Genomic DNA, 57671 nt, shown 5'->3' on the forward strand with positions numbered 1-57671 from the left:
CTTGCAGCAAATCTTTTCCTGTTGTTGAAAACAACTGTCATCCTTTGTTAGAAAACAACTATCACATTCATTCAATAATGTTTTAATTTCATTTTCATGAATTTCAGTATTTTTATTAATTAATTTCTTAACTTTTTCTATATTACGAAAAAAGTCTGCACCTGATGCCAATAGTTTTAAAGCTTCCATGTCATCTTTATCTATGAATCCATCATGTTGTTCTTGAGAATAACCCGATTTTGAATATGGTTGTTTAACTTGGAAAATTTTGATAATGGCTTGACGAGTCTGTTCATCAAATCTTGTGTCAGTTATTGTTGGCTCATAGTTGACTTCATATTTTTTTGCTGATTCAGTACATGGCTGAAATACTCTCCATGTGGATATAATGCGTTGTAAATAATTTTTTATCAGTAAAACTTCTGAGTCAGACATTCCTTCTTTTAGAACATTATTCATTTCTAGATTTACAAAATTAATTTCGCCTGAAAGCTGTTCTATTAGTGTATTTATATTTTTAGTATCATCTTCATTCTGATTTTGTTGCTGTGCAGTAATCTTTTCTTGTTGCTGTGCAATAATTTTTAATGCTTTACGCAAAGTGTCAGCGAGGCTCTCAACATCAGAATTAGAGCCTTGAGTTTGAACTTTGTTCGATAAACTTTGAATTTCATCATTATCTAATGTGAAGTCTCTAACATCAGGATAATCGGGAATCCAGCCTGTTCCTTTCTTTGTCATTTTCCTTCTCCTTATAAAACCAAATTGAGTTTAATTACAGAAGTTGTGTGAAACTTCTGGGTGAGTTTTGAGGTAATCATGTATCTGTTGACATCCTTGTTTCAACAACTCCGGCAAACTTAAATCAGATACATTCCAAAGCAATACCAATCTGTCTTTTCCAGCAGAGGCTAAAAACTTGCCATCGGGACTGAAATTCACAGCGTTGACTTCCGACTGATGTCCCCTCAAAGTTGTGATTAAAGTTCCATCTGTTTGCCAAAGTTTGATAGTTTTGTCACTACTAGCAGAAGCGATCGCTTTTCCATCGGGACTGAAGCTAACATCAAGAACCGCCGCCGTATGTCCCTTTAGAGTTTTGATCAGTTTTCCCTCTAAACTCCACAGTTTGATTGTCCCATCCGCACTAGCAGAGGCGATGGTTTTTCCATCGGGGCTAAATTTGACATTCCAAACTCGGTCTGTGTGTTCCTCTAAAGTTCTCAGTTCTTTACCATCAATTCTCCACAGTTTCACTGTCTGATCATCACCACTAGTAGCGATGATTGTGCCATCAGGGCTAAAGCTGACACCTAAAACTCTGCCCTTGTGTCCTTGAAGAGTTGTCAGTTCTTTACCGTCTAAGCTCCAAAGTTTAGCTGTTTGATCATCACTAGCAGAGGCGATTGTCTGTCCATCTGGGCTGAAGCTGACATTATTAACGCGATCTTTATGACCTGCTAATGTTCTGATTGCTTTCCCGTTAGCATCCCAGAGTCGGATAGGGATAGTATTGTCCTTACCAGCAGAGGCTATGGTTTGGCCATCTGGACTGAAACTCATACCATACACACTGCGTTGATTTGTTTTGCGGGTAAAGAGTAAATTACCTTTTGGACTCCAGAAGTAAAGCAAATCGTTAATACCAGCACTTACGACTTGCTTTCCATCAGGGCGGAAATTGACACCAGTCACCGCATCTTGATGTCCATTCAGAACAGTCAGCCACTGGCGATGGACTTGCCAGAGCTTGGTAATGTTATCGCTACCAGTTGTTGCGAGAGTTTGTCCATCAGGGCTAAAGGTCAAGCTAGGAATTGCGCCATCATGAGCTGCCCATGTATCTAATAGTTTGCCATCTTGCGTCCACAGCCTGACATTTCCATCAACACTACCAGAGGCGATCTGTCCATCTTTACTGAAACTGACACTATATACTTGTTCTGGATGGGGAAAGGTTTTGAGCAGTTTCCCATCGGAACTCCAAAGTTTAACTGTTTTATCTAGGCTGGCAGTTGCTAACATTTTTTCATCTGGGCTGAAAGCTGCACTCATCACAGTGTCAGTATGTCCAGTTAGGGTTTGCAGTAGTTTGCCATTTTGTGTCCAAAGTTTGATAGTGTTGTCACCGCTAGTAGTAACAATCTGATGAGTTTTGGGATGAAAAAGCACCTGCATCACCCATGAGCTATGTCCCTTGAGGGTAGTAATGAGATTAATCTTTGTACCGTCAATACGCCATAGTTTGGCTGTTTGATCCTTGCTTCCAGTAGCAATTGTCTTGCCATCCGGGCTGAATTTTACACTCAAAACCAAGCTTTTATGATGAGCCTCTATCGTCCTGAGTAGATTTCCATTGCGATCCCACAGTTTGACTGTGCCATCGTGGCTGGCTGAAGCCAGCATATCTCCCTTGGGGCTAAAACTCACACTCCTGACTGGTTCGGTATGTCCCTTTAGAGTTTTGATCAGTGTACCGTCTGCTTGCCATAGCTTGATTGTCTTGTCGTAGCTGGCGGTGGCAATCATTTGGCCATCTGGGCTATAACTCACACTTTGAACATTACTTTGATGTCCTTGCAGACGGTTGCGTTCTCTTGTCCAGTAGACTGCTTCACTTAAATTGTCTTTTATTTCTTTTTGCAATTGTGGATTGGTGTTGCCCAAAAAGCTAAGTGAAGGTAAGAGATTGGCACTATCTAAGCCCATCATTAAAGAGTCAAATCTATTTTTATCCTTAGCAAAACGGGATGATAATTGCTTTAAAGCAATATTTTGTCCATTTTCGGCTCTAAAATACTGAATACCGGAAAAAATTGCGAATAATGACACCACAGTAGAAAAAGACAAGAGTACGATTATGCTGCGGCGGCGTTGACGATCGCGTCTTTTGACACTAGCATCAATAAACTCGGCAGTTTTCTCACTAAATTTACCCAATGCTGGGTTTAAAGCTGGGTTTTGTCGCAGTTCTACAACTTTTGCTAACTTTGATCCACTCCACAGTTCATCGTCATTCTTCAAAGTCTGCCAATGTGCAACATCATCATTAAGTCGGTTAAAAAGTGCGATCGCCTGACGATTTTCCTCAATCCAGGTGTTGAGTGTTGTCCAGGATGTTAACAAGATTTCATGAGCAATTTCTACTGTAGATACTGGCGCTGTTGTTAGGCGATCGTGTAGGGTTTCTTGAGGCGCATTGCTTACCAATAGATTTTCATCGATCAACTTCCTCAATACACTTTGCTCTAGTTCCTCGCTAAACTCAAAACGATTAGCCCGTCTGCGAACTGGCTTCCAATCGCTACTTGATTCCGAATCTCCACCAATATCTACCAATTTGAGGAAAATTTTCTGAGTTGCTAATTGTTCTGGTTGAGAAAACGCACCATAGATTTTATCTATATGTTCTTGCAGCGCACCTCTCACCCCACCTAACATCCGGTAAGTATTCAAATTTAAAGTCCGGTCATTAATACTACCAGTTTTAACTTCCGTCTCCCACAAGAGATTGAGAGTGTACTGCAATAAAGGTAGATATCCAGCTTGTCCTTGAACATCTTTAATGATTTCCTCTACCAAGCCCGTTTCAAACACTACCCCATGATGAGCCGCAGGTTGTTCAATTGCCAAACGCAACTCATCTTGTTGCATCTCTGCAATTATAGGACGATGGTTATCTGTAGCTTTTACTAAGGCAGGATAAGGGCTGAATCTGTCAAGAAAATCAGCCCGCATAGTTGCCACAATTTTAACATTAGAAACGTTAATTTTACTTAACTGCACTAAGCTAGAGATAAACTTATTCCGCTTTTCTGGCTGAGTTGTAGTAAATAATTCTTCAAACTGGTCAATTAAAATAAACCAGTAATCATCAGGCTGCTTGAGCCTATTGACTACTTCTGTTAAGGTGTCAGTTTCAGCCTCTCGCGCCATCTGGACTGCTGATTGCTTATATTTACTCAGCAAACTTGCATAGAAAGATTCAAAGGGATCAATATCTGGCGTAAAAGTCAGTTTGACCAATTTTGTTCCCCATTTTTGTGATAACCAGGGAATTAAACCAGCACGCACTACTGATGATTTACCACTCCCAGATGCGCCTAAAAGCAAAATTAAATTGGTTTGTTGTAATTGATTAACTATACCTGTGAGAAACTGATCACGACCAAAAAAAATGTCTTTATCTTCTGGCTCAAATTTCTTTAAGCCTTTATAGGGTGAAGTCGCTCTAAATTCACGGGTTTTAATCTCAGCCACAGAAACTTGCAAAATCTGAGTTTGATTAAAGGTGACAACATTGCTGTCACCGATTGAAACATTACTAATATTTTGCTTCGTTTCATACTGATTATTAGTCGATTGGTTGCTCATATACCAACCCACACTCTAGCAACTAAAGGAGCTAGTTTCATCACAGGATCAGCTAGTTCAGCAACACCTACTAAACCTTTTTTCAAGGCTTCTATACCTTGTTCTACTAAGTTTTTATCTGGCTTTGGTTTCTTCAATTCTCCTTCAATTGTTTGTAGTGGCACTTCTAAAGTTTTCTTTTCAATCGAGTTCAAAGCATTATTTGTATTAATATCCTGTTTTAATTTTTCTATGAATTTCAGTGCTTCTTGTACCTCAGCATTATGAATTTTCACCTCAGTCTGACTTTGACTGATATTACTTCCCCGGTCTGCTTGTAGTTGATTAAAGGCAATACCAGAGTTACCATTCCCAATATTAATCCCCTCAATATTCTGAGAATGAGACTCCACTGGTTTAGCAGCAGTCATCATATTTCCTAACACGCTAGGTAGAGACTGTTGTAATTCCAATTTTTCTTCAACTGTCAGATTTTTGATAATTTCTAAAACTTCATTAACGCTATATTTTGGCATAAGGCGTGCATCCCATTTCTGTTGCAATGTCACTAAATTCACATACAAATTGTAGAATTTCGGATTATTTTCACCACAATCTTTTTGTACAGTGAAAAATTAAATTTAGTGGAGACATATTGCTGCCATCCACATTCGCCTTACCCACTTCAAGTTTGCAACAATTTGTGTTATTTGAGCCTAGAATTTCCTTGTGCTGCTTCTCGACTGAAGGCTAGAGAGTTCAGGCTTTACACCTATTGATGAACATAATTTGGTATGGCGACACATAACAAGTCACCGCACATCAGATCAGGCATGAAGTTAAATCGCTAATTCATACCTCTTCAGTTATTTAGTTATCTGCAAAAATAGTACTTAAATACTGTTTTTGTCGTTTCTATATATACAAGAACGTCTATAGTTCATCGAACAGCACTGAAAGATATAGTATCAGACTCTACAAATAAAAACTATAGGACTTTGATTTTATTTATAAATAAAACTGCAAGATAATACAGGAAAATCACAATACCATTAGCAAAATCAGAGGGTGAAGCCGTAGGTACTTTCATAGTAGACAGGACTTATTTAGAGACAAAGTAAAATATTATACGCGCTTTTTTGCCATAAAACTTACGCAACTGGCATATTTTTTCTGTAGGGTGTGTGACGCAACTAGAAGATGTGAACGTAGTTATCAGATTGATAGTGTCACGCACCAACCACCAATTGTGATACTTACGTAAGTAAGTCCTGGACAATATTCTGGCTCCTAGATATTATACAAGATCAAGCATTAAGGACTCAGTTGACAATAGTTAAAATTAGCAAAATTAAATTATAAAATACAACAAAGAATGAATTTTTGTTTAGAGAAAATAGTGCATACACAAATCATTCTAGACTTTGAAAGTAATGAAATAATCAAAACTATACTTTGAGATTGAGCTTATAGTCAGATAACAGTATAACTTTGCTGTTATCAGTTTGATGGTGTGATTTTGGGCTGAAATTAACCAAATTCATAGCATTTAATCAGATTTTTCAAGTGTTAGCTAACTCTGGTAGTGAGTGAAATTATTTCACGTTTGCAGTGTTCAAAAATATGGGTAAAAGTAAGCGTATAGGCATTCTAACTAGTGGCGGAGATTGCTCTGGTTTGAATGCAGTCATCCGAGCAGTTGTTCATTGTGCTAATGGTAAAGGTTGGGAAGTCTTAGGTATTCGACAAGCAACTCTAGGATTAATGGCAAGACCACCACAAGTTACTAAATTAGAAATCGAGCAAGTTGATCCGTTATTAACTTCTGGTGGCACAATGTTAGGCACTACTAATAAAGGTGATCCTTTTGCTTTTCCGATGGCTGATGGTAGTTTTTGCGATCGCTCATCAGAAATTATTGCAGGCTATCATCAATTAGATTTAGATGCGTTGATTGGCATTGGTGGGGATGGTAGTTTAGCAATTCTGCGTCGCCTCGCACAACAAGGCGGGATTAACTTAGTCGGTATCCCGAAAACCATTGATAATGATATCGGTATTACTGAACACGCCATTGGCTTTGATACAGCCGTTAATATTGCGACCGAAGCACTGGATAAATTACATTTCACCGCCGCTTCCCATAGTCGAGTCATGATCTTAGAAGTCATGGGTCGTGATGCGGGACACATCGCTTTAGCTGCGGGAATTGCTGGGGGTGCAGATGTGATTTTAATTCCCGAAATCCTCTACAGTATGGATGATATTTGTTATCACATTAAAAACCGTCAAGAAGACGGCAAAAACTATTGTTTAGTGATTGTCTCCGAAGCTGTGCGGACTCAAGAAGGGGAAACTCGCACCTTAACTAATCGCCTGGGTCAATCACGATATGGGGGAATTGGGGAATATCTCGCCGACCAAATTAGCGATCGCATCGGTGCAGAAACAAGAGTCACCGTCTTAGGACACATCCAACGCGGTGGTACAGCCTCACCCCTAGACCGATTAGTCGCCTCGGCTTTTGGTGTAGCCGCAGTTAATCTAATTGAGGAAGGTAAATATGATTACATGGTTGCTTGGCAAAATCGCCAAGTGATCACCGTACCAATCGAAGAAGCGATCGCACAGTACAAAGCCGTCAACCCAGAAGATACTTTGGTTCAAACTGCTCGTGGTTTAGGCATTTATTTAGGAGAATAGTCAAATTATCGTAGTGGACTGTCTAGACTAAAGTAGTGCAAAAATATCGTTCTTGTGGTGTGGGCATCCTGCCCGCACCGGACGGGCTAGAAGCCCATCCCACAAGAGAGTTGTAATGCAACATTTAAGGCTAGACACGCCAGTAGGGTGTGTTAGGCGCAGATTGTGAGTAATTCAATTCATCACAAAAACTATATTCGAGCGCCTAACGCACCAATACTGAGGCGATCGCATTACTAAAACCTAATATTCAGGACTTACGCACAGGCTACGGAAGAACTAACCACAGAGGAGTCAGTCGCGTGGGCGGGTTTCCCGACTTGAGCGAACTGACGTAGCGCAGAGTTCACAGAGAAATAAGAGTTTGAGAGGTGTTTTGCGTAAGTCCTAATTTTATAAACGCCAAAGTTCTTTCAACTTGTCAATTAAAACTTTTTGCCGTTTTTCGATAATTTCAGATGTCCATTCTTTTTCCATCAATACTTGTGTAGTGAGTGCAAAATTACAAATACCTTTCTTCGTTGTAAAATATTTCTGCTTTTTAGTCTCAAAATCAAAGTTTTGAGCCATGCTATTTTTCGCAGAAGATAGTAAAACTAAATTACCTAACCGATGTACATATTTTTCCTTATCTTCCTGAGTAGGAAACAAGGTTAACCACTCACTATCAGCAGATGGATTTTGTGGTAGTACGTGTTCAACTGTAATATTAGAAAAAGTATAAGCAGGCTTTCCTTCAGCAAGGGCAGAATCTAAGCGCAGCAAAACATAACTTCTGATTTTCTTGATTAAATAAAGGTCGCCATTCAGAATTTTGAGGATATTTTCTTTTTCTTTAGAAGTCAATTGTAATGGTGAATCTGGCGTATACAAATCTTCTCGATTATCAATAGCGTGTAGTAACTTGCTATAACGTTCAATACGTTCATTGATATTAGCACGCTGAATCATTAAACAAGAAGCCAGCCTATCTAAGTCTGAAAAGAATCGCAATAATAATTCAGGATTATGATAATTTTGCGATAAATAAAAAATAGCTGGTGGTATCCAATCAGAATTGTCAATAAATTGCAACCATTGGAACAATATATTAATTTCATCTGTCCATAAACTTCCTTCGTAAACTTGATACTGGATGTCATAAAAAGCATCAGCTAAAGGCAGTAAAATCTTATCAATAAACTGCTGAGGATATTCTGTAGGTGATGGGTTAACATCTTTTTTAAACTCTTTAAGTATACTTTCACGAGGTTTTGATTTCCCATGAATCATTCTAATATGAGAGAAAAGGCTTTTGAATGTATCACGTCCTAATCTTTCTTCTACGTTCTCCCATTTTTCACTATATTTATCCTGATGTTCCGATGGGATTTTTCCAATAATCTCTGCTTTTAAAATATCAGCATGTGATAAATCAAGACCTCGATTATTCAATACTGAAAATATTCGATAACCAGATTCAATATCTGGAGTTGAGACTAATACTATAAAGCAACGTTTAATAAGAAACTGAATAAAGCGAATAAGTTGAGATTCTGGTATTACTTTCAGCTTGTCCAGAAAAAGCAAGGCATTATGCTTTAGATTTTTACAACTATCCGATAGTTTACTATCAATCAAAACATTCAATCTTTCAAGACCACTTTCAGATTGAATATATTCTTTAAAGAATGGTGTATCTTTTTCACGTAAAGTCAACCTATAAATATTATTTTCTGGTTCAAAAGGATCTTCTTGGTATAAGTATTTAGTTAATATATGTTTATATTCTTTACTAACAGATGCTCTTAAAGCAGCTAATAGCACAGTAATTGTAGTCAAACGCTGTTGACCATCAATGACCTTAGCATCCGTTGTATCTCCTTTAATAAGTACAATACTACCTAAAAAGTATGGATTAATATCATCAATCTTCTCGTCACTATCTCCTAAAGCACTGATTAAATCTTCAAAAAGTTCTCCAGCTTGTTCCGTTGTCCAAGCATAAGGACGCTGATATAGAGGAATCGTAAAAATAAAATCATCGCTAAATACTTTGTGAATAGGAAGTTGATTAGCCTGAATGGTAACTGTACTCATGCGTATCTCCTTTAGCGGCGTAGTAGATTACACTGTCACTAAAGTTAGTTTTCCCAACTTGAAGAGCAATATTTGATAGCAGTACAGTTTATACAATCATATTTGATGTACGAAAATTGCACGGCTAAGATCCCCGACTTCTTTAAGAAGTCGGGGATCTGTAATTATTCACCAATCATTGATGAAAAAAATGTGAAGCATAGAGTATGGCGAAGACGGTCTCATGGTAAATTACTAAGACTTGGAGTTGGGAAACTCCGGTGAAATTCCGGGACTGTGCCGCAGCTGTGAAGGGAAATCCCAAGTCAGAATGCCAACTCCGGGTGTGTCTATAAGACATGATGATCTACTCTCTGCGTTGCACAGAGAAGGAGTTGAGACGTTGGTTTCGGGATTTACAGCCTGTCCGGGGTTATTCTACGCTACATCTGCTCAAGATGGAATTTTATCTCGCCTGAGAATACCAGGAGGGATACTTAATAGTAAACAATGTCAGGCGATCGCACAGATTGCAGATATGCAAGGTGGTGGTTATGTGGATGTCACAAATCGCGCCAACCTGCAAATCAGAGAAATTAGCCAGGGTATCAGCAGCGAAGTTTTACAACACCTGCAAAATTTGGGTATAGGGTCTCACAATTCGGCTATAGACCACATCCGTAATATTATGACTAGCCCAACAGCAGGTATCGACCCAGAAGAATTAATCGATACTCGCCCTTTAATTCAAAGCTGGGATGCTTATTTAGCAGCACATTCGGAACTATCAGCACTCTCAGCTAAGTTTAGTGTTTGCTTTGATGGCGGTGGGAAAGTTTCGGTAAGCGATCGCCTCAATGATATCCTGTTGAGGGCTGAGTTAATCGACACTCAAGTTTACTTCTGCTTATATCTAAGTTTCATCAAAAGCCAACCACCCATCAATACAGGAATTATATTGTTACCAGAACAATGTTTGTCTGTTTTGGCAGCTTTAGCAGATGTTTATTTAAAGCATACTGATATTCAACTTAGGCGCAAGCCACGGTTACAAGCAGTTATCAACAGTTTGGGATGGGAAAATTATCTTCAGCAAGTTGAACAGCGTTTAAGTTTTACTTTGCAGCGTTCTCAACCTTCCCCAACAATAAAGGAAGCAGGTTTCTGGCATATTGGGATTCATCCCCAACGCCAAGAAAATTTGTTTTATATTGGTGTCGTCTTACCCCTTGGTCGGTTAACAAGTCAGCAGTTGCGGCGTTTGGGCAATTTAGCAGCAAAATATGGTAGTGGAACCATCAGACTCACACCTTGGCAAAATTTACTCATCACGGATATTCCCCAACAGTGCGTTATTGATGTTCAAAATCACCTAACTAACTTAGGCTTAGATTTCACCGTCACTAATATTCAAAGTACATTAGTTGCTTGTTCTGGTAAACGCGGTTGTGCGGCTTCGGCTACCGATACTAAAAGTCATGCTTTAGCATTAGCCGATTATCTCAAAAATCGTGTTCAGCTAAATCGCCCGATTAACATTCACTTTAGCGGCTGTGCAAAATCTTGCGCCCAACATCACACAGGTGACATCACTTTACTGGGTGTGAGCGATCGCAACATAGAAAGTTATCACATTTATGTCGGCGATCGTGATAGTCTCGAACAATTCGGTCAGAAAATCTATCAAGATGTAAGTTTTACAGAATTACCCGTAATTATTGAACAAATGCTCAAAATCTATAAAATTCACAGCCTTAATTCCGAAGAATCTTTTGGAGAATTTGTCAATCGTTATGGTACTAACCGATTAAAAGAGTTACGTCCTTGCACCATCAAAACATGATTCTTGTCAACTGACTCCTTAAGTATTAATAAGACTTACTCAATAACTCTCTCAAACTCTCATTCCTCTGTGACCTCTGCGCCTCTGTGGTTTGTTTTTCCCTAACCTGTGCGTAAGTCCTAACTCTCTCAAACTCTTATAACTTCGTGTCCTTTGCGTCCTTTGCGGTTCGTTCTTTCATAATTTTGTGTAACTCCCATATCAGTAAACAATCAAACTTTAGATAACAAATGTACAAATCACCTATCACCTATCACCTGTCCCCTGTAACCTGCTGTTTATAACCAAAAAATGTCCGACTATATCCGCAACGCTAACGAAATTTACCGTAATTCTTTTTCGATCATTCGGTCAGAAGCTAACTTAGATGCCCTGCCACCAGATGTAGCAAAAGTAGCTGTACGTCTAATTCATGCCTGTGGAATGACGGATATTGTAACTGACTTGGGATATTCACCCACAGCAGTACAATCAGCACGCGCCGCCCTCAAAGCTGGCGCACCAATTTTATGCGATTGTCGGATGGTGGCGGAAGGAGTTACGCGGCGGCGACTACCAGCCAATAACGAAGTTATCTGCACCCTGAATTATCCCGAAGTCCCAGAACTCGCCCAAAAACTTGGTAATACAAGGTCAGCCGCCGCTTTAGAATTATGGCGATCGCATCTAGAAAATTCAGTTATAGCCATTGGTAATGCACCCACCGCACTATTTAGGTTACTCGAAATGCTGGATGAAGGAGCGCCGAAACCTGCCGTGATTTTGGGTTTCCCTGTGGGATTTGTTGGTGCAGCCGAATCAAAAGCCGCCTTAGCAGCAGATAGCCGGAATGTACCATTTATGACATTATATGGTCGGCGGGGTGGCAGTGCGATCGCCGCCGCCGCAGTTAACGCCTTGGCAACGGAGGAAGAATAATCATGACAACCAAAGGCCGTTTGTATGGAGTTGGTGTCGGCCCTGGCGACCCCGAACTGTTGACGATTAAAGCACTGCGGTTATTGCAGACTGCACCTGTAATTGCCTATCAATCAGCCACCGATAAAGAAAGTATAGCGCGGGCGATCGTTTCCCAATATTTAACAGGCAACCAAACCGAAGTCGCCTTTCACCTCCCCCGCGCCCTAGAACCAGAAAAAGCCAAAGCCATTTACGACCAAGAAGTTGAACCAATAGCCCAACACCTCGCTGCTGGACGTGATGTTGTCGTGCTGTGTGAAGGCGATCCGTTTTTCTACGGTTCATTTATGTATGTATACACACGCTTATCTGAGCATTACCATACAGAAGTTGTTCCTGGCGTTTCCTCTCTTATGGCTTGTCCCGTGGCTTTAGGCGTACCCTTCACCTACTACAACGATATTCTGACAGTTTTACCAGCCCCACTCCCAGCCGAAGAACTCATCACCCAACTACTAGCCACCGATGCCGCCGCAATTATGAAACTAGGCCGCCACTTTACCAAAGTACGCAATATCTTACATCAATTAGGACTGGCATCACGCGCACTATATATTGAACGGGCAACCATGACACAGCAAAGAATCGTCCCCCTAGATGAAGTTAATCCGGCGGAAGTACCTTATTTTGCTATGATTGTTATCCCCAGTAAAAATCGCCTATAGAACTGGCATTAATTATCACAGTTTTTTTACGGAAATTAACGCAACACTTCCCACAATTGAGGAAATTATTAGTTACGATTGTCTGGATTTTACAGCTGGTGGGGTATGAATCTCTGTGTGGCGTAAGTATAGTTTTATTACTAGTGTGAGTCTTAGTCTCGCTTTATTAGTTACTGGTTGTGAAAATAAAACCTCCCAATGTCAGCGACTAATTCAAGTCGTGAACGAAGGAAATGCTCTTATTGATCAAAATAAAGGTAAGCAAGCAGTTACTAGCTTGCAACTATCTAAAGATTTAGAAGCGATTAATACATCTTTAGAAGAATTAAAATTGGCAGATCCCAAACTCAAAGAATATCAAAGTCGTTTTCAAAAGGTATTTGATAACCTCAGTAATGGTATTGCTAAGGCTGCTAAAGCTTTGGCTGCTGCGAAAACAGCCGAAGCTTCACCAACTGGTAGAGAAAAAATCAAAAAAGCCAGAACTGACATTGATACCGCTTTAAGCGCAGTTGCTAAAACTGCTGGTAAAGAATCAGATACTTTAATGAATGATCTGAATAAATACTGTAGCCAGTCGGAATAAGAGGGAACAGAGAGAAGAGGACAAGGAGCAGGGAGCGGGGAGCAAGGGGGAAAATATTTCCTCAATTCCCCCTCCCTCTTTTGATACTTCAGACTTTTTATAACTTTTTATACAGAAATATCCTGAAGAACACCAAAAAACTTTGTCAAAAGAAATATTGGTGTTAGTCAACAGATATACCATGAGCGACCTAAGTCTACTGATGCTAGGCGTATTGACAGCCGGGCAAACATCTCCACCCAACAATTTACCAGAACCGCCTGTAGTTCAGTCAGACACAGAAATACAGCAGATAAAAACCGAGAATTTATCAGAAATTTCTCCACCTGCGGAAATTACTCCACCGGAATTTATGCCGCCGGATAGTACTTCCGAGGCTATGACTGCGCCTGTAAATCAGCAGTATCAAAATCTACTGAATAAAATCCCTCAAAATACTAGTTCCCAAGATTCGCAAATTCCAGTAGAAACTCCACCAGAAATTTCACCAGCAGTTCAACTCCCAATTTCTCCAGAATCTCCCGCAGCACCAGAGTTTTCTGACACTGCTGAATCAGATGATCAGATGTCTCAAGTAACATCGGTATCGCAATTAGATGATGTCCAACCAAATGACTGGGCTTTTAGTGCTTTACAGTCTTTAGTTGAGCGTTATGGCTGTATTGCAGGAAATAGCAACAGCAAGTATTTGGGTAATAGTGCTGTCAATCGTTATGAATTTGCTCATAGTTTAAATATTTGTCTGAATCAAATTCAAGAATTAATTGCTAAAACTCAAAGTAATACTATTAGTCAAGCAGACTTAGACCAAATCCAAAGATTACAAAGTGCATTTCAAAAAGAATTACAGGAAATAGCGCAACGTGTTGATGTTTTAGAAAATAAAAATATTGAATTAAAAGCTCATCAGTTTTCTACTACAACTCGATTATTTGGTCAAGCTATTTTTAGTCTTCAAGGTACAAATACAACTAATGTGGATTTATTTCCTAGAGATGGTGTGCCAGAACGGCAAGGTAAAACTAATCTAACTTTTACAAATAGTGTCCAGTTAACTTTAGCAACATCATTTACCGGAAAAGATTTATTAATTACAGGGCTATCGGCAGGAAATTTAGGTTCTAATGCCTCGTTAATTTCTCATAATATGGGGCGCTTGAGTTTTGAATCAAATACTGAAAATAGAGTAGTTATTAATGATTTATCTTATCGATTTTTACTGGCAGATAATTTAGGAGTTGTGGTGGGTTCGACTGGGGTGAATGCTGCTACAACTTTTCGTGGAATTAACCCGTTAGAAGGTTCTGGAGATGGGGCAATTTCACAATTTGGTCAGCGAAATCCGATTTTAAATATTGGGAATGGGACTGGTGGTATAGGTTTTGACTGGGAAATTAGCGATCGCATCAGTCTTCAAGGTGTGTACAGTTCGGAAATCCCCAGTTTTCCCGGAAATGCCAATTTAGCTGGCTTATTTGGTGGTAGATATAGCGCAGGCGCACAACTCACTCTCGCACCCACCGACAATCTAGATGTCGGCGTACATTACATATATTCCCACTCCCCCAATGATTTACTCGGTACTGGCATTGGTGACGCGCAATTAATTTCGCCATTTGCACCCACTACAGCTTTTAATACCCATGCGGTTGGTGCAACTGTGGCATGGCGTTTAAATGATAATTTACAGTTGGGCGGTTGGGGTGGTTTTTCTACTTCAAAACCAGCTAACCTCTCTGGTAGTGTAGAAACTACTAATTGGATGGTATTTGCAGCCTTACCAAATTTAGGTAAAGCGGGAAATCTCGGCGGTATTTTAGTGGGACAACCCCCCAAAATTACTGCTAGTAACTTACCTGATGGCTACAATTTTCCCAACTTTTCAAATGGGGGAACGCCAGGGGGACGTAGCGATACATCACTGCATGTAGAACTTTTTTATCGCGCCCAACTCAATGACCGTCTTTCCCTCACACCGGGCTTATTAGTTGTTTTTAATCCTGATCATAATGCTGCTAACGACACTTTGATAGTGGGCGCATTAAGAGCAGCTTTCCGGTTTTAATTCCGTAACCATGTAAATGTAATCACAAGGGGCGAAACCCCCTGCTGTGTTGTCTTACTACCTTTGACTGTCAGCAATCTTCCCACATATCCAAATTTATATTTCGACTTTTTGATCACGCAGTAGAAGCCTAATGCGTGTTGTTTTTGATCAGGAAATAAGGAGCAAATTTTTCATGCAATTCAATTCATCAGCAAAAAAGATTAGCTGTGCAGTTGTAGGTAGTGGTAGTTTAGCCGCAGTTTTGCTTGGGTTGACTGGTGGCGGTGCTTCTGCTCAAATTACCATTCAAAGCACTGGTAGAATTTCAGGAACCTTGGAACTACCGAGTTTCAACCCTAACTTTAATAGTAGGGTGACTCGCATTGATACGGACTCTCAAGGTGTGTATCAACGTAATATCGGTTCTCAAAGCAATCCTAATTACGTGCCAGTTTATAAGTCAGATTATGTCAAAGTTGAAACTCGCACAGATGGCAGTTTACATTACTTTGTGGATTTTAAAGGCATTCCGGTGATTTCTTTTAATGGGGTTTTGACTTCGCCGGCGCTGTCTGGTGGTCAATTGACACCCTTTACTTATCAAGGAAAAATCCCCAATGTTTCCTTTCAAGGTGTCATACAAGATGAATTTGGGTTTGCCAAAGCTTTCTATACGGGGATTGTCACCGACCCCCAAACAGGTAAACAATATCAAGGTACTTTTCAGTTAAACGGCCAAGGGCCAAGATATAGCGATCGCAATGGTGGCGAAAGTCCCACAGTCTTTGATTATAAGTCTGATATTCCCGGTACTAAGCCAGATCCAACACCTTACGAAATGAAAAATACTCCTTTGGTGAGGTTGACAATTACCGTACCTGCTGACGCTACCCTGATTAATTCTGGTGGTGGGACGACTCCCACAACTCCCACTCCACCCAGCGTCAATAACCCTCCAACTTCTACACCCAGTACACCGATTCCTGTATCAGTAGATAGTGGTGCGATCGCCACGACTCCCATAACATCTAATCTTGGAGGGACATCTGGTCAATCGAGTCCATCGCCTTCCACTGACTCCAATATGGAATTCAGCAGTGGTTCTTCTCCCACAGCTAATCCTGTCAGTTTAGAAGTTTCTCCTGTCGCCCCTAAGATTTGTCACGATGATTCTACGAATTGTCGCCCCCAAGTAACTGCAACTAAACAAGCAATTGGCCCCCGCAGTCGCGTTTTAGTGCGTTAGTTGCTGGTATGGTAGGGGAGCAGAAGGCAGAAGGCACACTTCGACTGCGCTCAGTGACCAGGAGGCAGGAGGTAAAAGCAAAATGTCCTAACCTCTGCGACTACCGCTCTAAATTAGGACTTGAGAAATCAAGGGTTTGAGGTAGGGGTGTTCAAAACCCGTATACCCCTATACCCTCAGACCCTTACACCCATTCTGAACAGATAATTTTTTGCGTAAGTTCTGTAAATATTAAGTTTTCCATTTTTCGGGAATTGGCTCAGAGGAGATTGTATCTAGACCACGACTACAAAAATACGACCTCCTAGAGCAAAAACTATACTGGGAGTTTGAGCGGCAGTTTTGCGGCTCATACTTCCAGATTTCTGCTAAATATGCCCTTAATAATTTTCTGGTTATACTGGTACAAAAAGTGTGAACTCTGATATGGGTCAACCTGGATAAACAGCACCCAAGCCATTAATCAGGGATGGTAGGTTTATCTATCCAACGCCGTGTGCAACTTTCTCTCAAACCTAACCCCCAACCCCTTCCCTTGTAGGGAAGGGGAGCAAGATTCAAAGCCTCTCTCCGCTTCGGGGAGAGGTTTGGAGAGGGGTTTCAAGAATAAGTTGCACATCGCGTTATCCACTGTCAGATTTTCACAACCTGACAAAGAACATACAAAAAATTACCCCGCTTATTTCTACCCAACTGATCAGTCAACCACAGTAGTTAATGCTATACAACAAAACTACATCAATCACACATCTGGCAAGCGAGCATTTATGAAACAGGAATTGATTGAATTGATAGTCAGGGTTTTACAGGTCTTGCGAATCAACATGAATTGGATGACGTGGAACCTGTTTCTGGCTTTCATACCTTTGGCTTTAAGTGTTTGGTTGTTCCGTACTCACAAGGGACGTTCTTGGGTTTGGTGGTTGGGATTTATCGTATTTTATGCTTTCTTGCCAAATGCGCCTTATTTATTAACCGATATTATTCACCTGATCGACGATATTCGGACAATTCAATCAGTGTGGATGATTACTTTAGTACTAATTCCCGTTTATTTTTTGGTAATTTTTGCCGGGTTTGAAGCTTATGTCATCTCTTTAATTAATTTGGGATACTATTTACACCGCATTGGCAAAAGTCACTGGATTTTTAGAGTTGAGTTAATTACTCATGCTCTTTGTGCTATCGGGATTTATTGGGGAAGATTTCTGCGTTTCAACAGTTGGGATTTTATTACCCAACCGGATGCTTTATTAACTAAAGGTGTAGAAGAACTTGTGGGTAAACAGCCTTTAGTGATTATCACTATTACATTTGTGATTCTGCTGGGGTTGCACTGGCTGATGAAACGAGTGAGTTTGGGTTTTGTGAATCAAACACCACAAAGAATGGTAGTTAACTCAAATTCAGCTAATACTGATACACCGAATGTTGGATAATCAGAAACTTTAGTTCAAATATTTACATAACAATTTTAATTAATACGTCAGAAAATGGCGTATTTTTTTTAGATCCCCGACTTCTCAAAGAAGTCGGGGATCTTTTTGTTCACGAACGATTTAGGACTGCTATATCTCTCTCAAGAATGGTGGGTTTGGAGGTATTTTTTATCAAAAGAAAGATGAAATTTTTAGTGTCTAGTTCTGAAATAAATCTAGATGATGCAATTTAGATTTCTGTGGATAGGAGTTTTATAATATGGCACTATTATCTATTGATGAGCTAAAAATTTTAACTGAACATACTCATAAGCCCTGTATTTCTCTATATATGCCGATGCAAAAAGCCGGGCCAGAGATTCGACAAAATCCAATTCGCTTTAAAAATCTCATCCGGGAAGCACAAAGCCGTTTAGAAGCAATGGAAATGAACGAAGGCGAGGCTAATGAGTTGCTTCAGCCAGCAATGGAACTGGATACAGGGGAATTTTGGGAAAATCAAGACCAAGGTTTAGCGATTTTGATTGCACCAGGAGTATTTCGTTATTATCAGTTACCAACGGAGTTTCCAGAATTGGTAGTTGTGAGCGATCGCTTCCATATCAAGCCATTACTACCTTTAATTAATCATGATGGTAAATTCTATGTTCTGGCTTTAAGCCAACAAGATTTGAAATTTTTTGCAGGTACGCGCTCTGGCTTGCAGGAGGTAGAAATCGAAAATCTGCCCAAAAGTCTTGATGAAGCTCTGTTATACGACGAAACCTCTAAAGAAGGTCAGTTTCGCATCGCTACAAAAAAAGGTAGCAGCTCAAATCCTTTCTCCCGTTCCCAACCAGGTGCATTCCACGGCCAAGGAAGCCCAGACCGAGATCAACACCAAGAAGGTATCCTGCAATACTTTCATCTAGTCGATGCAGAACTGCACGAAAAACTCCGCGAAGAAACAGCACCACTAATTTTGGCGGGAGTAGATTATCTGCATCCCATTTATCGCCAAGCTAACAGTTATCACAATTTACTAGAACAAGGTATCACCCGCAGACCAGAGCTTTTCCAAGTTGAGGAATTACACGCGGATGCGTGGGAAATTGTCGAGCCGCTATTTTATGAGTCGGAACAGCAAGCAATGGAGCTTTTTCAACAACTGCTGGGGGAAGGAACGGGTACAGCTTCTAGTAATCTCAAGGAAATTTTGGCTGCGACTTATTACCAAAGAGTTGATTCTTTGTTTGTTCCTGTAGGACAACAAATTTGGGGTAAGTTTGACCCAGAAACGATGAATTTAGATATCCACCCAGAACCAGACGCAGATGATCAAGATTTGTTAGATTTTGCTGCGATTCATACGATTATTAACGGCGGTAGGGTTTATGCGGTGGAACCAGAAAAAATGCCAAGTCAGTTACAAGTAGCGGCAATTTTCCGATATTGATGATTTTTGTAGTGTTGTATAAAGTTGAACAAGCTATATACAACACTTATGCTGAAGAATTTTCGCGCTGTGCTGAGTCAATCTTTGATCGGTTTAGCTGTTTTAAGTCAAATTGCTGTAGTCACCCAGCCTAGTAGTGCTGCAACTATTGTTGGGGAATCAGGTAATGTGCGTGCAGAAATCTCTTATGAGAAACCAGAGGAATATCAATATAAAAATGTGCGTTTGCAAATTAGCCGCGCAGGTAAAGTGGTTTTAGATCAAAAACTGCCCCAAGAAAGTGAATATGATCGTCCTGTTGGCGGGATATATGAGAAAGAAGAGAAGTTACCCATACTAGATTTAGACGGTGACAAAGAACCAGAGGTAATTGCCGATTTCTTTACAGGTGGCGCACATTGTTGTACTTATTCGTTGATTTACCGCTACGACAAAAAATCTCAAAAGTATACTCAAATTCGCCAAGACTGGGGTAATGGGGCGTATCGGTTTCAGGATTTTGATAAAGATGGCATTATCGAACTTGAGAGTCGAGACGATCGCTTTGCATACTCTTTTACAGCTTATGCTGCTTCTGCTTATCCGTTGCAAATTTGGCAATATCGCCAAGGCAAAATGGTTGATGTGACTCGTCGCTATCCCAAGTTAATTTACAGTCACGCTTCTGAGTTATGGAAAACTTACACCGAGATTCGCCAGCAAGGTGATGACGGTAGAGGATTTTTAGCTGCGTATTTGGCTGATAAATATTTGCTGGGTCAAGGAGAAGATGGTTGGAAACGAGTCCGACAAGCTTATACAAAAAGCGATCGCGCTCAATATTTTGCCGATTTACGCAAGTTTCTGCGTGAAACTGGGTATGTGAAGTAATTTTACAGCGTTTCTTGGTTGAGTGCAGTACAAGTTGATAGAGGTTAGAGGCTAGGGTTTATGGCTTTCAATGAATTGTTCGCCGTGCTGCTGCTAAAATTAACCGATGTTCAGCACGGGCGATCGCATAATGTGTTCGTTCCACTGCTTCTGGTTCGACGGAAATTGAGGTAATGCCCCATTCTACTAGTTTGTCGATGATTTCAGGATACAATGCTGGTGCTTGACCGCAGATTGCACAGGGGATGTCGGCATTTTTCGCCATTTGGATTAATTGAGCGATCGCACCCATCACGGCTGGGTGGCGTTCATCAAAGATTTTTGTGAGTTGTCCTTGTTCTCGATCTACGCCTAACAACAGTTGTGTTAAGTCATTTGTCCCAATGGAAATTCCGGCTACTCCAGCTTTGACATATTCTGGCAGTAAAAATAATACACTAGGCACTTCTGCCATAATCCACAATTGAAACTGCGACATTTGGGTTAAGCCGATTTGCTCAACTTTCTGGCGACAAAAGCTAAACTCAGCCACACTCCGCACAAAGGGTAACAATAACCGCAGATTGCTATAACCTGCTTTTTGGACATTCAGTAAAGCTGTGAGTTCCAAATCAAAAACGGCAGGGTTGTTAATATAACTCAATGTGCCGCGATCGCCCAAAATCGAATGGGTTGCAGATGATGGATTATATGTTGATGAAAACTCCGAAAATCGCCAATCAAGGGAGCGATAAAATACTGGACGGGGCGTAAAAGCACGTACAAAATTAATAACCTGCTGTGTCCACAACTCCAACAATTCTGAGCGACGACCACTCATAATCCAATTATGGGGGTCTTGTCCTTCCAAAATATTCAACAGCATTAATTCCGAGCGTAACAATCCTACACCATCGACAGGTAAGGTCTGCGATCGCTCGATTAAATTAGGCTGACTCAGATTCACCATTAGTTGAGTAGCAATCATGGGCGGCTGCGAACTAAGATGTGAATGATTGGGTGAAACAGAAGGAACAGGAAAACTAATTTCTGGATTTTCTTGATTTTTGGCTTTGCTGTCTCTGAGGCGATAAATTTCTCCCCTATCGCCATCTACTAGCAATTTTTCTCCGGTTTGAATTAAGACTGTAGCATCTTTTGCACTCACAACTGCGGGAATGCCTAATTCTCTGGATAATATTGCAGCATGACTAGTCAAACCACCTTGCACTGTCACAATCGCCACAACTTTTTGCATTAACGCTAACCAATCAGGTGCGATCGTCGGGACGACAAGCACGACTCCTTCGGGTATTTGTTCAGGTTTTTGGAGAGAATTAATCACATAAGCACTAGCCGTGACTTTACCTGTGGCTGCACCCAAACCTTTGATTAACTTTAAGTGAGGAACTGGTGCTAAGGGAGTATTAACTTCGGTGATTTGGAGATGGGAAACTGTATCGATTTCCGTAATACTCCACTGGACAGTAAAAGTTTTTCCCAGTTCACTGACCAACTGATTTCCCAAAGCGATGATCTGTGGCACACTCGCCTCTGGCAAAGCATATTGTTTTTGTGATTCTTCAGAAAGTAAATAAGCAACTAAACTGTTGTTTTCATCAGTGAGTATTGATTGGAGTTGTGGTTGCGTAGTTGCACTTATCTCATCATCTAGACGATAAGCCAGCAGTTTATTTCCTAAATGTCGTTCTAGAACAATACCTGTTTCTGGCTGAACGTAGTAAACATCCGGCAAAACTTCTCCTCTGGTGAGGGCTACTCCTAATCCCCAAGTAGCTTCAATTGTCCATCCAGAGGCGTTAGCATGAAGTGAACCACTGGCGATCGCATTTTGCATTGGTTGTACTAACACCGCCAAATTCACATTTTGCAGATCAATTCCCTGGCGTTGCCAATACAATAAGCTTCTAGCGCGAAATAACTGATTCCAAACTCGCTTCAATCCTAAAGCGATCGCATCTTCATCACAACCACAAAAGATTGGCTCTAGTAACCCAGATATATTTCCGATATCTTGGCTAACATTGAAAACTGATAATGTGGGTTGCAAAATCAAATATTTAGTTTGCCATTCTTTTGTCGCAGCAAAAATTGTACTTACCCACTGTGATGGTACATTTGCCGCAATGATTTCTTGACGCAAACGACTAGCCACCTGCTGAAGTTGTCGCCAATTAGCTACATCAAGGTGCAATGAAGAATCAGGTAAGTCTGCAACTAAAGATTCTGAACTGTTGATAGTTTCTAAAAATTGCCGCAAAACTTCTGCTGAAATCACAAAACCAGGCACCACAGGGTAGCCACGCTGCATCATTTTGCTTAAATAAAATGCTTTGTCGCCTACTTTGGCGCGGTCTTGTAGTTTAATTTGGTCAAGCCAGTAGACTTTTTCCACTCACTTCATTTTTAATGATTTGTCAATTTGCCACTACAGGCTTTGCTCTCGGTAAATACTTCCAGGCTATTGCATAAATTATCTGCCGAGAGAGATTCTTTCCATTTGATTATTGAAAATTAGTTTGACTTAGTTATGAGTTTAAGTTCTCATTCAATGCTGTTTGGCAATCATCTCACCCCTTGGTTAGTTAATATTTCTTGTTTTACATCTTGCACACCAAACCCTTGATTTTAAGTTAGTCCGCGTAGGTGGTCACTGAGCTTGTCGAAGTGCGGACTTCGTTTTTATAGCCGCGAATTCCATTCGTCGGGTCTAGGTGCTTATTCGTCTGTTTTAACACTCAAATAGCTAGTCCATCACTTGGAACACTACACTGTTAGTCTAGTTTATTAATATTGCCATAAATTTTCCTCACAATTCCATATTATCTGCCTCAAACTACACTAAGCTAAATGCAGTTTATCATCGATAATTACCATGATTAGCGGATCAATTTACTATTATCTGGTTTGATTTCTGAAATTACCTGTACAGGCTGGGAGTAGGTAATAGGGAGAGAGGAAAGAGTATTTTTGGTGTGTACTGTTTTTTCCGAAATTAAATATTAGTTCTATCTTTGCATAAAATAATTTATCCTCAGCACCTTTCCCTGATATAAATACCTATTAAGTTATGACAAAAAAATCTCATTAAAATATATTTAACTTAGTTATCTTGAGTAAACTCAATGGATATATTTTTAAGTTAAAGTAGCATATATTACTTTTTATATATTTTAAAACAAAATTGTTAAATACTTACTACTTGTTACCCAATGATTGGTTGAATATTTTGTTTAGACTGTGCCTAGCTTTGTTATTTGGTGCAATTATTGGCATTGAACGTCAAATTAGACGTAAACCAGCAGGCTTAAGAACTCATATACTTGTAAGTTTGGGTTCTGCCTTGTTTACTCTTATTCCTTTGCAAACAGGGATATCAGAACCTAGCGCCGATGCTTTAAGTCGTGTCATTCAAGGTATTGCCGCAGGTGTTGGATTTTTGGGTGCGGGAGAAATTATCCGCGAATCTTCGCAACAATCGCAGCATCTGGAAGTTCACGGACTGACATCAGCCGCAGCGATTTGGGTTTCGGCTGCGCTAGGAATTGCGGCTGGTTGTGGCTTATGGCAATTAGGATTAATAGCAGCTACATTGACAATTTTAGTACTGAATCTATTTAAGAAAATAGAAAAGAATTAATACAGATTATAGCAGGGGACAGATAACAGGGTTAAAAGCTTTGTACTGTCTAAATTTTATTATTTATGAAATAATGCCAAGGCTTGAGCAAAAATCTCTTCTTCGGCTCTAGTTTCTAAAATTAATTTAGCTAAATATATAAATTCCCAATCTGTGTGATTGTCATTTTCAATAGTTTTACTAGCGGCGTAAAAACTCACATCATCAGCACATAATTCATTGGTATTACCCGTTTGCAGTTCTGGTTTGCGGATATCCCAAGAAACTGTTTTACCCCGCAAGGTAAATTGGAACCAGATGATTTTGTCATACTCTAATTCAAAAAAAACATCAAAATAAGGTTCTTCACCTTGAAACCAAATTTTTTTATAACCCTCTTGCCGTCTTTGTTTGATGAATTTTTGCTCAATTGCTCTTAATGATGCACCTAAATAGGCAATTTCTTGAGGGTCTAATTTATAATTAGTTTGCTGCATAATTGAAATGTCATGGTTCATTGGTCATTGGTCATTTGTCATGTTGAGCATTGACTATTGACTAATTAATTGATATTTCTCCAGCCTTGACAAACAGAATTTGAGAAGAGTTTAGCCACTGAGCATCAAAAGAACTTAAGTGAGTTGTTGTGATTAAAGTTTGAAAACGGTCTTGAATCGCATCAAGCAATTGATTTTGACGGTATGGATCTAATTCCGCTAAAACATCATCAAGCAACAACAATGGTGGCTCTTTTACGACTTCTTCAATTAACTCTAATTCTGCTAGTTTTAAGGCTAAGACTAAGGTGCGTTGCTGACCCTGAGAACCATATTGCCGAGCAGGCGTTTGATTAATAGTCAATTCTACTTCGTCACGATGAGGGCCGACAAGGGTAGTACCTCGGTAGAGTTCGGCGACAGCGCGTTGTTGAATTTTGTTCAGGAAAGCTTGCTGGACTTGTTCTGGTTGGTGCTGCACCAAAGGAATGTTAGGTGAATATTTAATTTCTAAGATTTCGGTACTACCGCTAATACTAGCGTGCCAAGCCGCAGCAATGGGAGCTAATCTTTGAATCGCCCGATCGCGTCTTCTAATAACTCTTGTACCTGTGGTTGCTAATTGTGCATCCCAGAGGGCAAGTTGTGAGTTGGGGAGTGGGGAGTCTTGGTGTTTTTTTAGAAAGGCATTGCGTTGGCGTAATACTTGGTTATATTGTTGCAAAATATGAGCATAAACTGGTTCAAGTTGAATTAATAAAGTATCCAACCAGTTGCGGCGGACTTCCGGACTACCTCGGACTAATTCTAAATCTAAACTGGAAAACTGTACGGCGTTGAGGACACCTAAAAAATCCATTTGTCGCCGCACAATCTCACCATTAATTGCCACACTGCGGCGACCGTTACGACGGAGAGTTAAAGTTAAATCACTCATCCCTGTGTCTCGTTCTAAGCTGGCATTGATTTGGGCAAATTCTGTGGCATCTTGAATTAAATCCCGATCGCGTGCCATTCGGTGCGATCGCAATGTGGCTAATAACTCTACCGCCTCTAACAAATTCGACTTACCCTGAGCGTTGTTACCCACTAAAATTGTTTTAGCAGCGTTAAACTCAACTTTTTGGTCTTGGTAATTGCGAAATTGTCTGAGGTGTAAAGTTTTCAGATACATAATTTAAGTAAAAGGGCAAAAAGTAAAAGGCAAAAGTAAATATAGCAGGAGGCAGAAGGCAGGAGGTAGCAGTTTTATTATTCCTGACATTCAAACTTTCAAAATGTCCTAACCTATATGACTACCGCTATAGTTTTTCCTTTTTACTTTTACCTTTTACCTTTTACCTTGTTAAACAGTTTTCTTGCCCATAAAACGGAAGAAGATTTTTTCGCCTTCAATCCAGACAAACATTAAGGCACTAAAACCAATACAAATTGCTAACTCAGCCGGAGGTAGCCAATGAGTACCGAAGAAAGCCCGCAGGGGTGGTACGTAAATTAGCATCAGTTGTAATATCGTTGTCACCACAACCGCACCCAGCACATAGGGATTAGACCAAGGATTCACCTCAATAGTTAGCTGGTTGTTGGAACGAATAGCGATCGCATGACCCATCTGGGCAATACACAATGAAGTAAATACCATTGTCTTCCAACGTTCTGGGTCGAGTCCCTCGCCGGTTGCGGTTTGCACATGGAAGTATGACCATTCCATGAGGATGATTGTAATAATCGCAAACACAATCCCAATACGGATCATGTAAGAACCCAATCCTCTAGCAAAAATGCTTTCGCGGGGGCTGAAGGGCGGACGCTGCATCACATCCGGTTCTGGTGGTTCAACTGCCAAGGCTAAGGCTGGTAAACCATCTGTGACCAAGTTCATCCAGAGAATCTGCAAGGGTGTGAGGGGGACACCACCTAAACCTAAAATTGGTGCAGCCGCAATTGTCAGAACTTCACCGATGTTACTGCCCAAAATATATTTAATAAAGCGGCGAATGTTGGTGTAAACTACTCGACCTTCTTTAGTAGCCGCCACAATGGTGGCAAAGTTGTCATCCAGCAGTACCATGTCGCTGGCTTCTTTACTCACATCAGTACCAGTGATGCCCATTGCGATGCCGATGTCTGCTTGTTTGAGGGCTGGGGCATCATTGACACCATCGCCAGTCATCGCCACAAATCGACCACGGCGTTGTAATGCTTGGACAATCCGTAGTTTGTGTTCTGGGGCAACTCTGGCATAGATGCTGACTAAATCAACTTGTTGTTCTAGTTCTTGGTCAGTCATCCGTTGCAATTCTTGACCAGTCAGCACACGGTCGCCTTCTTGGGCAATGCCTAAATCAATAGCGATCGCACGGGCTGTTAATTGATGGTCGCCTGTAATCATGACTGGGCGAATACCAGCTTGGCGACATTCTGCCACAGCTGCCCTAACTTCTGGTCTGGGTGCATCCAGCATTCCGACTAATCCCAACCACACCAAGCTTGTCTCAGATTCCTCATCTGTGCCTTCTGGGGGAACTTCGGTGAGGGGTTTATAGGAAAAGCCTAATACCCGCAAACCTTTACTGGCCATTTGGTCATTAGCTGCCAAAATTTTGCTGCGTTGTTCTTCTGTTAGCGGTGCGGTACTTGTACCCAAACGAATTTCTGTACAACGTGCCAAAATTAACTCTGGTGAACCTTTGGTAAACATTAGGTAAGGTTCAGAGTTGACCAAACCTGCGATCGCTGGGTCTACACTGGTAAAGGATGTTTCCCCGGTTGCAACTTCCTCCACCTGGGTAATCACACTCATCCGTTTGCGTTCGGAAGAGAAGGGAAATTCACTGACACGGGGTAACTTACTATTCCATTGGTCTTTTTCAATCCCAGCTTTACCTGCTAATGTCACCAATGCGCCTTCGGTGGGGTCGCCTAAAATTGCCCATTCACCTTTTTCTTTTTGTAATACTGAGTCATTACAAACGGCGCAGGCGACGGATAAAGCCGGAATTTCCCGAAAGTCGCCCACGGAAATTTTTTGACCGTCTAATTGAAAGTCACCTACAGGTGCGTAACCTTCCCCTGTGACCCTAAAAGTATTGTTATTGGTGAATACTGATTGCACCACCATTTTGTTTTGGGTGAGTGTACCGGTTTTATCCGAACAAATGGTAGTCACAGAACCCAAGGTTTCCACGGCTGGCAGTTTGCGAATCAAGGCATTGCGGCGTACCATGCGCTGGGTTCCTAATGCCAAGGTCACGGTAATTACGGCGGGTAAACCTTCAGGTACTACCGCCACCGCCATACTCAAGGAAACTTCTAGTAGGTCTTGTAAATTGCTAAAACCTCTGGCCTGAATGACACCACCAATGACAACGATCGCTACTAAAATCAAGGAACCAGAAACTAAGACGTTGCCCAGTTGCGTCATACGCTGTTGCAAAGGTGTGGGTTCACTTTCCACCGACTGCAACATGGTGGCAATTTTACCGAGTTCGGTTTTCATCCCGGTGTTTGTTACCAGAACTTTCGCGCGTCCTTGAACAACTTCCGTACCTTGAAAAACTAAGTTGATGCGATCGCCTAAAGATGTATCTTCAGGTAGTTGAAGAGTGGCCTGTTTGTTGACAGCTTCTGCTTCACCTGTGAGTGCAGATTCTCGCACTTGTAAATTAGACTGTTCAACTAAGCGTCCATCTGCGGCTATCTGCACTCCCGCTTCCAGCAGCATGATATCTCCTGGGACGATTTCTTTAGCTGCCACATCTAATAGTTTTTTGTTACGAAGGACGCGCACTAAAGGCGAAGACATCTTTTTAAGTGCAGCTAAAGCTTGTTCGGCGCGACTTTCTTGGACATAACCCAAAATACCATTCAAAATCACAATGGCCATAATTGCCACGGTATCTTTAAACGGTACTTCTCCTGGCTTGAGTTGACCAGCTTGCCAAGCCGTAAAATCCAAAAACCCAGAGATCAAAGCCACAGCAATCAGCATCAACAACATAATGTTCTTGAACTGATCTAGCAGTATGTCCCAAGCACTACGACCACCATGTTCTTCTAACTCGTTGGTGCCGTATTTTTGCAACCGTTGTTCAACTTCTTGGGGTGTTAAGCCACTGTCTGCCTTGCTATCCAGCAGGTCTAGAGCTTTATCAACTTCTAAAGTATGCCAAATCGGGGTACTTTCAGGCAGAGAATTAGCAGACATTGTTTAGGTTACAGAAAAGGTTACAAAATTCGATCATAATTTAGTGATGGCGATAAAACCATCCACCAAAGTCATATTCAAGTTCTTGTTCACACCAATTGGAAAAATGATCACCATAGATGGACTAACCTCAAGGCAGGCTGAGACAGTAATTTCCATCCAAAATCTCAAATTCCTCATGGTATGACTTGTACAAGTTTAAATGTGTTTCTCGACATTTGCTAACTTGGTTTAAGTGATAATTCTATGTATTTTTATGTAGTTTATAGTATTTTAAAAAACATTTTATAAAAACTATTACCCTAAAAAATTTGTTGTTATGTCTGGAGGTTATGGCAAAATTAATGCTTGGCGTGCTAAACCGTGGAATATATATGCTTAATATAAATTTTGCACTCCCTAATTAGACTGCTAGCCAGATGTTTGGGCAAAGGACAATTCGACCGCTTACGGCTGCCTCCCTATGTGGCATTGCTTTCATCAAAGATACACTCATTGCGATTGACAGTACAAAAGGGCATCTACTGGAGATTGATCCTGAGTCTGACAACAGCAAAATCATCAATCCGCACCAGGTTAAGGAATTTAATGATGTCACTGGTTTAGCAGTTTGGGAAGATACCCTCTGGGTAACTCGTGGTAACAGTATTTATTTATCAAAGCTGGGTTCTTGGGGGTTAGAACATTTTGCCACATTGCCATATACGGCTAATGGTGTGGCTGTGTGGGAATCAACGGTGTATGTTAGCTGTCAAAAGCTGGGTTACATTGTGATTTTTGACCGCAGTACACGCAAAGAAATTACGAAATTTTATGCGCCTGGGGTGGGCGTGGAAAATTTGGCAGTCACCCAAGAAACGCTGTGGATTTGCGATCGCACTGAACAAACAGTTTACTCGATGGATCGAGCCACAGGGGAAGTTAATTTTAGTGTACTAACACCTTTTGATTCACCCACAGGCATAGCAGTACACCGAGATGATGAAGGTAAGGAAACTCTGTATGTCGCCTATGCTTCTGAGGAACCTTATATTCGGGATAATCCCAATGCTGACCCGAATCATGAATTAACTTACCGCGATCGGACTTTCATTCACCCACTTTATTACCACTACAACCCAGATAAGCGTTACGCCCTATCAAATGGCTATCTGATTGAAATGTCCTACGCTGAGGAAATTGCACCTTTAGAAGAAGTGTACCTCCCGGATGTAGAATGGCGCATCGCCTTACCCTCCGAAACCGAACGCCAAACAGTTAAACACGTTGAACCAATTGGCATCCCTTTTACCGAAGAAGTCATTGATGGACAACGGGTAGCAGTATTTAAATTTGATGCCCTCGCCCCCGGCGAACGCCATGTATTTGGCTGGAAGGCTTTGTTAGAAGTACGAGGAATCAAGTATCGCATTACCCCTAAAGATACTGAAGACTTACCAGAACTCTCCCCAGAGTTTCAAAATCGCTACTTGGTGGATGACGATGATTTGGCAATGGATACTTCCATAGTCCGCAATGCTGCCCGTGATGCCGTTGCTTCCGAAACCAACTTGCTACGGAAAATGTATAGTATCCGTAACTACGTATACGATGAGTTGTCTTACGGCATTAAACCCTACATTGATACCCCAGATATAGTTTTAGAACGGGGCGTTGGTTCTTGCGGTGAGTACGTCGGTGTTTTACTGGCTTTGTGCCGTTTAAATGGTATCCCTTGCCGCACAGTTGGCAGATATAAATGCCCTCCCTATGGCGAACATCAAAAAGTACCATTACAACCCGATTTTAATCACGTCTGGTTAGAATTTTATATCCCCAACTTTGGCTGGTTGCCAATGGAATCTAACCCCGATGATGTCGGATATGGAGGCCCTTACCCCACCCGCTTTTTTATGGGCTTGTGCTGGTATCACATTGAAATTGGCAAAGGTATCTCTTTTGAAACCTTAAGCAGTCAAGGTACTAGATTGACAAAAGAAGATATTCCCATAGGTGATTTAGCCATTAATCATATTCGCTTTACAATTCTTCAAGAATTACCACCTTTTTGATCTGGAAGTACATGCAAAGGGTGAAGGGGTTTAAGGGTGCAGGGTGTAGGGGAGAAATGACAATAATTTCCCCTTGTCTCCCTTGTCCCCCTTCCCTCCCTTGTCCCCCACACCCTCATACCCCCACACCCTCACACCCTCATACCCCCACAATCCCACACCCATTCCTAACAGCCCAATTCATCAATTCTTAAATAAACCAATATTTCCCAGTAACAGTAAGGATATGGTTCTGTAGTCAAACCACATAGCAGAAACCGTATACACCCTCAAGACAGCTATTAATAATTAGGATAGTCTTCCTGTATATATGTAGTTCAGCCGCCAGTTGTCGGAAGGCGGAAGTCGTAAAGCAATCATAAGATTGAGATTTACTTTCCTGAAGTTCCCTAAAGATATTGGTAAATATAAAAACTAGTACAGGTCGGCTTAAATAAACAGACCATAAGGAATTGCTAAAAGGCTTGTGTTATCACTATTATTTCTTTTTCCTTTTGACTTTTTCCTTTAGCCTTTTTACTTTTACCTTGTCGTACTAGCCTTATTGAGTTTTTTCAAATAAAATCTTTATTCCATAGCATTTATCAACCCAATTTAAAATGGTAATAATCCAGTGAATGATTGGATAAATCGCAAGTCTCAAAAAATTCCCAAACAGCAGGGTGCTGGTAGTAATCTTGTCGCCACCAGTCAACAATCTTATGTACCTTCATATTTGACACATAATTCGCAGTCAAATGCTGAAGAAAAACAAATATACCAACATTTATTGCATTTGGTACAAGTTAAATCGCCAAATGAAATGCTAGAACGTTGTCGTGCCTTATTTGTTGAAGGTGCAGATTATCCTGAACCAGAAATATTATTAATCTTAGATAAAATTACAGCATCTAAAACTGCTGTACATGAGTTTAAATTTTTTATTAATCGTTGCTGCCATATTTTAATTAATCGCTGGCACATGCAGCCGCAACTGCACTATGCAATTCCTGAATTAATCAAATTATTAGCTACTGAACCTACGAGGTCAAGAACCACAAGTTTTCGTTATCGCAACATTAGGAAGTTGCGGGAATTAATTCAAATGTTTATCGTCAGCGAACAGTATTTAACTTTGCGGCGATTTGTAGAAGTGATGACGAGAACAATTGAGGAAAATACGCCTCCTGAACCTCAAGCTTTAATCTCTTTAATTGGGCGCTACTCATATTTATATGAACATTGTTTGATTAGTGATGATTCTACCTTTGAACATCAGTGGCGCGTTAAGCAAATCCAAGCGCAGGCACAAAAGCAATTTGAAGTTGATTTATCGAAATATGTCACTTATCAAGTGCGTCGCAATCAAATACTCAAAAAAGCCTCTGTAGAGGAAGCAGAGAGAATTTTACGGCCTGTGAATAATCCTACATTATTGAGCGATCGCGATCTGCATACAGCACTGCAACATTGGATTGGTAAGGTCGAAGGTAACTATACATACCAAGAGTTAGCCCAAAAATTTTTACAGTCTAATCAAAAGGTAAATTCTATAAGTGATTTTAAAGATAATTTGTATGAATATCTCATATCTTCAATTACTGGCGGTTCGGGAAAACGCCAATGGCAGCAAAAGCTACATACACAATTAAAAAATACATTGCCACAAGCTAATGCTCAAAAACCTGATGAGTTCTTAATTATGAGAATTTGTAGTCAGCTATTGAATTTTTTAATTGTAGAAAGTCATTTATCAATTCAACATTTTAATTTGATTGACTTGATTACTAATCAAGGTACATTAATCACAACGGAATTATTATTGAAAATAGTCTTGATTTGTCCTAAAGTCAAACCTTATTTAGAAAAGCGATTAACAATTTTATTTCAACACTATGAGTCTGCAAATACTAGTGATATTAAGTGGCTTGTCAAGATTTTAGAACAAGTTAATATTGCTGTGGTTATTTATTTTGGCAATATTGATATATCTTATTTTAAAGAGATTGGTTGATCTCGGCAAGGGAGACAAGGGAGACAAGGTAGACAAGGTAGACAAGGTAGACAAGGTAGACAAGGTAGAGATATGTTTGTTAACTATTTAATTCTCTAGCCCCTAGCCTCAAATCGGCACTACTACATCAGAATAAGCACTGACGGCGGCAAATTCACAAATTGAATTAAAGGGACAAAATCGGCAGTGTTGTCCAGGATTTGGAGGGAAGATTTTACTGAAGTTACTGTTTTTTTCGTGATATTTATGTAAATCAGCTTGATGTTGATGAGCAATTATCGCTAACTCAGATTTTAAATTTTCAAATTCATGGTTTGTGATTTTAATTAAATCGGATTTTTTACCGAGTTCCAAATTATAAAATGATGCGACTGCTTGTCTACCAGGATAAAGATAACGCACCGCTAATAAATAAACTAATGCTTGTCGTTGGTCAAAAGCGGATTTACCTGTTTTGAAATCTAAAATATGTAAAGTGCGATCGCCATCAATAAAAATGCAGTCCATAGCTGCATATAAGCGAAAACAATAGTCGCCTTGTTCAATCAAAATCGGCTTGGGAAAACCTTCATCACCTGAAGTTAATTGCAGAATATTTTTGCCTCTCAATAGAGGTGCATTTTGATACTTTTTCAAAATTTGTAGAACTCGCTGCTGCACTTGCGAGCTAGTATTGTTGAGTTTTAACAACTGTGCAACTTTTTCTACACCGTCTGCTTTATTTAACAAATGTCGATTATGATGAAACTCATAAACGCCTTTTTGGGCGAGTATACCAATCCGCTGCGGTGCCGTAGCCTTTGTTAACAGTGCTTTAACTTGGGGTTCATGTTGACGTGCTTTAATAAACCCACGTCGCATCTGACAATGCCAGCGTTCTTGTCCTATTGCTGGGGCAATTAAAGACCAAAGGTGATAACTGACAAAAGGTCGGTCGGGGGTTGACATCGCTAACAAGCAGTGAGAAAAAATACAATGGGCAGAAATTTGAGCATAATTGGCTGCTCATAACTTCTTTTGATACTTGCGGCTAGGCACGCTTTGCGGGAAGCTTCGTAATAGACTACTGAAGATGGACGGGAGAAATTGGCAACAATGAGCGTTACTAGCAATTCCAGCAAAATCAAGTTTGGTACTGATGGTTGGCGAGGGATTATTGCTGATGATTTTACTTTCCCCAATGTGCGGAAAGTCACTAGAGCGATCGCAAGTTACCTCGAAACAGCCTACACAAAAGATAGACCAGTTCTCATTGCTTACGATACGCGGTTTTTAGCTGATCAGTTTGCCCGCACAGCCGCCCAAGTCCTAGCAGATTTGGGTTGGACTGTGAAAATTACTGATCGAGATTGCCCCACACCAGTAATTGCTTATAACGCCCGTCACTTAAATTCGGCGGGGGCGTTAATGTTTACAGCAAGCCATAACCCTGCACCATATTGTGGAATTAAATATATCCCCGATTATGCCGGGCCTGCCACTCCAGAAATCACTGATACTATTGTGGCAAATATTGAAAGTGCTGCGGATGATCTGCCTAGTAACAACCCTAGCGGGTCAATTTCTATTTTTGACCCCAAACCCGATTATTTGCAATTTATCTACACATTGTTGGATGTAGAACGCATCAAAAGCGCCCATTTAAAAGTTAAATATGATGCGCTTTATTCGACATCTCGCGGTTATTTAGATGAAGTTTTGCAACAAAGTGGCGTGGAATTAGAAAGTTTCCACACTTGGCGAGATGTATTATTTGGCGGTGGAATGCCAGAACCCAAAGGCGAACAACTAGAAGAGTTAGTAGAAGCTGTACGCCGCGACCACGCTGATTTAGGTTTGGCAACAGATGGCGATAGCGATCGCTTTGGTATCGTTGATGAACAAGGTAATGTTCTCACCCCTAACACGGTGTTGTTGGTGTTAGCAAGGCATTTAATTAAAAATAAAGGCAAAAGCGGCGCAATTGTCCGCACTGTCGCCACAACTCACCTATTAGATAATTTGGCGGCTAAATATGGTTTGCCAATTTATGAGACAGCCGTAGGTTTCAAATACATCGGTGAAAAAATGCGGGAAACCACCGTTTTGATTGGCGGTGAAGAATCAGGTGGTTTAAGCGTCATTGGTCATATTCCCGAAAAAGATGGTGTTTTGGCAGATATGCTAGTTGCCGAAGCGATCGCCTACGAAGGTAAACCCCTGAGTCAACTTGTCAAAGAAGCGATCGCGGAAGCTGACGGCCCCTTGTATAACAATCGTTTGGACTTACACCTCACCGAAGCCCACAAAACCGCCGTTATCGACTCCTACACCCACAATCCCCCTTCAGAAGTGGCGGGAATTAAAGTCAAAGAAGTCGGGCGGAAAGATGGCATTAAACTTTACCTAGAAGAAGGTAGCTGGGTGTTACTGCGTCCTTCGGGAACAGAACCACTGGTGCGCGTTTATATGGAAACCAACAGCCCCGAAAAACTCTCCCAAATCGCGCAAGTAATGGAGAGTGCGATTGCTAAATTAGGATAAGAGTTTCCACCGCAGATGAACACAGATAAAGATTTATCAATGTCTGTGTTCATTTGTTTTGATTTGTAATTTTTTATGAAGACAATTTCTAATTTGTTAATATCTGTTGTTGTAGCTGTTTGGATAGTGGCGATCGCAATTCTTTCAGTCCAAAATGCCACGCCAGTATCGTTAAAGTTTTTAAGTTTTCAATCAATTCAAATACCAGTGGGTTTAGTTCTGGCTTTTAGTGCTGCGATCGGCGTAATTGGGGTAGCTGTGCTGCAACCTCTGTGGGGGTTGGCTGGTTCGGGGGAAAATCGCTTGGAAGAGGATGCGGAGTTTTTCGTGGATGATGAGGATTTTTGAGGGATAAATTAACCGCCGATGCACGCGGATGCACGCAGATAAATGAGTTTAATTGGATGAGTTTTACAAGAAAACGCTATGAACAATACCTCAAGAACTGATTGGGATAGAATCAATGCTATGAGTGACAAAGATATTGACACTTCAGACATTCCAGCCTTGTCAGATGAGTTCTTTGCCAAAGCACAATTACGAATGCCTAACTCAAATGTAAAAATTACAGTTCAGATAGATCCTGAAACTTTTGCTTGGTTTCAATCACAGGGGGAAACCTCACAACAACAGATGGCTGCGGCATTAAAGATTTATGCAGAAGCACACAAAGCTTATCCAACATTGGAAGCAAAGAATGGAAACTGAGTACGATTTTAGTCAAGGTAAACGAGGCGCAATTGAGCCGACACCACCAGGTAAAACTCGAATTACAATTCGCTTAGATGATGAAATATTAACTTGGTTTCGTGAACAAGTTCACCTAGCAGGTGGCGGAAATTATCAAAGTTTAATCAACGATGCTTTGCGTGAATACATTCAGCAGCGCCGTGAACCTTTAGAAGAAACATTACGGCGAGTTTTGCGCGAAGAACTTGAGCGCATCAAAAAATAAGTATAAAAATATAGAGATACGATGAGTCGCATCTCTACAAAAGCTATAGTATGTAAGCTCTAATTACTTTAGCTGCAAAATTAAAATGTCCATTCGTGGTTAGGGTCATTAAGTGCAGCACGGACGGAAGCTAAATTTGCTAAGTCTTTAAATGGACTAGATTTAGCTATCTCTGTGATTGAATTTAAAGCAAGGGCTAACTGTTCATTGTTACCTGATGCGATCGCGCCATCAACGACAGCAAATAAAGAGCGAAAATTTTCTGCCCGTTCATCAAAAGATCGTTCCAAATACGCCATAAGCAAGTCTCGCTGGGCATTAATTTTGGTAATTGTTTCTTTTTCCCAAGCATCAATTTCTCTACGCTTTGTTTTTTCTTGTTCAGCAATTGTCAAGTAATCCGTGTAAGCTGACATCATTTGTTGTAAGCATTCAGCAGGATTTATAAATTCCTTGACTACTGCTGTAGTAACTTTCTTTACTGACATTTCTAATTGCCTCCAAGAGTACGATATTTAGCTTGGATAGTTGCAGTAACAGGATTTAGCTGCCCTTCGCTATCTAAAACAGGAGTTTTCATAATTTCTGCTAGTGCTTTCACTAAAAGCCCTACCTGTTGGAACTTACTAGCATCTCTATTGCGCTCAAAAGGTAGAGATTCCAACTCTTCTAGATTGAATATCGCGCGATTATTCAAATTTTCCACCAAGTTGCTTAACTCAGTCATTCGTCGTCTAACTTGTACCAAAAAATCTCTAGCTGCTTCAAGTTTGGCAATTTCAATGTTAACTTTAGCCTCATACTCACGAGCCTTTGTTAAAGCCTCCTCACCTTTACCAGCAAGTACAAAGCCAGTAACTGCTAAGGCAGGCCCAACTGTAATTCCCCCTAGTACAAAAGTCCCAACAAACATACCACCCCCACCTGCTGTTAATGCTCCACCACCAAGCCACGCCAAAGTCGCATTCCAAGCAGCTGCACCACTTAGCCCTGAAATGGCTGCTCCCGTACTTGCTACTCCTACAGATGTAGCAAGACTTGTTGCAGCTTGACCAGCCGCCGCTCCTGCGATGACTGCCTTAACACCACCTTTAAAAAAATGTTCAGCTTCCATAGCGTCAGCTTTATACTGCTGTATCTGCTGAACTGATATTCCATCCAACCCTTCTAAAAACTGCATATCCTGAGAGGAACGTTGACCAAGTTGCTCAATAAAAGCTACAAATCGGCCTATTGTGTGTATTTTGACATTCATCTGAAATTGACCATACTCTTCTGCTAATTTATGAGTAGCTTCCCAGTCTGCTTTTAGTTGAGTAACACTAGACTCATGACGCTTTTGAGAACGACTCCCAATATCATTTGCTTCTTTGATATTGCTGACACCTTCAGTGCCTTTGATAGCTCCATAAGCAGCTGTTCCTAGAGCAATTGCACCAAGGATAAATGGAATCGGCATTAGATACTCCTGATTGTGATGAGTGGTTGGTTGGGCCTTATTTACGCATAAAATATGCAGCTAAAGCATTACCTTATACTTATACTTCCCTAAGTAACAACCTAACCAACATTCACAAAGCAGGGAATTTTTAATAGTGATGCGGCAAGACTAAAATATTGATGAGATGCGATCGCCTAGCATAAAACTCAGTTTAAATGATTTTGAAACAGTTCTAAAACACGTTGCCAAGCATGAGGAGCCGCTTCGGGATTGTAACTGGGGTGCTGTTCGATTAATGGGTACTTATCTTTAAAGAATCCGTGGAAAAATCCATGTCCTGCATCGTATCGAAATACACGATGATTTATTTGATGTTTTTTTAGTTCTGCCTCAATTTGCTCGTTTTCTGTTTGGGAAATGAGGGTATCTCTGTTACCAAAAAATGTATAAATAGTACCTTTAATTGAGGAGGTGCGATTAATAGTGGGAGTTTCTTCGCCATAACTAGAAGTGGTAATCCCACCACCATAAAATGAAGCCGTAGCTTTGATATCGGGTAAAGTTGCAGCCATATAAGCAACATGACCGCCAAAGCAAAAACCAATAGCACCAATTTTGCTTCCGTTAACATTGGGTAAAGTTTTAAGATAGGCGATCGTGGCTTGAATATCGCTGAAAATTTCTTGATACTTTACTTGTTGATAGTATTGTAAACCAAGCTGATAAGCTTCTGGGCTATATCCAATATCATTAGGGCCATAGTCAACCTCAAAACCCGGAGCAATTCTTTGATACATTGCAGGTGCTACTGCTACATATCCTTGCGTTGCTATGAGTTCGGTAATATCCCGAATATTACCATTAACTCCAAAAATTTCGGGAAAAACTATAACAGCACCAAAGACTCCTGCTTGTGCTGGTTCAGCTAAATAAGCATCAATTTTTAACTCACCATTAGATATTTTGATTTTTGAAGTTTTAATTTCGATGTTTGTTATTTTTACCATGTTTGTTTCGGCTAAATTTATATTAATTTGTGTATTATGGTTGTTTTTTAACACAGATATAAGACTGACGCAAAAACCTCTAAAACTCTCATTTCTCTGTGTCTCTGTGGTAGCCTGCGGCAAGCCGCTATCGCGTCTACGTATTTTCGTGGACTGTGCGTAAGTCCTGAGATAATAAAGAGGATTTTCACTCAAAACATCACAATACTCGTTATTCTAATAACCAGTCAAACAAAGTTCCTAGATGCAGATTTAGCTCATTAGCAAAAGACGGAACTGGAAGTTTTTGTTCTGCTAGGTCAAAAACCTCTGGTTGTTGCTTGGGTAGATAAACAAAGACAGTTTGCTCACCGGGGTCAATTAACCAACCCATTTGAGTGCCAAAGTTGAGGCAATGTAAAATATTTTTGGTGACTTTTGTTTGGTTTTGATCAGGTGACAAAATCTCAATTGTCCAGTCAGGAACTATTAAAAAGGTATTTGCAATTTCGCCTTTTTCGTCGCGGGGAATTCTCTCCCAAGTAAACACAGAAACATCTGGTACTATTGAGCGCCCACCAAATGTACAACGCAATTCTGAAAAGGCTCGTGCAATCTTTCGAGGTTTAAGAACTACGTTGACATTAGTAGAGAACTCGGTTTGAATTGTACTGTGCTTACCTTGTGGCATTGGTTTTTGAATAATTTGCCCATCAATATATTCACTAGCAGGTTCAGTTTCTGGTAGCTTGAGAAACTCCGCCAAAGTCATGGGTTTAGATGGGGTCTGTACCATTGAGACTTTTTGGTAAAAGAAAGTTTGATTGGCTTGATGTCAATTTTAAAATATGGGTGGGCAAGTTTGCCCACCCTAAAGTTAATATTGCTCTGGTGGTAAATCTACACTGTAAACAACTTCGCCAGCCAAATTCCGCAAAGATACTGTCATCACTTTGGTAGAGGCATTAATTTTGACTGCGCCGAAGAATTGCAACCCTTCGCTTGGGGGTCGATTTGCTCTTGTACCCGCAGGTAAGCTTTGAAATACTAACTGTGGGCCGAAGGTATTTTCTAATTGATTAGGCCCAAATGTACCTGCATTCAGTGGCCCGGCGACAAACTCCCAGAAAGGTTTAAAGTCTTGAAACTGGGCTTTATTGGGGTCGTAGTAGTGGGCTGCGGCGTAATGAACATCCGCCGTAAACCACACCACATTCTGAATATTTCTGTTTTTGATAAACCGCAGTAAATCTGCTAGTTCTAATTCTCTGCCTAAAGCGGGGCCGTCGCCATTCGCCCAAGCTTCAAAATCAGTCGCACCATCTCTCACTATCAGCCCTAAAGGCATATCACTGGCAATAACTTTCCAAGTGGCTTTGGATGAAAGTAATTGTCGTTTTAGCCACTGCACTTGTCTTCTGCTTAAAAAATCTGTTGCTGGACTTTGTTCTGGCTGATTATTGGGAGAATTTGGCCCTCGATAGGTGCGTTCATCCAGCATAAAAATATCGAGCAATGACCCATACTCAAAGGAACGGTAAATTCTGGTTCTTTCTGGATTATCGTAATACTCAATCGGCATATATTCCAAAAATGCTTGTCTTGCCCGTTGAGCCAACAAGTTAACATCTTTGACTGTGTAGCGAGCATCACTGCCTACATTACTGAGGATTTCGCCAGGATACCAGTTATTCGTTACTTCGTGGTCGTCCCACTGTGCTAAAAGTGGCACTTCGGCATTGAATCGCTTGATATTTTCATCCATCAAGTTGTATTGATAGTTACCACGAAACTCTGTTAAAGTTTCAGCAACTTTCGATTTTTCTGGTGTGGTGATGTTGCGCCAAATTGTGCCATTATCCAGGGTTACTTGAGATTGAATTGGGCCATCAGCATAGATGTTATCGCCAGAATGAATGAAAAAGTCTGGCTGGAGTTGGCGCATGGTTTCATAAATTCTCATCCCACCAAAGTCAGGATTTATCCCCCATCCTTGACCTGCGGTGTCGCCTCCCCAAACAAAGCAGATATCTCGCCCAGATTTAGGAGGTGTGCGGAAAAAACCGCTAACTGGGGCGCTGAAAACATTGCGATAGTTTAAATCTTGAAAAATTACCCGATAAAATATCTGTTGATTTTGGGGTAAGTTTCTTAAGTTAAGTCGGGCGGTAAAGTCGCTAGTTTCTAAAGCCACAGGCCCAGGGATGCGCCGCACATTGCGAAATGATTCGCTAGTGGAATATTCTACAATCATTCTGGCGGGGCGATCGCTCCGACTCCAAATCACCACGTTATTTTCGCTAATGTCACCACTTGCTATACCAAAAGGTATGCCAGGACGCATTTTTTCCGCAGTAATAATAGCAGGTGCTTGACCAAAAACAGGTGATTTAGCAACAATATTTGTCCCAATAATTCCGCCTGCTGTTACTGCTGAACGGACTAAAAATTGGCGACGATTTATCTTTAATGGTTGATTAGATTCCATAAAATTCAGTTGTTTTGCCGAGGTTTGTAGAAAAATCAATTAAACTAGTACATATCGGCAGAAATTTAGCATATTCCCTCTAGCCTATAAGTAAATATTGAGTTATCTAAAAGTTAAGAAACTATTATGGTATAAATTCAAAAATACCCGACTTTTTGAATAAATCGGGTATCTGAACTATCAAGGTAAGTTTTAATTAAATCTTGCTGATGTAATTTTCTTGATTTACTTCCATTGCTGAAGTTTTTACACCATCTTCATTAGTAACAATTTGTTGACTCAATTCTCCGGCTCGCCAACTATCGGCAATATCTTTAATAAAACTAGCAAGCGGAATCGCAATTAACAAACCTAAAACGCCGCCTAATTTTGCACCTATAAGTAAGGAAATCACTACCCACACAGGATTTAAACCAGTTAAATTACCTAAAATTCTAGGTGCGACAATATTAGAATTAATTTGGTCAAGGGCGACGGCGACACCTAACACTTCCACACCTAACCAAAAGTTTTCTAAAGCTACTAATAAGCTAACTAATCCAATTCCTATCCCTGTACCAAAGGGAAATAGTGAGAAAAAGCCGATAGCAATCCCAAACAACAAAGCCAGGGGAATGCGGAGGAGGACAAATGCTAATGTCACCAATACAGCCAACACTGCCCCTAATGTTGCCTGACCGATAAAATAATTTTGAAAATCTTCTCGCAGCAATTGTCTAACTTTAGTGCCGATATGTTCAGGAAACCATTGATAAATTCCATCCCAGAGTTTTTGACCATTTAAGATTAAATAAATAGTCAAAACTGCGGCAATTAAGATATTAAGTACAACTCCGATAGTATCAAAGGCAAAACCCAGGATTTTCCCGGTGAATGATTGAAATTGATTGGATAATCTTTCTAACAGTTGTAAGGCTAAACCCCGCAAATTAATGGGAATTTGTTGGGTAGCTGCCCAACTTTGAAAAGCGTCTAATTGTTCTAAACTAGAATCTATCCATGAGGGCAGAATATTCGCTAGTTCGTTAAGCTGTTGCAGAATTACTGGTACTAAGGTGATACCAACACCTCCCAGAATCACTACGGCTGACAGCAAAACTCCGACAATTGCCAAGTAACGGGGTACACCGCGTTTTTGAAAGAACTGGATGGGGTAGTTTAAGACAAATGCTAACAATATAGCGATCGCAACTACACTCACCAAGGGTTGAAAATACTTGACAACCTGGATTAATAACCAACCGTTGAGAATGACTAGCGGAAACGCCAAGCCATAACTTAACCATCGTGGTAGTTTGTTTGCTGATTGCATGAGAGTGACTTCACCACAATTCTTTAGTTTATTCTGGCATCAGATGGCTGTTTGTGAAGGGGATAGGGTGCAAGGGTGCAGGGTGAAGAGGAGAAATTACAATCATTTCCCCCTTGTTCCCTTCCCCACTTTCTACTCCTGACAGATGTAGCTCACAGCAATCAAAGATGCCCATTTCTCTAGCCCCTATCAACTTGCGACTGACTTATACAAATTTCAGAAAAGAATGCGACAGATAGAAATCAGGAAAGTCTGACTGGAGCTAGATTTCTTAATTGCGAATTGCGAATTACGAATTGGTATTAGCAGCCACAATTTATCGTCGTACCAAGCTGGGCTTTCTTACCTTCAGTAGCGTAGCCATCACGTTTCCACCAATCAAGGCCACCAATCAGTTCCCGGACTTCAAAACCCAAAGTCAATAATTTGAGTGCTGTTTTAGTCGAAGCGTTACAGCCAATACCGTCGCAATAGCAAACATAAAGTCTTGACTTATCCAGCATCTCAGTTGAATTGAAACAGATTTCTTTGTGTGGTAGGTTCAACGCGCCTGGAATATGTTCTTCAGCAAAAGCATCTGCTGAACGGCCATCAACAACGGTTATCGTCTGTCCTTTGTTGAGGGCAACGTATAGATCCCATGAATCCATCTCATACGCAAGTTTACGCTGATAGTGCGCCATTTGATCTATGCTCATTGTTATTTCCTTGCTAACGCTGATTTTTTCTAATTAGTTCTAATACTTGCTGATAAGCGGCTGTGTTTCCTTGCATTTTATACAAATTCGCTGCCGTTTCCAAATCAGTGATACTTGCTGGTATTTCGCCTAAATCATACCGAGCCAAACCCCGGTTATGGTAAGCTTGGGCATAGTTAGCATCAATATTAATCGCTCTACTATAATCAGCGATCGCACCTTCTAAGTCTCCCAAGTTTCTGTAAACATTGCCGCGATTGTAGTAAGCAAAGGTATAATTCGGGATAATTTTCAAGGCTTGATTGTAATCGGTCAAAGCTCCCTGCAAATCATTAATATCATACTTAGCATTACCACGATTATTGTAGGCGTAGGCATAATTGGGATTAATTTTAATTGCTTGGGTATAGTCTGCGATCGCGCCTTGCTTATTGCCTAAATCAAAATAAACATTGCCGCGATTATAATAAGCTTCGGAATTATTGGTATCGATTTTGATGGCTTGGCTATAATCTGCAAGTGCCTTTTGCTTTTCACCTAAATAATAAAAGGCGTTACCTCTGCCGTTGTAAGCAGACGAATAATTAGCATTGAGTTTAATTGCTTGGTTATAATCTGCGATCGCTGCTGGTAAATCTTTCAAATCAGAGCGAGCATTTCCCCGATTATAATAAGCTTCGGCATTATTCGGACTAGCTTTTAAAGCTAAAGTGTAATCAGTAATTGCCCCTTGCTTATCACCTAAATAATAACGAGAATTGCCCCTACCGTTGTAAGCTGAAGAATGATTCGGGTTGATTTTCACAGCTTGGGAATAATCTGCGATCGCGCCTTGATAATCACCTAAATCATAGCGAGTATTACCACGGTTATTGTAGGCAAAAACATAGTTAGGGTTAATTTTAATCGCTTGATTGTAATCAGTTATTGCCCCTTGCTTATCACCTAAACTCGCGCGAGTATTCCCACGATTGTAATAAGCTTCCGCATTCCCTGGGTCAACTTTAATGGCTTGATTATAATCAGCCAACGCCTTTTGCTTATCTCCCAAAGCATAGTAGGCATTACCGCGATTATTGTAAGCAGAAGAATAATTAGGATTCAGTTTCAACGCTTGGTTATAATCAGCCAGCGCCCCCCGCTTATCATCAAAATCATACAGAATATTGCCACGATTGTAATAAGCAAAAGCATATTCAGGATTAATTTTTAAAGCTTGGTTGTAATCTTTCAGAGCGCCTTGTTTATCACCCAAATAATAACGGGCATTTCCCCGATCATTGTAAGCATAAGAATACTGAGGATTCAGGCGAATAGCTTGATTGTAAGCTTCTATCGCTCCTGGATAATCACCTTTTTTATACTTATCTCCGCCCTGAATATAAAAATCATCTGCCTTTGGTGCGGTGGGCGTAGGCTGACTGACAGCACCCACCTCAGCTTTTGGTAAAGTTCGCAAAAAAGTATTAATTGGAATCCCCAAATTAAACCCAGTTTTGATAATTACATCGGGATTTTTATCAGAAATTTGATAATTTTCGGCGGTGTCACCTCTACCGTGAATCCCCACTAATTCACCTTTGTCATTCAGCACTGGGCCGCCACTCATTCCCGGTAGCGTGTCGTTATTGTAAACTAAAGCATAACCATCCCGCAGGGCTTTAGAAGCATTAGCCGTGATGCGCCCTTCCACAAAATTGTAAATTGAGACAGAAATTGCCGCGCTGGGCTGAGGAAACCCCGCCACATAAGATGTTGCACCTTCACTAATGTCATCAGAGTTGCCTAACTTTGCCACAGGATAAGTTTTACTACTGGTAAACTGCCCAATAGCTAAATCTATTCCTGGTAACTTTTTCACCGTGTCGTACTTTAACTCATAACGGCTATCATCAGGCGTGATAACTGCATATTTATCTGGATTTTCGACGACGTGTTTAGCAGTTAATACCGTGTAAGTATCACCCTCACGACGAACAATTACCCCAGAACCAGAACCATTTTGATTTTCAATCAGCACCGTCATTGCTTTCGCAATTTTGCTAACTTCCGTTGAAGAAAGGGCTACAGCCTGCGGTTGCACAATAGCAACTGAAACGCCAATCAGTGCGGGTGTTAATAGATAATTAAATTTCATAACGATTTTGCTATGGTTGCGATTAGTAATTGCTTAAAAGTATATTGATAATTTTTTTATACCATCCTCATGATACTGAAATCAGCAATTGTTGAATTCTTATCATAGAGTTTAATGTTTTTTAATTAGTCATTGCTTTTGAGTCGTATGTGTAGGGTGTGTTAGGCGTAAGCCGTAACGCATCCAAAACTTGGTGCTAGATGCCGTACTCTCGCCGATAACACATCCTACGTACATTTCAAAAATCAAATATTAGTCCTAATATCTATGACTAGCTGCATTTACGCATCACCATTGAGAGTATATTGACAATCATGATGCTCAAATACTCCTGAGACTTTTGAGTTAAGGCTTGATGCTGCAAGTTATTGTAAGAATGATGTTTCTTGGATAGAAAAATCTCGTTGGGATGCACTGACTCAAGAACAAAAAGAAAGATTCATTCCTTTATATCCTGATTTTGTGATTGAGATATTATCCCCCAATGACAGTTTAAAGAAAAGTCAAAATAAAATGCAAGAATATATAGATAATGGCTGTCGTTTAGGTTGGTTAATTAATCGTAAACAACAAGATAGCGGTTCTCGAATCAGTGAAGTACAAGAAAAATAATTAACCGCAGATAGACGCAGATAAACGCGGATGAATTTGTATTCTGCTCAAGTGAAAGTCGCTATATTGAGAATGGAGATTAAATACCCAAAAAATAATCCCACGCCCAAACACCAAAACACAAAGAAATACTTTGCGCCTTTGCATTTTGGCGTGAGATTTCTACATAACTCAGAAAAGACACTTACCGCAACCATCTAGCTGCATCTTTGGCATGGTAAGTTAAAATCAAGTCTGCACCAGCACGCTTAAAGCCAGTTAAAGTTTCCATAACTACACGCTCTTCATCTATCCAGCCATTCAAAGCGGCAGCTTTAATCATGGAATATTCACCGGAAACGTTGTAAGCTGCAACAGGTAAGTTACTTGCTTCCTTCACCCGCCAGATAATATCCATGTAAGCCAATGCAGGCTTAACCATGAGCATATCCGCACCTTCAGCAATATCTAATTCAATTTCTTTAATGGCTTCCCGACTATTTCCAGGGTCCATTTGATAAGTTCTTCTGTCGCCAAATTGGGGTGTGGACTCAGCCGCATCGCGGAAAGGCCCATAATAAGCCGAAGCATACTTAGCAGCATAAGACAAAATGGGTGTATCTTGGAAACCAGCTTCATCTAATGCAGTCCGAATTGCGTGGACAAAACCATCCATCATCCCTGAAGGCGCGATAATATCTGCACCAGCTTTGGCTTGAGAAACGGCGGTTTTCTTGAGCAATTCCAAGGTGGGGTCGTTGAGGACTCGTCCGGTTAAATCACCCACTTGTAAGTAACCGCAATGACCATGACTGGTGTATTCACACAAGCAGGTATCAACAATGACTATCAAGTCGGGAACTGCCGTTTTTACCGCAGTGGCAGCTTTTTGGACAATTCCGCAATCATGCCAAGCACCAGTAGCATCAACGTCTTTATCTTCGGGAATGCCAAATAAAATAATGGCGGGAATGCCTAAGTCGTAAACTTCTTTGGCTTCTTCCACAATTTTGTCTACCGATAATTGGTAGACTCCCGGCATAGATTTAACTTCCTTGGCAATTCCTTCACCTGGTACAGCAAACAGGGGGTAAATGAAATCGTTGGTTGTCAGGATGGTTTCACGTACCATCCGACGCAGTTGGGGGTGGCTACGCAAACGACGGGGACGTTGTATGGGAAACATAGTTTTTGTCAAGGAAACGATGTAATGGACACAAGTCAAAGCGGCACAAAAGTAGAGAAAAACTCTACTACTGTCAGACAGACTACAAACAGTGCTTAACTGTCCTTTGCCCTACTCTTGATGAAGCTGTAGGGCAATTTTGTATTCTACAACTTGGTTGCTACTTCATCTAGCTAACAGTTTGGGCAGAAAGATTATTAATTTTTAATTCTGATCTAAAAACATTAAACCGCAGAAAGTTTTGCGAATTTCTTTGTTAACAATGTTCAAGTTTTTATTAGCAATTACCCTGACTGTGTTATAGAACACGGAAAATGAAGGGATAGCGGAAGGGTTTATCTGGCTTGGTAAGCACACTGGCGATCGCCCAAATTGTTAATCCCCAATGCAGCGCATATCCGAGGAATACTAGAGGGAATAACAAACCAAAAGTTAACCAGAGCAATGCTGTAATAATAATTCCATAAATCCAAACATTCAGGTGAAAATTAATAGATTCTTTGGCATTTTCTAGGACTACCGGATCATTAGCAATGAATAGCATCGCGATCGGTATCCCCACAGACATAAAAAGCGTACTGAAGAAAATCGCTGCGTGACACAAGGCAGAGAAAATCTTGCGTTTATCTGGGTCGTACATACTTTTTTCCTTTGAGGGGTTAGAGGTTAGGGGGGCGTGGAGACAAGGGAGACAAGGGGGACAAGGGAAGGGAGCAATCTTTCTACATTGTCTACTCTCACTCAGCACTCAGCACTCAGCACTTTTTGACCCTATCACGAGCCTCGTTGTTTTAAGATTAAAAGACTTACTAAAGTAGAGAAAAATTAAGTTAAGTAAAGTAACAAGGGTAAGCAATACATTTAGGTCAATTATGTCAACTGAAATTCAGTCAGAACTTCATCAAGCCGTAGAACAGCGACGCAATTTTGCGATTATTTCGCACCCTGACGCGGGGAAAACGACGCTGACAGAAAAGCTACTGTTGTACGGAGGTGCAATTCACGAAGCTGGTGCGGTGAAAGCACGACGGGCGCAGCGCAAGGCTACTTCCGACTGGATGGCGATGGAACAGCAACGGGGTATTTCGATTACTTCGACGGTTTTACAGTTTGAGTACCAAAACTGTCAGATTAATTTATTAGATACCCCTGGACACCAAGATTTTAGCGAAGATACTTACCGGACTCTGGCTGCAGCTGATAATGCGGTGATGTTAATTGATGCGGCGAAAGGTTTGGAACCGCAAACCCGTAAATTATTTGAAGTGTGTAAATTGCGGGGTTTGCCGATTTTCACCTTTGTAAATAAACTCGACCGTCCGGGTAGAGAACCTTTAGAACTGTTAGATGAAATTGAACAGGAACTAGGGTTGCAGACTTATGCTGTGAATTGGCCGATTGGGATGGGCGATCGCTTTAAGGGTGTTTTTGATCGTCAGCAACAACAAATTCACTTGTTTGAACGCAGCGCCCACGGTAGCAAAGAAGCCCGTGATACTGTTGTTGATTTGGGTGATGCCAAAATTGAACAGCTGCTAGAAGAAGACTTGTACCACCAACTGAAAAATGATTTGGAACTGTTAGAGGGAGTCGGCCCGGAATTAGATTTGGAATTAGTGCATCAAGGCCAAATGACCCCAGTGTTCTTTGGTAGCGCCATGACCAACTTTGGCGTAGAGTTATTCCTCAAGTCTTTTCTCGACTATGCCTTAAAACCAGGTGTTCACAATAGCAGCGTCGGGGAAGTTCCGCCCACATATCCTGAGTTTTCGGGTTTTGTGTTCAAATTGCAAGCCAACATGGACCCGAAACACCGCGATCGCATCGCATTTGTCCGGGTCTGCACTGGCAGATTTGAAAAAGATATGACAGTCAATCACGCCCGCACAGGCAAAGCCGTACGTTTATCGCGTCCGCAAAAACTCTTTGCCCAAGAACGGGAATCGATTGATGTCGCATATCCAGGTGATGTCATCGGCTTAAACAATCCCGGCGTGTTTGCGATCGGCGATACCATTTACACAGGGCAGAAATTGGAATACGAGGGAATTCCATATTTTTCACCAGAACTGTTTGCCACCCTCAGAAACCCCAACCCCTCAAAGTTTAAGCAATTTCAAAAAGGGATTTCGGAATTGCGCGAAGAAGGTGCTGTGCAGATTATGTACTCAACTGATGAAGCTAAACGCGAACCAATTTTGGCGGCGGTGGGTCAGTTGCAATTTGAAGTGGTGCAGTTTCGCCTACAGAACGAGTATGGCGTAGAAACAATTCTCGATTTATTACCCTACAGCGTCGCCCGTTGGGTAGAAGGTGGTTGGGAAGCTTTGAACAAGGTGGGACGTTTATTTAACACCACCACAGTCAAAGACAGTATGGATCGGCCAGTGTTACTATTCCGCAATGAATGGAATTGCCATCAGTTACTAGAAGACCATCCAGATTTAAAATTAAGCGCGATCGCCCCGGTATTTTATGGTCAATCATCAGTGGAATCTTGAAACAGAATCCAGAAGTCAGAATCCAGAATTCAGAATAAATTCATTCTGACTCCTGACTCCTGAGTTCTAGATTCTGACTCCTGATTCCTATTTATCGGGTATAGTTGATGTCCACGGCATCGCGGGGTCGCGTTGTTATATCACCGTGGATTCAAAGTCAAAAGTGAAAAGTAAAAAGATAATTCACATATCTCAAGCGCAGCAGTCTAGTGACTAGCGAGCAATTTTGTTCTTCTTTCTTTTGCCTTTTGCCTTTTTCCTTTTACCTTATTCTGTCAGTTAGCAGAGATTGGAGTGCCAGAAATTCTATGCCTTCACGCGCTGAATCATCTTTGGAGGCTGGTTTAACTGCCCTCAAGCAGGGAGATTACCAAACAGCGATCGCTCAACTCGAACCTGTGGCTAGTAGTAAAGGCAATAGCACTACTAGCTTACAAGCTCGTGTGGGGTTAGTTATGGCTTATGCCCGGACTGGTGAAGCCCGCAAGGCGATCGCTTTGTGTCAAACTCTCAGAGATAGCCAAAATCCCCAAGTTCAAGAGTGGGCTGAACGCGCTCTGACACATTTAACAAAACGTAAAAAAACAAAAAAAGTATCTTCACAAACATCAAAACAACCAACAAACTCCGGCAATTCATCGGCGGTGTCATCCAGACGAGTCCAACAGCCTGTGCTGGAAAAAACCGCACAATCAGGGAATTATCAAAATACTTTTATCGAAACACCTGTCGGATCACAAAATCAATTTATAGAATCGGCTGAATATACACCAACTCAGCGATTAAATATTTACTGGCGACAAGCAAAACGCGCCAAAGTCTGGCAACCTCTACGTAAACCGAAATTACTGCCCTTACGCTTAAAAGCCCTGGGAAGTCTTGTGGCTTTGTTTTGGGTGATAGACTTCTTTTTCAAGTCAGCAATGGTCTCGGTAAATTTAATTTTAGACAAGTTGCCGTATTTGGAACCATTGCAGTTTTTCTACCGCGACCCCAAGCTAGTAGTAATTGGCATTTTGATGATCGCCAGTGCGGTTTCCCCTTGGTTACTTGATTGGTTACTAGGGCGATTTTGTAGTCAGCAACCCCTATCCAAAGATATCTTACACAGCCGCAGCCGAGAAACAGCCAGAGTTCTGCAACGTTACTGTCAGCAAAAACGTTGGCAATTACCCCATCTGCGAATTATCCCCATCAATACACCCATTGCTTTCACTTATGGCAATCTGCCCCGTAATGCCCGAATTGTCGTCAGTCAAGGGCTATTAAATCAACTGGCAGATGATGAAATTGCCGTGATTTATGCTACTCAATTGGGACACATTGCCCACGGTGATTATTTAGTGATGTCATTGGTATTGCTGGTGACTTTGCCGATTTATCGTTTATATCAGCTAATATCTCAGTGGGGAAACAATGTTCCTCCTGGTTTTTGGCAGTGGCCGTTTAATATATTTTCCAGTCTGACTTATGGAATCTGGTGTTTATTGACTGGGACAGCTTTATGGTTGTCACGCTCACGTCATTATTATAGCGATCGCCTCGCAGCCGAAATCACTGGTAATCCTAACGCCTTAATTCGGGCTTTCTTAAAAATTGCGATCGGTACTGCACATGACATTCAACAAGTACAACACACCAATTGTCAGCTCGAAAGTTTGAATCTGCTCATGCCTGTTAGCTATCAACAAAGTTTAACTTTGGGTAGCATTGCTGGCCATATCCCCTTTGAATCAGCCTTGTTCTGGGATTATCTCAATCCCTATCGTCACTGGTTAGCCATTAATAATAGCCATCCACCCATCGGTCAGCGCATTCAATGGCTGTGTCAAATTGCCCGTCACTGGCACATAGAAACCGAACTACATCTCAGCACCGAACAATTTATTAAAACTACACGCCAATCATTCTTACTGCAAATCTCTCCCTTTTTAGGCATTCCCGTAGGTTTTGGCTTTGCGGGTTTGATTTGGATGAGTTGGCAAACAGCTTTTAGCCTGAAATTTTTAAACTTGAAATGGATTTATGAAGATTGGAACTTTGTCAGTGGTTGCTTACTGATTGGTTTTAGCATTGGCTTGGTCATTCGGATGAATAGTTTTTTCCCGAATCTCAAAACTGCAACAGGGCAAACTGATCAAAGTTTACCGAACTTATTAGCCAATCCATCTGCCATCCCCATTGATAGCACTAGTGTCTGTCTGGCTGGCAAATTACTAGGTCGTCCCGGTACAGCCAACGCTCTTGCCCAAGACTTAATCTTACAATCCAGCACAGGTTTAGTGAAGTTACACCACGTTCCTTGGCTATGCTTGGGGCAGAAAACCCAACTGCAAGATTTGATTGGTAGACAAATTACCGTCACAGGCTGGTTCAGACGCGGCGCAACACCTTGGCTGGATATCCACACCGTCCAAACTCAAACAGGAACCACTATTCATAGCCCTCATCCCATTTGGTCTACCATCTTAGCCGTAGCCGCCCAAGCTTGGGGTGCTTATATTTTTCTCATGGGCTAGTCAAAATTGAGGGAGTTGGGAGTCGGGAAAAATCACAAATGACTAATGACAAAACTTGCAACATTTCTTTACAAGTGTTACATTTATTAACAATATATTTAACAACCAACATAACTTAGCATTCCGCCTAAGTAATTGTTGTTAGATGCTTGCGCCAATGCCTCTTTTATCCTCCCAACACAGCAGCAGCTAGACCAGCCATTGGCTGGTTTTTGTTTCTGATATTCGCCCTTGAGAAAAAAATGTATTTTATGTTACTATCGATTCGCAATATAATCGGAAATGTGTGTTCTGAACTAGCTACGTAGAAGATACCGTGATAATGTAAGGAATGGTGTTGAATTCTGCGGGCAAGGACATCAAAAAAAATGTTTACTGTGGCAGACAGTAGGCTAATAAATTTACAAATTTTAGAATTAAGGTGGTATTAACTGAGCGTTGTATGCGCTTTCGTAATATACAAGCTTTATCCAAACGAAAAACTGTATTGTATAAGTTGACAGTTTGGAGTAAAAAAAATTGGTTGATGGCAAATTTAATCAAAAGCATCTATTTAATTAACAGCCAAAACCAAGTGATTGTTCTCTTGCCTTGCTTCGTTCATTAAACTCTGGAGGTATAGTTCATGTCCGTTCGCCTATACATAGGCAATTTGCCAAAAGAAGAAATAGATCGCCAAGACTTACAAGCGGTTTTTGCCGCCGAGGGTGATGCTGTCACCACGAAATTAATCAAAGACCGGAAAACTGGTAAATGTCGTGGTTTTGGTTTCTTAACCGTCAACAATGACGAACAAGCTGATCAAATTATTGAAAAATATAATGGTCAGTTGTTCAAAGATACCCCCATTAAGCTAGAAAAAGCATTGCCCCGTACCAAAGGTGATGAAGGCGAAGAACCAGCGCCAAAAGCTGCCAGCAACCCCACTCCTAGCAGCAACAAAGAAAGCAATCGTCGTGACAAAGGTTCTAAGAAGTCTAAACGCGGCGGTGGTGGACGTGAAACTACTAGCACAACAGACTCAGATGCAATTCGTCCAGATCCCCGTTGGGCATCTGAACTAGAAAAGCTGAAGCAGATGTTAGCAGCGCAAACCACAAATTAAGACTAGCAATGGAGAAATTAAAAATTAAAAATCCAATTTGTGGTTTTTAATTTTTAATTGTCCACAAGTCCTGACTTTGCAAATCAAAGATTACTCGCAACTGTAATTAACAGAGCGTCAAAGCACAACAGCTTGTCCAGAGACACAGCTAGTGCTGGTTGGTAGTAGAGCGACTAAAAAACAAGCTACACAGAGTTCGGTTTGACTAAAGTTTGTCCAAATCTTCCAGAGTTCCGAACCGCTAGTGTGAGGGACATCAATACTCTGAAACTAGGAGAGGCATAGTATTAATTATGTCTCTCCTAGGTTTGTTTACAAAGCAAATCTTTTGGTAAAAGTGTTGTAATTTAGGTCATCCACAGATCATCCATCACCTGTAACCTGTGATGAAATTTAACCCAGTGTTGCATAAGCATTGCAAATTACATACATACGTGTCAAAATCAGTTTTGGAAATATTACTGAACTGCTTTAAGCAGTCTAACCGGAGGCAAAAGATATATCTGCCTCTTTTACTATATGGACTTACTCACAAAGATTTTCTGTGGTAACTGGGTGTAAGGGTGTAGGCTGGAAAATGACCAATGACTTTATCTCATGAATTATGGGTGGCAAATCAAGATTTAGGGCAAGCTTGTCTAGAGCATCCTTTTGTACAAGGTATCGCTGATGGTACACTTGAAGGGTCTAAATTTGCTTACTATGTGGGACAAGATGCTTTTTTCTTAGAAGCTTTCGCCCGTGCTTACAGCATCGCCGCAGCTAAAGCACCAGACTGGAAAGGTTTTAATATATTTCACAATTTAGTCGGTGGAGTTTTAGCCGAGTTAAAACTACATCAAAGCTATGCAGCCAAGTGGGGAGTTAATTTACACTCTGTAGAACCAGGCGCTGCTACCCGCCGTTACACAGATTTTTTGTTGGCTACAGCTTGGAGTAGTGACGTTGGGATAACGGCGGCGGCGATGTCACCTTGTATGCGTTTATATGCTTTTTTGGGGGAACAGTTAGCTTGTCATGGTATTCCCCATCATCAATATGCAGATTGGATTCGGACTTACAGCAGTGCAGATTTTCAACCACTAACTCAGCAATTAGAAAGTTTAGTGGATAACTACGCCACAAATCATGCTTTGGTTCATTCAACTTACCGTTACGCTATGCTGTGCGAACGTGATTTTTTTGCAGCTGCGTGGATAATTTAGCAAGTTTATGATGCCAATTGACGAAATGTAAAATTATTTCAAAGAATCCCTGTATAAATCGTTGCTTTGAGCATATAATCCCTAAATTATAGAGGCGAACATATCATAGCTTGTATACAAAATTTGTATCACATTCAATAGGATACAGGGATGAAAAAATTTTTTGATTTCTGTTTTGAGGTCGAATTCTACCTAAAAATTGCTATTAGCTGCACAATTATTCAGCAAATGTTTTATTGGTTATTACACAATATTGAACTTAACTTTATCACCCAGGTACTGTTATACTGGATGACTGCTTCTGTCTCGTTTTATAGTATTGGTTTTTTTATCGAAAAAGTCATTAAACAGAATGGTAGTTTGAGAGATCATTTGACTGTCAGAGCGAAGAAAGTCAAAAAACAATCATTTCCTGTCTTTACAGCAAAAGGTATAATTATTGGAGAACTTAGGAGTTTTATAGCAGCATTAATTATCCTTTATCTAGCGCCAGAGGTGACTAGAGGGAATAGCTGGCTCTTAAACTTTGGATGGTTTTTGATGAGAATAATTGCAGCTGATTTCTGCTTTTACGTTTCTCATTGGCTACTTCACAGAAAATTTTTCCAGAAAATCCATCTTAAACACCATGAGTTTGCTGATTCCTCAAGTTTTGTAGCTGGGCATAAAAGTTTGACTGAATATATAATTGTTACTATTACAGACCTTTTACCTATCTTTATTTTTGGGTATGATATTACTCAACTACTTGCCTGGACTATTATCGGCAATGCTTATAATTTAGAGGGACATAGTTCTTTATCCATATTTTTCGTACCATCAGATTTTCATGATCTTCACCATACTTGTTTCAAGAGGAACTATGGAATTCAAGGATTTTGGGATAGGGTATTCAAAACGTTGAATCCTCCGACAAAAAAAACCGGATTGATTTTTCCTGTCGCTTCTTTAGAACAGATCACGATGAAATATTATAGTGATTGAGTATTCTTCACCTCCACTAATAAAGTTACTATGAAAGCAGAAGCAGAAAGCGATCGCAGGTTAACTTGTGAGGTGGAAGCTACCCTCAAAGTAATTGGTGGACGCTGGAAGGTTTTAATTATTCGAGAATTAATAACTGGTGTCAAACGGTTTGGTGAATTGCAACGCAGTTTACCGGGAATCACACAAAAAATGTTGACTCAGCAACTCAGAGAAATGGAAGAAGATGGGATAGTACATCGACAAGTTTATGCTGAAATCCCTCCCAAAGTAGAATATTCACTCACAACTTTGGGGGAAAGTCTGAAACCGATCCTTTATGCAATGCACGACTGGGCTGTTGAACATTTACAACAGAATTCAGGAGTTAGAATTCAGAATTTGCAATAACTTTCTTGAATCACTCTCGATAGATAAAAGCTAGATTCCGCAGATATTAAGGCGGATTTAATATCTGCGGAATCTGAGTTTAGAAAAATTCTACCAATTCGCAATTCGCAATTCGCAATGACGCGACGCTCGTTCCTCGCTAACGCTTCGCTATCGCAGGCTCGCTAACGCTGCGCTAATCGCAATTAAGAAATATAGCTCCAGTAAGACTTTCCTAATTTCTATCTGTCGCATTCTTTTCTTAAATTGGTATTATTTACTTGATTGCAAAAGTGAATATGTCTGACTTTGTACCATTTGACTGGAAAAATGATACAGATATGTAAGTAGCGCCTCGAATTTGATCGGTACAAGTCGTTCAGCGAACAGAAGCAGAGGTGTAGTTATGATCTACAATTCTTCAACTCGGAAAAATAATTAGTTAATGTACACAACGAGCGCGGAGGGATTTGAACCCCCGACCCACAGAACCGGAATCTGTTGCTCTATCCACTGAGCCACGCGCCCTTAGTCTTCTGGATTATAGCATAGTTGTGATCAAGTTTGTAGACCATTAAAGAAAATCAGCCGGATTGATGGGTGTACCACGGCGACGCACCTCAAAATGCAGGTGTGGCCCGGTAGAAAAGCCTGTGGAACCAACAGCCGCGATCGCTTGTCCGCGCTGTACTCCCTGTCCTTCCGAAACAAACAATTCGCTACTATGTCCGTAGAGTGTAGTCAATCCGTTACCGTGGTCAATAATTACGGCTCTACCATAGCCACCATACCATCCGGCAAAAATGACAGTTCCAGAATCGGCGGCGCGAATTGTACTACCATAACTAGCCGCAAAATCCAAACCTGCATGAAAGCGACGATAGCCGAGAATTGGGTGTATCCGCCAGCCAAAGGGACTGCTAGTAGGTGCATTGCTGGGATAGGCAAACACACCTGTACCGCGAATGATCACACTATTGCGGCTGTTGGTTTTGCTGCGTCCTTCTAAGGCGGCGACTTTTTCTTGAATTAAGTTTTCTAAATTTTGGGAGTCTTTTGCTAATTGATTTTCGGCTGCTTCTAGAGCGAGGCGATCGCTATTTAACCGTTGAAGTAATTCTGCTTGTGACTGCGCTTGAGCTTGATAATCGGCTTTTTGTAAGAGTAATTGCTGACGAATTAAGGCAATTTCATTTTTTTGTTGTTCTACATCAGTTTTTTGCTGATTAATTTGTAGTGCTTGGACATTGAGTTTAGCTAAAATTTTCTGATCTGCTTGATAGACTAACTTTAATTGATGACGACGGCTGATAAAGTCACTGATATTTTGGCTTTGCATTAAAACTGCCCAGCCTTGACTAGCGTGCGATCGCTGGAGATAACGCAACCTAGCGACTGTGGCGATTTGTCGTTCTTCGTAGTTACGTTGCGCCACGGCTAAATCAGCTTCTAGCTTTTGCAGGCGTTGAGTTGCTTGGGCTAACCGCGATTCACTATCTTGAATTTGATTATTTGTGGTATTGATATTTTGATTGATACCTGTTAATCGGTTTTTTGCAGCATTATGTAAATTTGTCAAGCGATCGCGTTCCTGAATCACATTCTGGCGTTCTTGATTAATTTGTTCTTGCTGTTGTCGCAAGGTATCCACGGAGTCTGATGTTGCTGCATATCCCGCCGATAGGGAAATTAATACCAACCCAACACATAAAACATAAGCAAATCCCAGAAAAATGATTTTTAATGCTCTCATAGCGTGAGCCTAACCAAGCCAATGCTGCGAAACACTATGAGTATTCCCAAAATTCTGGTGTTTTGCTCAAGATAAGATGACTAATTTTGTCCCACAGTGGCGATCGCACTAAAGTTAAAGGTGGTGATCATAGTTAGTTTTCCGAAAGTTTTATGAAATCACGCATAGCAATTTTGTTAATTACCTTGGTTTTTCCTGGCTTGGCGGTAGTAGGAATATCACTTTATTGGTTTAACTTAGACTATGCTGCACTAGGCAAAGCTGAAAATTATGTGCAGAAACTAGTAGAAGAAAATAAAGTCAATGATAGACAATTAGAATACGCTTACCATCGGGCTTTTATTCA

Annotated in this window: 45 protein-coding genes, 1 tRNA gene, 1 pseudogene and 1 riboswitch (2 of these 48 cut by a window edge); of the genes and pseudogenes, 26 read left to right on the forward strand and 21 right to left on the reverse strand. The window is 40.8% G+C overall.

Annotated features, from left to right (window positions below; genetic code table 11):
- The 3 genes in view from H6G28_RS21980 to H6G28_RS21990 are tightly spaced (at most 30 nt apart) and all read right to left on the reverse strand, a layout consistent with a single transcriptional unit that may run on beyond the window.
- A protein-coding gene (locus H6G28_RS21980) for a C1 family peptidase (RefSeq protein WP_190674159.1) crosses the window boundary here: on the reverse strand, positions 1–741 show its start. 2142 nt of this gene lie to the left of the window's left edge; the window shows 741 of its 2883 coding nt (coding positions 1–741); the start codon lies at positions 739–741; its stop codon lies off the left edge, out of view.
- Positions 742–771: 30 nt separating this feature from the next.
- Positions 772–4374: an nSTAND1 domain-containing NTPase gene (locus tag H6G28_RS21985; RefSeq protein WP_190674162.1), complete on the reverse strand. Its 3603-nt coding sequence runs from the start codon at positions 4372–4374 to the stop codon at positions 772–774.
- Positions 4371–4931: a hypothetical protein gene (locus tag H6G28_RS21990; RefSeq protein ID WP_313949965.1), complete on the reverse strand. Its 561-nt coding sequence runs from the start codon at positions 4929–4931 to the stop codon at positions 4371–4373. The genes H6G28_RS21985 and H6G28_RS21990 overlap by 4 nt, the downstream gene beginning before the upstream one ends.
- 1045 nt (positions 4932–5976) lie before the next feature.
- Between H6G28_RS21990 and H6G28_RS21995 the strand changes: the two genes are divergently transcribed.
- Positions 5977–7056: an ATP-dependent 6-phosphofructokinase gene (locus H6G28_RS21995; protein WP_190591842.1), complete on the forward strand. Its 1080-nt coding sequence runs from the start codon at positions 5977–5979 to the stop codon at positions 7054–7056.
- 393 nt (positions 7057–7449) lie between these two features.
- Here the strand turns inward: H6G28_RS21995 and H6G28_RS22000 are convergent, their stop codons facing one another.
- The gene (locus H6G28_RS22000; RefSeq protein ID WP_190674163.1) at positions 7450–9135 is read right to left on the reverse strand and encodes a DUF262 domain-containing protein; all 1686 of its coding nucleotides are present in this window, start codon (positions 9133–9135) and stop codon (positions 7450–7452) included.
- A 240-nt stretch (positions 9136–9375) separates the two neighbouring features.
- Positions 9376–9459, forward strand: a riboswitch (adenosylcobalamin-variant (AdoCbl-variant) riboswitch).
- A 1-nt stretch (position 9460) separates the two neighbouring features.
- On the opposite strand from H6G28_RS22000, the gene cobG reads away from it, so the two are divergent.
- The 9 genes from cobG to H6G28_RS22045 all read left to right on the forward strand — a co-directional run bounded on the left by cobG (position 9461) and on the right by H6G28_RS22045 (position 20205).
- The gene (gene cobG / locus H6G28_RS22005; RefSeq protein WP_313949966.1) at positions 9461–10957 is read left to right on the forward strand and encodes a precorrin-3B synthase; all 1497 of its coding nucleotides are present in this window, start codon (positions 9461–9463) and stop codon (positions 10955–10957) included.
- Positions 10958–11248: 291 nt separating this feature from the next.
- Complete coding sequence (locus H6G28_RS22010) at positions 11249–11875, forward strand: precorrin-8X methylmutase (protein ID WP_190591839.1); 627 nt, start codon at positions 11249–11251, stop codon at positions 11873–11875.
- 2 nt (positions 11876–11877) lie between these two features.
- The gene (locus H6G28_RS22015; RefSeq protein WP_190674167.1) at positions 11878–12582 is read left to right on the forward strand and encodes a precorrin-2 C(20)-methyltransferase; all 705 of its coding nucleotides are present in this window, start codon (positions 11878–11880) and stop codon (positions 12580–12582) included.
- A 109-nt stretch (positions 12583–12691) separates the two neighbouring features.
- Positions 12692–13168, forward strand: a complete 477-nt coding sequence (locus H6G28_RS22020; protein WP_190591883.1) for a hypothetical protein — start codon at positions 12692–12694, stop codon at positions 13166–13168.
- Between the two features lie 181 nt (positions 13169–13349).
- On the forward strand, positions 13350–15233 hold the full coding sequence (locus H6G28_RS22025) for an iron uptake porin (protein ID WP_190674169.1): 1884 nt from the start codon (positions 13350–13352) through the stop codon (positions 15231–15233).
- A 175-nt stretch (positions 15234–15408) separates the two neighbouring features.
- Positions 15409–16461, forward strand: coding sequence for a hypothetical protein (locus H6G28_RS22030; RefSeq protein ID WP_190674171.1), 1053 nt, complete (start codon positions 15409–15411; stop codon positions 16459–16461).
- Between the two features lie 767 nt (positions 16462–17228).
- On the forward strand, positions 17229–17900 hold the full coding sequence (locus H6G28_RS22035; protein WP_190591835.1) for a DUF1361 domain-containing protein: 672 nt from the start codon (positions 17229–17231) through the stop codon (positions 17898–17900).
- Between the two features lie 259 nt (positions 17901–18159).
- Complete coding sequence (locus H6G28_RS22040; protein WP_190674174.1) at positions 18160–19335, forward strand: baeRF7 domain-containing protein; 1176 nt, start codon at positions 18160–18162, stop codon at positions 19333–19335.
- Positions 19336–19383: 48 nt separating this feature from the next.
- Positions 19384–20205, forward strand: a complete 822-nt coding sequence (locus H6G28_RS22045; protein WP_190674177.1) for a hypothetical protein — start codon at positions 19384–19386, stop codon at positions 20203–20205.
- Positions 20206–20272: 67 nt separating this feature from the next.
- Here H6G28_RS22045 and H6G28_RS22050 read toward each other — a convergent pair whose 3' ends face one another.
- Positions 20273–22600, reverse strand: a complete 2328-nt coding sequence (locus tag H6G28_RS22050; protein ID WP_190674180.1) for a putative PEP-binding protein — start codon at positions 22598–22600, stop codon at positions 20273–20275.
- A 789-nt stretch (positions 22601–23389) separates the two neighbouring features.
- Between H6G28_RS22050 and H6G28_RS22055 the strand changes: the two genes are divergently transcribed.
- Entirely contained in the window at positions 23390–23845 is a 456-nt protein-coding gene (locus tag H6G28_RS22055; RefSeq protein WP_190591831.1) for an MgtC/SapB family protein, read from the forward strand.
- A 59-nt stretch (positions 23846–23904) separates the two neighbouring features.
- Here H6G28_RS22055 and H6G28_RS22060 read toward each other — a convergent pair whose 3' ends face one another.
- The 3 genes from H6G28_RS22060 to H6G28_RS22070 all read right to left on the reverse strand — a co-directional run bounded on the left by H6G28_RS22060 (position 23905) and on the right by H6G28_RS22070 (position 28528).
- Positions 23905–24321: a hypothetical protein gene (locus H6G28_RS22060; RefSeq protein WP_190591882.1), complete on the reverse strand. Its 417-nt coding sequence runs from the start codon at positions 24319–24321 to the stop codon at positions 23905–23907.
- A 61-nt stretch (positions 24322–24382) separates the two neighbouring features.
- Complete coding sequence (gene recF, locus H6G28_RS22065) at positions 24383–25495, reverse strand: DNA replication/repair protein RecF (protein WP_190674183.1); 1113 nt, start codon at positions 25493–25495, stop codon at positions 24383–24385.
- A 171-nt stretch (positions 25496–25666) separates the two neighbouring features.
- The gene (locus H6G28_RS22070) at positions 25667–28528 is read right to left on the reverse strand and encodes a cation-translocating P-type ATPase (RefSeq protein ID WP_190674186.1); all 2862 of its coding nucleotides are present in this window, start codon (positions 28526–28528) and stop codon (positions 25667–25669) included.
- 419 nt (positions 28529–28947) lie between these two features.
- Here H6G28_RS22070 and H6G28_RS22075 point away from each other — a divergent pair, with 419 nt between their 5' ends.
- Positions 28948–30579, forward strand: coding sequence for a transglutaminase domain-containing protein (locus H6G28_RS22075; RefSeq protein ID WP_190674189.1), 1632 nt, complete (start codon positions 28948–28950; stop codon positions 30577–30579).
- A gap of 613 nt (positions 30580–31192) precedes the next feature.
- The gene (locus H6G28_RS22080; RefSeq protein WP_313949967.1) at positions 31193–32572 is read left to right on the forward strand and encodes a Sll1247 family protein; all 1380 of its coding nucleotides are present in this window, start codon (positions 31193–31195) and stop codon (positions 32570–32572) included.
- A 108-nt stretch (positions 32573–32680) separates the two neighbouring features.
- On the opposite strand, the gene H6G28_RS22085 is transcribed toward H6G28_RS22080, so the two are convergent.
- A complete protein-coding gene (locus H6G28_RS22085; RefSeq protein ID WP_190591827.1) occupies positions 32681–33520 on the reverse strand; it encodes a PD-(D/E)XK nuclease family protein in 840 nt (279 codons plus the stop codon).
- Positions 33521–33667: 147 nt separating this feature from the next.
- On the opposite strand from H6G28_RS22085, the gene H6G28_RS22090 reads away from it, so the two are divergent.
- The 4 genes from H6G28_RS22090 to H6G28_RS22105 all read left to right on the forward strand — a co-directional run bounded on the left by H6G28_RS22090 (position 33668) and on the right by H6G28_RS22105 (position 36050).
- Positions 33668–35095, forward strand: a complete 1428-nt coding sequence (locus H6G28_RS22090; RefSeq protein WP_190674192.1) for a phosphoglucomutase/phosphomannomutase family protein — start codon at positions 33668–33670, stop codon at positions 35093–35095.
- Positions 35096–35170: 75 nt separating this feature from the next.
- On the forward strand, positions 35171–35443 hold the full coding sequence (locus tag H6G28_RS22095) for a LapA family protein (protein ID WP_190591825.1): 273 nt from the start codon (positions 35171–35173) through the stop codon (positions 35441–35443).
- Between the two features lie 120 nt (positions 35444–35563).
- The gene (locus H6G28_RS22100) at positions 35564–35803 is read left to right on the forward strand and encodes a BrnA antitoxin family protein (protein WP_242054629.1); all 240 of its coding nucleotides are present in this window, start codon (positions 35564–35566) and stop codon (positions 35801–35803) included.
- The gene (locus tag H6G28_RS22105) at positions 35793–36050 is read left to right on the forward strand and encodes a BrnA antitoxin family protein (protein WP_190674195.1); all 258 of its coding nucleotides are present in this window, start codon (positions 35793–35795) and stop codon (positions 36048–36050) included. The genes H6G28_RS22100 and H6G28_RS22105 overlap by 11 nt, the downstream gene beginning before the upstream one ends.
- Positions 36051–36130: 80 nt before the next feature.
- Here the strand turns inward: H6G28_RS22105 and H6G28_RS22110 are convergent, their stop codons facing one another.
- On the reverse strand, positions 36131–36538 hold the full coding sequence (locus H6G28_RS22110; protein ID WP_190674198.1) for a hypothetical protein: 408 nt from the start codon (positions 36536–36538) through the stop codon (positions 36131–36133).
- A 2-nt stretch (positions 36539–36540) separates the two neighbouring features.
- The gene (locus tag H6G28_RS22115) at positions 36541–37509 is read right to left on the reverse strand and encodes a hypothetical protein (protein WP_190674200.1); all 969 of its coding nucleotides are present in this window, start codon (positions 37507–37509) and stop codon (positions 36541–36543) included.
- Here H6G28_RS22115 and H6G28_RS22120 point away from each other — a divergent pair.
- Positions 37497–37643, forward strand: a complete 147-nt coding sequence (locus H6G28_RS22120) for a hypothetical protein (RefSeq protein WP_190674202.1) — start codon at positions 37497–37499, stop codon at positions 37641–37643. The two genes, H6G28_RS22115 and H6G28_RS22120, sit on opposite strands and share 13 nt — an antisense overlap.
- Positions 37644–37697: 54 nt before the next feature.
- Here the strand turns inward: H6G28_RS22120 and H6G28_RS22125 are convergent, their stop codons facing one another.
- The 6 genes from H6G28_RS22125 to H6G28_RS22150 all read right to left on the reverse strand — a co-directional run bounded on the left by H6G28_RS22125 (position 37698) and on the right by H6G28_RS22150 (position 45112).
- Positions 37698–38552, reverse strand: a complete 855-nt coding sequence (locus tag H6G28_RS22125; RefSeq protein WP_190674205.1) for a dienelactone hydrolase family protein — start codon at positions 38550–38552, stop codon at positions 37698–37700.
- Positions 38553–38709: 157 nt separating this feature from the next.
- Entirely contained in the window at positions 38710–39273 is a 564-nt protein-coding gene (locus tag H6G28_RS22130) for a Uma2 family endonuclease (protein WP_190591821.1), read from the reverse strand.
- Between the two features lie 81 nt (positions 39274–39354).
- Positions 39355–40965, reverse strand: coding sequence for an alkaline phosphatase D family protein (locus H6G28_RS22135; protein ID WP_190674208.1), 1611 nt, complete (start codon positions 40963–40965; stop codon positions 39355–39357).
- 196 nt (positions 40966–41161) lie between these two features.
- Entirely contained in the window at positions 41162–42277 is a 1116-nt protein-coding gene (locus tag H6G28_RS22140; protein WP_190591819.1) for an AI-2E family transporter, read from the reverse strand.
- Between the two features lie 302 nt (positions 42278–42579).
- The gene (locus H6G28_RS22145; RefSeq protein WP_190591818.1) at positions 42580–42975 is read right to left on the reverse strand and encodes a rhodanese-like domain-containing protein; all 396 of its coding nucleotides are present in this window, start codon (positions 42973–42975) and stop codon (positions 42580–42582) included.
- Between the two features lie 13 nt (positions 42976–42988).
- The gene (locus tag H6G28_RS22150; RefSeq protein ID WP_190674211.1) at positions 42989–45112 is read right to left on the reverse strand and encodes a serine protease; all 2124 of its coding nucleotides are present in this window, start codon (positions 45110–45112) and stop codon (positions 42989–42991) included.
- Between the two features lie 354 nt (positions 45113–45466).
- Between H6G28_RS22150 and H6G28_RS22155 the strand changes: the two are divergent.
- Positions 45467–45688: pseudogene (locus H6G28_RS22155) on the forward strand (Uma2 family endonuclease); the annotation flags it as partial.
- 220 nt (positions 45689–45908) lie between these two features.
- On the opposite strand, the gene hemB reads toward H6G28_RS22155, so the two are convergent.
- On the reverse strand, positions 45909–46889 hold the full coding sequence (gene hemB / locus H6G28_RS22160; RefSeq protein ID WP_190674213.1) for a porphobilinogen synthase: 981 nt from the start codon (positions 46887–46889) through the stop codon (positions 45909–45911).
- Positions 46890–47187: 298 nt separating this feature from the next.
- On the reverse strand, positions 47188–47529 hold the full coding sequence (locus H6G28_RS22165) for a DUF4870 domain-containing protein (RefSeq protein WP_190591815.1): 342 nt from the start codon (positions 47527–47529) through the stop codon (positions 47188–47190).
- Between the two features lie 232 nt (positions 47530–47761).
- On the opposite strand from H6G28_RS22165, the gene prfC reads away from it, so the two are divergent.
- The 6 genes from prfC to H6G28_RS22195 all read left to right on the forward strand — a co-directional run bounded on the left by prfC (position 47762) and on the right by H6G28_RS22195 (position 55593).
- On the forward strand, positions 47762–49390 hold the full coding sequence (gene prfC / locus H6G28_RS22170) for a peptide chain release factor 3 (protein WP_190591814.1): 1629 nt from the start codon (positions 47762–47764) through the stop codon (positions 49388–49390).
- Between the two features lie 308 nt (positions 49391–49698).
- Positions 49699–51909 carry a M48 family metallopeptidase gene (locus H6G28_RS22175; protein ID WP_190674214.1) on the forward strand — a complete coding sequence of 737 codons (2211 nt, stop codon included), beginning with the start codon at positions 49699–49701 and terminating at the stop codon, positions 51907–51909.
- Positions 51910–52534: 625 nt separating this feature from the next.
- Positions 52535–53014, forward strand: coding sequence for an RNA recognition motif domain-containing protein (locus H6G28_RS22180; protein WP_190591812.1), 480 nt, complete (start codon positions 52535–52537; stop codon positions 53012–53014).
- 584 nt (positions 53015–53598) lie between these two features.
- Positions 53599–54219: a TenA family protein gene (locus H6G28_RS22185; RefSeq protein WP_190674217.1), complete on the forward strand. Its 621-nt coding sequence runs from the start codon at positions 53599–53601 to the stop codon at positions 54217–54219.
- Positions 54220–54369: 150 nt separating this feature from the next.
- Positions 54370–55203 carry a sterol desaturase family protein gene (locus H6G28_RS22190; protein WP_190591810.1) on the forward strand — a complete coding sequence of 278 codons (834 nt, stop codon included), beginning with the start codon at positions 54370–54372 and terminating at the stop codon, positions 55201–55203.
- 30 nt (positions 55204–55233) lie between these two features.
- Positions 55234–55593 (forward strand): winged helix-turn-helix transcriptional regulator, encoded by a 360-nt coding sequence (locus tag H6G28_RS22195; RefSeq protein WP_190591809.1) that lies wholly within the window; start codon positions 55234–55236, stop codon positions 55591–55593.
- A gap of 434 nt (positions 55594–56027) precedes the next feature.
- Here the strand turns inward: H6G28_RS22195 and H6G28_RS22200 are convergent.
- Together H6G28_RS22200 and H6G28_RS22205 are read right to left on the reverse strand one after the other, a co-directional pair.
- Positions 56028–56100, reverse strand: a tRNA-Arg gene (locus H6G28_RS22200).
- Between the two features lie 46 nt (positions 56101–56146).
- A complete protein-coding gene (locus H6G28_RS22205; RefSeq protein ID WP_190591808.1) occupies positions 56147–57325 on the reverse strand; it encodes a murein hydrolase activator EnvC family protein in 1179 nt (392 codons plus the stop codon).
- A 152-nt stretch (positions 57326–57477) separates the two neighbouring features.
- On the opposite strand from H6G28_RS22205, the gene H6G28_RS22210 reads away from it, so the two are divergent.
- On the forward strand, positions 57478–57671 hold the 5' portion of the coding sequence (locus tag H6G28_RS22210; RefSeq protein ID WP_190591807.1) for a hypothetical protein. The gene runs 100 nt beyond the window's last position; the window shows 194 of its 294 coding nt (coding positions 1–194); the start codon lies at positions 57478–57480; the stop codon falls past the right edge of the window.

It is taken from the genome of Nostoc sp. FACHB-190 (genome assembly GCF_014696905.1).
GTDB lineage: Bacteria > Cyanobacteriota > Cyanobacteriia > Cyanobacteriales > Nostocaceae > Nostoc_B.

Excerpts from the sequence above, each read along its gene's own strand:
- H6G28_RS21985 (WP_190674162.1), bottom strand. The coding sequence starts at position 4,374 with ATGAGCAACCAATCGACTAATAATCAGTATGAAACGAAGCAAAATATT.
- H6G28_RS21995 (WP_190591842.1), top strand. The coding sequence starts at position 5,977 with ATGGGTAAAAGTAAGCGTATAGGCATTCTAACTAGTGGCGGAGATTGC.
- H6G28_RS22000 (WP_190674163.1), bottom strand. The coding sequence starts at position 9,135 with ATGAGTACAGTTACCATTCAGGCTAATCAACTTCCTATTCACAAAGTA.
- H6G28_RS22010 (WP_190591839.1), top strand. The coding sequence starts at position 11,249 with ATGTCCGACTATATCCGCAACGCTAACGAAATTTACCGTAATTCTTTT.
- H6G28_RS22015 (WP_190674167.1), top strand. The coding sequence starts at position 11,878 with ATGACAACCAAAGGCCGTTTGTATGGAGTTGGTGTCGGCCCTGGCGAC.
- H6G28_RS22025 (WP_190674169.1), top strand. The coding sequence starts at position 13,350 with ATGAGCGACCTAAGTCTACTGATGCTAGGCGTATTGACAGCCGGGCAA.
- H6G28_RS22030 (WP_190674171.1), top strand. The coding sequence starts at position 15,409 with ATGCAATTCAATTCATCAGCAAAAAAGATTAGCTGTGCAGTTGTAGGT.
- H6G28_RS22035 (WP_190591835.1), top strand. The coding sequence starts at position 17,229 with ATGAAACAGGAATTGATTGAATTGATAGTCAGGGTTTTACAGGTCTTG.
- H6G28_RS22040 (WP_190674174.1), top strand. The coding sequence starts at position 18,160 with ATGGCACTATTATCTATTGATGAGCTAAAAATTTTAACTGAACATACT.
- H6G28_RS22045 (WP_190674177.1), top strand. The coding sequence starts at position 19,384 with ATGCTGAAGAATTTTCGCGCTGTGCTGAGTCAATCTTTGATCGGTTTA.
- H6G28_RS22060 (WP_190591882.1), bottom strand. The coding sequence starts at position 24,321 with ATGCAGCAAACTAATTATAAATTAGACCCTCAAGAAATTGCCTATTTA.
- recF (WP_190674183.1), bottom strand. The coding sequence starts at position 25,495 with ATGTATCTGAAAACTTTACACCTCAGACAATTTCGCAATTACCAAGAC.
- H6G28_RS22070 (WP_190674186.1), bottom strand. The coding sequence starts at position 28,528 with ATGTCTGCTAATTCTCTGCCTGAAAGTACCCCGATTTGGCATACTTTA.
- H6G28_RS22075 (WP_190674189.1), top strand. The coding sequence starts at position 28,948 with ATGTTTGGGCAAAGGACAATTCGACCGCTTACGGCTGCCTCCCTATGT.
- H6G28_RS22085 (WP_190591827.1), bottom strand. The coding sequence starts at position 33,520 with ATGTCAACCCCCGACCGACCTTTTGTCAGTTATCACCTTTGGTCTTTA.
- H6G28_RS22090 (WP_190674192.1), top strand. The coding sequence starts at position 33,668 with ATGAGCGTTACTAGCAATTCCAGCAAAATCAAGTTTGGTACTGATGGT.
- H6G28_RS22095 (WP_190591825.1), top strand. The coding sequence starts at position 35,171 with ATGAAGACAATTTCTAATTTGTTAATATCTGTTGTTGTAGCTGTTTGG.
- H6G28_RS22100 (WP_242054629.1), top strand. The coding sequence starts at position 35,564 with ATGAGTGACAAAGATATTGACACTTCAGACATTCCAGCCTTGTCAGAT.
- H6G28_RS22105 (WP_190674195.1), top strand. The coding sequence starts at position 35,793 with ATGGAAACTGAGTACGATTTTAGTCAAGGTAAACGAGGCGCAATTGAG.
- H6G28_RS22110 (WP_190674198.1), bottom strand. The coding sequence starts at position 36,538 with ATGTCAGTAAAGAAAGTTACTACAGCAGTAGTCAAGGAATTTATAAAT.
- H6G28_RS22120 (WP_190674202.1), top strand. The coding sequence starts at position 37,497 with ATGGAATCGGCATTAGATACTCCTGATTGTGATGAGTGGTTGGTTGGG.
- H6G28_RS22115 (WP_190674200.1), bottom strand. The coding sequence starts at position 37,509 with ATGCCGATTCCATTTATCCTTGGTGCAATTGCTCTAGGAACAGCTGCT.
- H6G28_RS22130 (WP_190591821.1), bottom strand. The coding sequence starts at position 39,273 with ATGGTACAGACCCCATCTAAACCCATGACTTTGGCGGAGTTTCTCAAG.
- H6G28_RS22135 (WP_190674208.1), bottom strand. The coding sequence starts at position 40,965 with ATGGAATCTAATCAACCATTAAAGATAAATCGTCGCCAATTTTTAGTC.
- H6G28_RS22140 (WP_190591819.1), bottom strand. The coding sequence starts at position 42,277 with ATGCAATCAGCAAACAAACTACCACGATGGTTAAGTTATGGCTTGGCG.
- H6G28_RS22145 (WP_190591818.1), bottom strand. The coding sequence starts at position 42,975 with ATGAGCATAGATCAAATGGCGCACTATCAGCGTAAACTTGCGTATGAG.
- H6G28_RS22150 (WP_190674211.1), bottom strand. The coding sequence starts at position 45,112 with ATGAAATTTAATTATCTATTAACACCCGCACTGATTGGCGTTTCAGTT.
- hemB (WP_190674213.1), bottom strand. The coding sequence starts at position 46,889 with ATGTTTCCCATACAACGTCCCCGTCGTTTGCGTAGCCACCCCCAACTG.
- H6G28_RS22165 (WP_190591815.1), bottom strand. The coding sequence starts at position 47,529 with ATGTACGACCCAGATAAACGCAAGATTTTCTCTGCCTTGTGTCACGCA.
- prfC (WP_190591814.1), top strand. The coding sequence starts at position 47,762 with ATGTCAACTGAAATTCAGTCAGAACTTCATCAAGCCGTAGAACAGCGA.
- H6G28_RS22175 (WP_190674214.1), top strand. The coding sequence starts at position 49,699 with ATGCCTTCACGCGCTGAATCATCTTTGGAGGCTGGTTTAACTGCCCTC.
- H6G28_RS22180 (WP_190591812.1), top strand. The coding sequence starts at position 52,535 with ATGTCCGTTCGCCTATACATAGGCAATTTGCCAAAAGAAGAAATAGAT.
- H6G28_RS22185 (WP_190674217.1), top strand. The coding sequence starts at position 53,599 with ATGACTTTATCTCATGAATTATGGGTGGCAAATCAAGATTTAGGGCAA.
- H6G28_RS22190 (WP_190591810.1), top strand. The coding sequence starts at position 54,370 with ATGAAAAAATTTTTTGATTTCTGTTTTGAGGTCGAATTCTACCTAAAA.
- H6G28_RS22195 (WP_190591809.1), top strand. The coding sequence starts at position 55,234 with ATGAAAGCAGAAGCAGAAAGCGATCGCAGGTTAACTTGTGAGGTGGAA.
- H6G28_RS22205 (WP_190591808.1), bottom strand. The coding sequence starts at position 57,325 with ATGAGAGCATTAAAAATCATTTTTCTGGGATTTGCTTATGTTTTATGT.